The sequence below is a fragment of the Telluria antibiotica genome, from assembly GCF_011682055.1.
GTDB classification, from domain to species: domain Bacteria; phylum Pseudomonadota; class Gammaproteobacteria; order Burkholderiales; family Burkholderiaceae_D; genus Telluria; species Telluria antibiotica.
Map to the genome: position 1 here is coordinate 1 of NZ_JAAQOM010000002.1, position 56,174 is coordinate 56,174.

Below are 56,174 nucleotides of genomic sequence, written 5' to 3' on the forward strand. Positions count from 1 at the left end.
GATGCTTCTGGCGCCGGCTGACGGTGCTGAAGTCGGGAACCTGCCAGTCCAGACCTGCCAATCTGAGCAGGCTTTGCGTCATGCCCATCGCTTGCCGCAGCGGCAGATTGAACAGGCTTTTCATCGTCAGGCAGAACTGAATCGCCGCTTCGCTGTACTTCGGGCTGCGGCCCCGTTTGCCGCTGGCGCCGCCGTGCCAGCACATGTCCTTGTCCAGCCAAACCAGCAGCGAGCCGCGCGCTCTCAACGCTTCGTTGTATTCCTTCCAGTTGGTCGTTCGGTATTTCGGTTTGGCTGGTGCACTCATCCCGTCAGTTTACCCGTGGCCCAGCTTGGCCGCCGCAGGGACGGATTTGTGCAACAAAGCCGCTTGAAAGCCTGATCTACTAAACCCCGCATGTGCCAATCCCTCAGGAACTCCTGGTCTTTTGACAATCGATCCAGTTCTTCTCGGCTGCTTGCCACGACTTCGCAGTAAAGGTCTTCTGGACAGAGACGCCAGTATTGCCCGTGTACGTCTTTCAGAATCAGGTTGCCGAAGTCGTTGTCATCAATAAGCGCGACTGGCTCAAGTCCTATCCATCCACAAGCACTTCGAGCGTCGTCAAGCAACTCCATCGTCGCTCCTTCACGCAAGCATTCATATGGCCGCTTTTGCCGGCGGATTCAACCGTTCGACTCAGGATGCCAGTTTCAACTTGGGGAAGAGTAACTGCCGAAGCACACTTCGATATCGTTACCGCAGTTGAACGCCATATTCGCCTCGAGACAATTCGGCAAGGCGTGCTAGTCCTTGGTCGATTGTCGAGCTCCAATGAACTGGCACGATGACCAGCCGCTCCACATGCAACGATCGTTTGCCTTCCGGCGTCAGGTCGATTTCGATGCGATCACCGATTCGTCTGATGGAAGCCACACCGTGATAGCAGCCAAACGCTTGGTCATCCAGCTCGATGTAGAGACCGTCCAAGCGCAGGCGCCTATCTTGCTCGTCCGTTTGTAACGGGTACTGAAGCATTACGTAGTTCGCTGCCCCGTCCTCACTCGAAGAGAATGCGAAAATCACCGCCGCATGATCCTCTTCAAACGAGGCAGTCTTCGCCAAGAATTCGTCGTTCATCTACCGGGATCTCTGCGTCGTTTCATGAGACCGTCCACTCTTGCCGACAGCGAAGGGCTGGTATGGCTCAGTGTACGAGTTTGTTGCTGACCGGACAAGGTGCGGGGAACAGCTCCTGCTTCTTATGGCAGACTTTATTGGTGTGGCGAACTTCATTAGCGCACCGCGCCTGTCCTCACGAAACAAGGCGCCGGATCAGCACGAGGGCAAGCGGCGACACGGCAATCGCCACCATCACATAGCCCTAACCCGGATGCGCGAGATTGAGCGTCCAGCCCATCATGGGCGTCGCTTTCGGCACGACCAAGCGCGTGTCCCGCTTGCTGGCATACAGGCCCAGCGGCCCGCGCCACGTTTAGTTCGCCGGGTTGCGCCATTCCAGCTCGTTGATGTCGTCCTGCTTCATCCGCTACTCCCACCCTGAGACAAAGGCAAGAATGTGACATTCCGCGTATATGCATATCGGGAATCCTCATGCTCCCTCATCGCATTTCAGAGGCCGATAATGCTCGCATCTTCCCCAGAATAGCCGCATTTCGTCTAGACCAGCAAGCAAGATTGCTTTGTATGCATCCATTTAACAACAGTATAGACAGGTGACGATTGTGAATACCGTTGGGCGCTCGTTACACTGGCCCACGCCTTGCCGGCACCAAATCGGTGCAGCCTGGTTCGCACAACAACAACCATCGACGAGAGATTCAGGATGACTCAACACCGCGCCGTACCCGTCTTCACCCGTACCCTGCTCGCTTCCTCGCTGTTCCTTGCTTTCGCCCCCGCCTGGTCCCAGGACACAACGACCGATCCCGCTTCCGCCGCTCCGACCATCACTGCACCCGCCGCCGCGCCCGCGCAGTCCGACAAGGATGGCGGGATGGCGTCCGTCGTCGTGCTCGGCTCGCGCTCGACCGCGCGCACGGCACTGGATTCGGCAGCGCCCGTCGGCCTGATCGGCGCCAAGGACATGGCAATGGCCGGTCCGGTGGAACTGGGCAAGCTGCTGCAGACGCTCGACCCGTCCTTCAACTTCTCGACGACGTTCATCAGCGACGGCACGGACATCATCCGCCCCGCCACCCTGCGCTCGCTCGGCCCGGACCAACTGCTCGTGCTCGTGAACGGCAAGCGCCGCCACCAGCAGGCGCTCGTCAACGTGCAGCAGACCATCGGCCGCGGCTCGGCCGGCACGGACATCAACGCGATCCCGATGTCGGCGATCCAGCGCATCGAAGTGCTGCGCGATGGCGCGGCCGCGCAATACGGCTCCGACGCGATCGCGGGCGTGATCAACATCGTGCTGAAGACCCAGACCAACGAGACGCAGCTGTCCGGCACCGTCGGCGGTACGACGGAAGGCGGCGGCGAGCTGCGCCAGGGCAGCGTCAACAAGGGCTGGACGATCGGGGACGGCGGCTACATCAACCTGACGGCCGAAGCGCGCTACCGCGGCGAGACGAACCGCGCGGGCGAGGACACGCTGCGCGTGAATCCGCCGCGCGTCACCCAGCGCATCGGCGACAGCCTCGCGAAGGACCAGTATTTCTGGTGGAACTCGGCGATCCCCGTCGCCAGCGACGGCGAAGTCTACGTATTCGGCGGCGTGTCGCACCGCACGGGCGATTCGGCCGGCTTCTTCCGCTCCACCGGCGACGGCCGCAACGTGCCGGCCGTGTACCCGAACGGCTTCCTGCCGAACATCCGCACCACCGTCAAGGATGCGTCGCTGGCCGTCGGCTACCGCCGCGACCTCGCGAACGACTGGAAGGTCGACTTCTCCGTCAACCACGGCCGCAGCGAGCTCGATTTCCACGAGAAGAACACGATCAACGTCAGCTACTGGTACGAGCCGAAGCCGGGCGGCGGCATCTACGCCGAATCGCCCCTGGAAGCCGATACCGGCAAGCTGAAATTCAAGCAGACGACGTTCAACGCGGACCTGCGCGGCCCGATCGACATCGCCGGCAACAAGGTCAACTTCGCCACCGGCTTCGAATGGCGCCGCGACGGCTATGCGATCGACGCGGGCGACCCCGTGTCGTACCAGTACGGCCGCACGAACAACCCGGCCGTCGTGATCACGAACCAGACAGGCGGCGCGGCCGCATCGGGCACGCAAGGTTTCCCCGGCTATACGCCCGGCACGGCCGTCGACGACGCGCGCCACAACATCGCGCTGTACGCCGACGTCGAGCACAACATCACGCCGCAACTGCTGATCGGCGCCGCAGCGCGCTGGGAAAAATACTCGGACTTCGGCAGCACGACGACGGGCAAGCTGTCGCTGCGTTACGACCCGAGCCGCCAGGTGGGCTTCCGCGGCACGTTGTCGACGGGCTTCCGCGCACCGAGCGTGCAGCAGAAGTTCTACAGCTCCGTGTCGACGAACCTGAACGCGGCCGGCGTGCTGACGGAGACCCTGACGGCACGCGAAGGCAGCGCCGTCACGAAGGCATTCGGCATCCCGAACCTGAAGCAGGAAACGTCGAAGAACGCCAGCGTCGGCGTCGTGCTGCGCCCTGCCTCGAACTTCTCGCTGACGGCCGACCTGTGGCGCATCGACATCGACAACCGCATCGTGTTCTCGTCGAACATCGCGCCGGAATCGGGCGCATGCGCGACGGCGGCCGCGTGCCCGATCAAGGCGATCCTCGATCCGCTGAAAGTGGGCCAGGCGCAGTTCTTCACGAACGCGATCGACACGCAGACGAAGGGTCTCGACATCGTCGCCGAGCACACGACGCGCTGGCCGGGTAACACGCTCGTGCTGTCCGGGCAACTCGACTTCAACCGCACGACGGTCTCGGGCCGCCACTCCGATTCGCCCGTGCTGACGGGCGCCCAGCTGTTCGACGATTCGCAGGTCACGCTGATCGAACGCGGCCAGCCGCGCCAGCACCACGTGCTCGCCGCCGACTACACGCACGGCCAGTGGAACGGCAACGTGCGCGCCAACTACTACGGCGCCGTGCAGGGCCAGGGCTTCACCGCCCCGTTCGTCCAGACCTGGGACGCGAAGTGGATCGTGGACGCCACCGCGCGCTACAACTTCAACAAGTCGACCAGCATCACCGTCGGTTCCAACAACATCTTCAACACGTTCCCGACGAAGTGGGACCCGGTCAAGGCCGCGCCGTTCCCGCAGCTGGGCTTCACGTACTGCTGGGAGACCTGCCCGTTCGGCATCAACGGCCGCTCGTGGTATGCCCGCGTGGACGTCGCTCTGTAACGGCGCGTGAGTCAGCCGGTCGCGCGCGCGCGGGACCGGTGCGGGTCAGTACGGCCCGCGGATGAAGTCGCGCACGTGGGCGCGGTAGACGCCGGCCAGCTGCTCGTGCAGCGCGGCCGGCAGCGGCGCGACGTCCGCCGCGCTCACGTTCGCCGTCACCTGATCCGGGCGGCTCGCGCCCGGGATCACGACCGACACCTGCGGGTGGTCGAGGATCCAGCGCAGCGCCATCTGCGCCATCGTCATCCCCGCCGGCGCGAGGCGCGCCACCTGCTCGGCCGCGTCGACGCCGCGCTCCAGCTCCAGTCCCGCAAACGTTTCTCCCACGTTGAACATGGCGCCGTCGCGGTTGAAATGGCGATGGTCGTCGTCGCGGAACGTCGTCGCCCGCGTGATCTTGCCGCCCAGCAGGCCGCTCGCGAGCGGCAGCCGCACGATGATGCCGACCTTCTGATCCGCCGCGCGCGGGAACAATTCCTCGGCCGGCTTCTGGCGGAACACGTTGAAGATCACTTGCAGCGAGGCCAGGCCGTCCTGCTGCAGGCAGATCAAGCCTTCCTCGACGGACTCCACGCTCGCGCCCCAGCGCTTGACGAGGCCTTCCTGCTGCAGCTCGCGCAACCAGTCGAACACGTGGCCCTGGCGCAGCACATCGGTCGGCACGCAATGCAGTTGCGTGAGGTCGAGCGCATCGGCCTGCAGGCGCTCCAGCGAACGCTGCGTCGCTTCGCGCAGCGACGCGCGCGTGTAGCCGTCCGGGTAGATGCCCGCGCGGCCCAGCTTCGTCGCGACGACGACGTCGGCATGCCGGCCACCGGCGAGGAAGCGGCCGATCGAGCGCTCGCTGGCGCCGTCGCCGTACACGTCGGCCGTGTCGATGAAGCGCACGCCCGCGTCGACCGCCGTCTGCAAGGTCTGCTGCGCGACGTCGTCGTTCCAGTCGTTGCCCCAGCCACCGCCCAGCTGCCAGCATCCCAGGCCGATTTCCGGCACGCTCAAGCCGTCCGGGCCCAATTGTCGTCGTTGCATGATCTTCCCTTCGTTTTCGTTGCAATAAAAGCGTTACTGTACCCCGGCCGCGCGATCGCTGCCGGGCCGCTTGCTACAGCGGCGCGGGCGGCGCTGCATCCGCCGGACGCCGCCGCGCCGCCAGGGTGGCGCTCGTCGCCGCGCCGATCGACGACGCGACGATCAGGGCGATCGCGAGCCATTGCGTGACGTCGAGACGTTCGCCCAGCAGCACGAGGCCCATCACGGCGCCGATCGCGGGCTCCGCGCTGAGCAAGGTGCTGAACGTGTTCGCGGGCAGGCGGCGCAGCGCCACCATCTCGAGCGAATACGGGATCGCGCTGGACAGCACGGCGACGGCCACGCCGAACAGCAGGACGGACGGCGCCAGCAGCGCGGCGCCCGCGTTCGCGATGCCGACCGGCGCCGCGATCAGCGCGCCGATCACCGTGCCCCAGCTCGACGCGGCCGGACCGTACGCGGCGCTCGCGCGCTTGCCCGCGAGGATGTACACGGCCCAGCAGGCGCCCGCCACGAGGGCGAACGCGATGCCGCGCCAGTCGACGTCCGCCGCGCCGCCCCGCAGCGGCAGCAGCAGCGCGAGGCCCGCGCATGCGACGCCGATCCACACGAAATCGAGGCGCCGGCGCGACGTCGCCACCGCGACGACGAGCGGCCCCGTGAACTCGACGGCAATGGCGACGCCCAGCGGCACGTAGGCAAGCGCCGTATAAAAGCTGAGGTTCATGGCGCCCAGCGACAGGCCGTACTGCAGCAGCGCGCGTCCATCGCCGCGCAGTCCGGTGCGCCACGGGCGGAACACGACGGCGAGGATCACGGCGGCGAACGTCAGCCGCATCGCGGTGGCACCGGCCGCGCCGACGGCGGGGAACAGGTGCTTGGCGAGCGATGCGCCCGTCGTCAGCGAGACGAGCGACATCAGGAGGGCGGCGTACGGGACATACGCCGACAGGCCGACCGGGCGGGCGCGGGATTGCGTGGAAGAGGACATCGGAGAGCGGCTGCAGGGGCAAACATGCAACGATATCACCAACGGCCCCGGCCTGCCGGCCCGCAGCGGAGTGTGCCGCGAAGCAAGCGGGTGTAACAGCCTGTAAATTCCGATACGCGCGACGCCGGAATCCGTATAGTTGGCAGGTGAGGAGAACCGCCATGAAATCGCTCGCCATTGTCGCTACGCTCGCAGCAGCCCTCAGCGGCTGCGCCACGTATTACCCGGCGCCGGCCAACTACGGCACGCGCGCCTATTTGCAGCCCGATCCGAACGGCTGGCAAGTCGTATCCGTGACCCCGGTCGCGCCAGGCACGAGTGCCGCCGCCCGCGCCTCGGGCGACGCCGGCCGCGTGACCTATTCCCCAGCCCCGACGACGGTCGTGACGCAGCCGGTGTACGTGCCGGCGCCCGCGCCCGTCTACGCGCCGGTCCCCGTATACGCGCCGTATGCGCCCGTGTACGCGCCGTATGCGCCCGTGTATGCCGATCCGTTCTGGTATCCGCCCGTGACCATCGGCCTCGGATTCAGCTGGAACCACTGGAGCGGCGGCCACCGCGGCTGGGGCCACCGGGGCGGCTGGCGCGGCCACCGCTGACGCTGCTTCAGCTTCGTCGACCAGGGCTGCGCTTCGGCGCGGCCTTTTTTTCATCCCTACCCGCTGTCGCTGACGCTTTCCTTACGTATTTGCATGAATGACGCATGTTGCATCGCGTCACATCAATCGTTTGCTGTTGTCTGATTGCCATTCTACAATCGGCCTCGATGGGCCCGGCGCCGGTCTCGGCGACCCAGCGTAAAACGACAACATGATGACTACGGAGACGGCAATGAATTTCAAGGTAAAGGCATTGGTTGCAGGGGTAGTTCTGGGATGGTCGATGTCCGGCATGGCGGCGGAGCCGATCAAGATCGGTGTGTCGGGCCCGTTCACGGGCGGCTCGGCGCCGATGGGCGTGTCGATGCGCGACGGCGTGCGGCTGGCCGTCAATGAAATCAATGCCAAGGGCGGCGTGCTGGGCCGCAAGATCGAACTCGTCGAACGCGACGACGAAGCCAAGAACGAGCGCGGCGTCCAGGTCGCGCAGGAGCTCATCAACAAGGAACACGTCGTCGCCACCGTCGGCTACATCAACACCGGTGTCGCCCTCGCCTCGCAACGCTTCTACCAGCAGGCGAAGATCCCCGTCATGAACAACGTGGCAACGGGTTCCATCGTCACGAAGCAGTTCGCCAACCAGCCGGAGAACTACATCTTCCGCAACTCCGCGAACGACACGATCCAGTCCGCGATGATCGTCGAGGAAGCCATTGGCCGCCGCGGCTTCAAGAAGCCGGCGATTCTCGCCGACTCCACGAACTACGGCCAGCTGGGCCGCGAAGACCTCGAGAAGGTGCTCGACAAGAAGGGCGTGAAACCCGTCGCCGTCGAGAAGTACAACATCGGCGACGTCGACATGACGGCGCAACTGCTGCGCGCCAAGCAGGCCGGCGCCGACGTCGTGCTCACCTACGGCATCGGTCCCGAACTCGCGCAGATCGCCAACGGCATGCAGAAGCTGGGCTGGAAAGTGCCCATCGTCGGCAGCTGGACCTTGGCGATGGCGAACTTCATCGACAACGCGGGCAAGAACGGCGACGGCACGCGCATGCCGCAGACGTTCATCCAGAACCCCGACACGCCGAAGCGCAAAGCGTTCATCGACGCCTACGTGAAGGCGTACAACCCGCCGGGCGGCCGCATGCCGTCTGCCGTGTCGGCCGCGCAGGGTTACGATTCCGTGTACCTGCTGGCCGCCGCCATCCAGCAAGCCGGCAGCACGGAAGGTCCGAAGATCGCCGCCGCGCTGGAGAACCTCAAGGCGCCGGTCGAAGGCGTCGTCGCCACGTACAACAAGCCGTACACGCATACGGACCACGAAGCCATCAACTTCGAGAACACGAAGTTCGGCGAAGTGCGCGACGGCCACGTCGTGCTGGCCAAGTAAGCCGACCGGCCGGCGGCCGGATGCCGCCGGTGTTGTGCAGCATTGCACGAAGCCGCGCGCCTGCCCGGGCGGTGCGCGCGGCCGCCTTGGGGTGACATCATGGAAATCCTCCTGCAGCTCGTCGTGTCCGGCATCGCGCTCGGCATGATCTACGCCGTGATCGCATTCGGCTACCAGCTCACGTTCGCCACGTCCGGCACCCTGAACTTCGGCCAGGGCGAGGCGCTGATGCTGGGCGCGCTCGTCGGGTTGTCGCTCGTCGGCACCATCCACGGCGGCCCTTACCTCGGCTACTGGCTGATGATTCCCGTGGTCGTCGTGTTCGGCGCGCTGCAAGGCATCTTCGTCGAGTGGATTGCCGTGCGGCCCGCGATCCGCATCAAGTCGGAATTCGGGTGGATCATGTCGACGATCGCCCTCGCCATCATCTTCAAGAACGTGGCCGAGAACATCTGGGGCAAGGACGTGCTGCCCTTCCCCTCGCCGCTGTCGTCCGAACCGTTCACCGTCCTGGGCGCGAACGTGCAGCCGATGCAGGTCGCCGTGATCATCGGGGCGCTCGCCATCATGTTCGCCGTCGAGATCTTCAACCGCAAATCGATCTACGGCAAAGCCGTCGTCGCCACGGCGAACGACCGCGACGCGGCGGGCCTCATGGGCATCAATACCGGGATGGTCATCACATTCTCGTACGCGCTGTCGTCCGCGACAGCCGCCTTCGCGGGCGCGTTGATCGCGCCGCTGACGCTCACGAGCGCCACGATGGGCGCGTCGCTGGGCCTGAAGGCGTTCGCCGTCGCCATCATCGGCGGCCTCACGTCGGGCATGGGCGCCATCGTGGGTGGCATCATCCTAGGCATCGCGGAGACGGCGACGGGCTTTTATCTGTCGACCGGCTACAAGGAAGTGCCGGGGCTCGTTCTGCTGCTGCTCGTGCTGGCCGTGAAGCCATCGGGCCTGTTCGGCAAAGCCGCCATCAAGAAGGTGTGACGATGAACAAGCTGACCTGGTCCGGCGCCATCGCCGGGATCGCGCTGCTGGCGGCATTCCCCGTGCTCGTCGCCAACCCGTACTACATCCACCTCGTCGAGACGATCCTGATCTACGCGATCCTGCTGTTCGGCCTCGACATCGTCGTCGGCTACACGGGCCAGGTGTCGCTGGGCCATGCCGGTCTGTTCGGCGTGGGCTCCTACGTGACGGGCGTGCTCGTGATGAAGCTCGGCGCGGCATGGTGGCTCACCTTGCCCGCCAGCGTCGCGGGCGCCGCGCTGTTCGGCGCCATCCTCGCGCTGCCCGCGCTGCGCGTGACGGGCCCTTATCTCGCGATGGTGACGCTGGCCTTCGGCACCATCGTGCAAATCCTGATCAACGAGATGACCTTCCTCACCGAGGGCCCGATGGGCATCATGCTGACGAAGCCCACCGTGGCCGGGCATGAGCTGACGGAAGTCGAGTACTACTACGCCGTCGCCGCGCTGATGGTGGTATCGCTGCTGCTCGTGCACCGCCTGCTGAAATCGCATATCGGGCGTGCGTTCGAGGCGTTGCGCGACAGCCCCATCGCATCGGACTGCATGGGTGTCTCCGTGTACCGCTACAAGGTCTACGCGTTCGTCATCAGCGCCGGCTTCGCGGGCCTGGCAGGCAGCCTGTATGCCTATTCGGAGCAGTACATCTCGCCGAACACGTACAACTTCGAGCTGACGATTTTATTCCTGCTCGCCGTGATCATGGGCGGACGCAAGACGCGCACTGGCGCCCTGCTCGGCGCCGTCATCGTCGTGATGCTGCCGAGCCTCCTGTCCGACATCGACCTGTTCCGACGCATCGCCGTCGGCGCCGCGATCCTCGCCGTGGCCGGTGCAGGCTTGCTGCTCGCGCGCGGGCGCACGACGTTGCGCCGTACGGCCATTCCCGTGCTTGCAACGCTGGCGCTGGCCGCCGTCTCCTACAAGCTGCAAAGCATGGTCGACTGGCGCCTGACGATCTTCGGCCTCATGACACTGTTCGTCGTCTACTACCTGCAGGAAGGCATCGTCGGCTTCCTGCGCGGCCTGCTGGGACGGGGCCGCGTGCACGCGCACGCGGTCGCGGACAGCGGCGCCGACCCGTTCGCGGGCGTCGGCACGCCGAAGGATCCGGGCGGGGAGCTGCTGCGCGTCGAACAGGTGCTGATGCAGTTCGGCGGCCTGAAAGCGCTGAACCAGGTCGACCTGGCCGTGGCACGCGGCACCGTGCACGGCCTGATCGGCCCGAACGGGTCCGGCAAGAGCACGATGATGAACGTCCTCACCGGAATTTACACGCCGACGGCGGGCAGCGTGGTGTTCGCCGGCACCGGCATCACGGGCCGCACGCCGGCCCAGATCGCGCTGGGCGGCATCGCGCGCACGTTCCAGAACGTGCAGCTGTTCGGCGAGATGACGGCGACGGAAAACATCCTCGTCGGCCTGCACCACAGCTTCCGGTCGAACGTGGTCGACGCGGTGCTGCACACGCCGCGCCGCCACCGCGAGGAACTGGCCGCGCGGGCGCGCGCGGGCGCGATCCTGCGCTTCGTGGGCCTGGCCGACCTGGCGGACGAGGAAGCGCGCAACCTCCCGTACGGCAAACAGCGCCTGCTGGAAATCGGCCGCGCGCTGGCGCTCGATCCGCGCCTGTTGCTGCTGGACGAACCGGCGGCGGGCCTCACGGCGCCCGACATCCGCGAGCTGATGGCCATCATCCGCAAGATCCGCGACCACGGCATCACGATCGTCCTCATCGAGCACCACATGGACGTCGTGATGACGATCTCGGATACCGTCACGGTGCTCGACTTCGGCCAGAAGATCGCCGAAGGCACACCGGCGCAGGTGCAGTCCGACCCGCGCGTGATCGAAGCTTACCTGGGCGGCGCCGGCGAGCCCGCCGCCGTCTGAGGAGACCCCATGCTCACGATAGCCAACCTGCACGCGGCCTACGGCAAGGTCGAAGTCCTTCACGGGATTTCGCTGGAAGTCCCGAAGGGCAAGCTCGTCACCCTGATCGGCTCGAACGGCGCGGGCAAGACGACCACGATGCGCGCCATCTCCGGCATGATCAAGCCGCGGGGCGGCACCGTCACGCTCGCGGGCCGCGACATCACGGGCCTCGATTCGCACCGCATCGCGCGCGCCGGCCTCGCCCATTCGCCGGAAGGCCGGCGCGTGTTCGCGACGATGTCCGTCACGGACAACCTGCTGCTGGGCGCCTTTCCCCGTTTCACCCGCGCGCGGCCGAAGGGCGACGTGGCGCACGACCTCGAGCGCGCACTGGAACTGTTCCCCCGGCTGAAGGAACGCCGGCTGCAGCTGGCCGGCACCCTGTCCGGCGGCGAGCAGCAGATGCTGGCGATGGCACGCGCCGTCATGCTCAATCCCGACGTGGTGCTGCTGGACGAGCCGTCGATGGGCTTAGCCCCGATCCTCGTCGACGAGGTCTTCCGCATCATCGCGCGGCTGAAGGCGGAAGGCGTCACGATGCTGCTCGTCGAGCAGTTCGCGCAGGCCGCGCTGAACGTGGCGGACTACGGCTACGTGCTGGAAAACGGCAGCATCGCCGTGCACGGACCGGCCGCGAGCCTCAAGCACGATCCGAAAGTCGTCGCGGCCTACCTGGGCGGCGCCCACTGACGGATCGCGGCCGCGAGCGCGTCGAGGTCTTCGGGCCCGTTGTACAGGTGCGGCGTGACGCGCACGATCTCGAGGTCGCCGAGCCGCCGCGTGACAGTGAAGATTCGGTGCTCGTCCATCAGACGGTGCACGACGTCCGCGGCCGGCATGCCGGCAATGCCGAACGCGCCCAGTCCGCAGTGCTGGCGCGGGGCGCGCGGCGTGTAGACACGGACGCCCGGCACGTCGCGCACCTGGTCCATCCAGCGCCGCGCGAGCCAGCGCAGGCGCGCTTCCTTGGCCTTGCCGCCGATCGCGGCGTGGAACGCGAGCGCATCCTCGATGGCCATGATGGGCGCCGGCGGCACGGTGCCCACCTGCCCCAGCTTGTCGATGTTCGTGCTCGCGAACGACACGTCGCCGTACAGCGGCGCGATGTCGCCGATGCGCTCGCGCGCGATGTACAGCAAACCCGTGCCGAGCGGCGCGCCGACCCATTTGTGCAGGTTGAACGCGGCGAACGGTGCACCCAGCTGCGGCAGGGTGTACTCCAGCTGGGCGAGCGCGTGGGCACCGTCCACGATCGCATCGATGCCGCGTTCGCGCGCCAGCGCGGCCAGCCGCGCGACGGGCATGATGCGGCCCGTGCGGTGCACGACGTGCGTGATCAGCAGCACGCGCGTGCGCGGCGTGATCGCGTCGGCGTACAACGCCACGACGGCGTCGTCGTCTTCCAGGTCGTACGGCACGTCGAGCTCCACCACCTCCAGGCCCTTGCGCGCGGCCGTCATCCGGACGACGTCGTGGCTGACGTCATAGTCGTGCTGCGCCATCAGGATGGCGTCGCCCGCTTCGAACGGATAGCCCTGCAAGAGGACGTTCAACGATTCGACCGCGCTGCGCGTAATCAGCAATTCATCGGGCGCCACGCCCGTGAACCCGGCCAGCAACGCCTTCACGCGCGCGAGCCGCGCGCTCCAGCGCGTGCGCAGGAAGAACGCGTTGTCGCGGTCGACCTCGTCCTGGTAGCGCCGCAGCGCGGCCCGCACGGGGTCGGCCGGCATGCCGAAGTAGCCGTTCTCCAGGTTGATGAACTCGCGCGACGGCGAGTACTGCGCGCGGATGGTGGACCAGTACGACTCGTCGTCGGGAAGGATGTCGGCCAAAACGGGGCTCCTGTCGGGCGTTGTGCAACCGCCATCATAGCCCGCTCCACTCATTGCCGCAGGCGAGCCCCCAATGCCAGCGCCGCCGCGAGATTGCGCGCCGCGCGGCGCAGGTTCTCGTCGGCCGCGCCGAGTGCCTCCGCCACGGAACACGGACGCGCGACGGCCGCGACGACCACCTCGATGCCCTCCGTGTACACGGCGTCGGCGTCGCGCGCGAGACTGCCGCCGATCGCGACGACGGGCTTGCCGTGGCGGCGCGCGACCTTTGCCACGCCCATCGGCGTCTTGCCGTTCACGGTCTGGCCGTCGATGCGGCCTTCGCCCGTCACCACGAGGTCGGCGTCGCGCACCTGGGCATCGAGGCCGACGGCCTCCGTCACGATCTCGATGCCGGGCCGCAGCCGCCCTTGCAAGAACACGACCATCGCCGCCGCGATGCCCCCGCCCGCGCCCGCGCCCGGCAGGTGCGCGACGTCCTGGCCGAGATCGCGCCGGATGACGTCGGCGAAGTGCGCGAGCGCGGCATCCAGCTCTTGCACCATGTCCGGCGTCGCGCCCTTCTGCGGGCCGAACACGGCGGACGCGCCGCGCGGGCCGACGAGAGGATTGTCGACGTCGCAGGCGATGTGGAATTCGGTCTCGCGCACGCGCACGTCGAGCCCCGATGCATCGATGCGGTCCAGGCGCGCCAGTTCCGCGCCGCCGGGGCCGAGATCGCGGCCGTCCGCGTCGAGCAGGCGCACACCCAGCGCCTGCAGCATGCCGGCGCCGCCGTCGTTCGTCGCGCTGCCGCCCACGCCCAGCACGACCCGCCTGGCGCCGGCGTCCAGCGCCGCGCGGATGAGTTCTCCCGTGCCGCGGCTCGTGGCCGTGCGCGGATCGCGCAGGTCGGGCGGCACGCCTTCGAGGCCGCTGGCGGCCGCCATCTCGATCACGGCCACACCGCCCGCGTCGCCGTAGAATGCGTCCACGACCTGGCCCAGCGGCCCCGTCGCGCGTACGTCCACGCGCCGGCCGCCTAGCGCATCGATCATCGCCTGCACCGTGCCTTCCCCGCCGTCGGCCACGGGCACCTTGACGTACGTGGCGTCCGGCCAGACCTCGCGCATGCCGGCCGCGATGGCGTCGGCGACCTGCAGCGCCGTGAGGCTTTCCTTGAACGAATCGGGGGCGATGATGATCTTCATGGGCGGTCCTTGATGTCGATGCCCGCAAGGATATACGACCGCGGACGCACCGGGCAATGTCTTGCTGAAGTGACAAAAGTCGCCGATAATCCGGCCACCCGATCCCAGGAGACCGCCATCCGCTCACCCCTGCTTCGCCTGCGCCTGCGCTGGTATGCCGTCAGCACTGCGCGCCTGCTGCTGCGCCGCTGGCAGGCCGTCACGCTCGCCGCCGGCGTGCTGGCGTCGGCCAACGCGTCCGCATTCGGCAACCTCGACACGCTCGCCCGTCCGCTGCTCACGTTGCTCACGCCCGGCCATGGCGCGCCGTGGCGCATCGGCTACCTGCTTGGCCTGCAGGCGCTGGCGGCCGCATGGGCTGCCATGCAGCGCGACCAGATCGCGGGGGGGCCGTTCATGGCGTTCGCAGCGTCGCTGCCGTTTACACCGCGCGAGCGGCGCCGCGTCGACCTGGCCGTGCTGCTGCTGGCCGACTCGCCGTTGTTGGTGGTTGCGGCCAGCGCGTTCGGACTCGCGGCAGGCCGCGGCGCGCCCGCCGCGCATGCCATGCTGCTGTGCGACGTCGTGCTGCTGGCCCTCGTCACCCAACGGGCCGTGCTGGAACGGCGTTTCGGCGCATGGGCAGGCGTGGCGATGGGCGCGCTGCTGGCCGGCGCCGCGTTCGGCACCGCGCTCGCCCTGGCGGCCAGCGTCGTCGTCGGCACGGCGGCGGCCGGCGCGCTGGTCCTCCCACCACGTCCACGCGCGCAGCGGCGCGCACGATCGCCGCACACGCGCCGCGCACGCCCGCCGGCGCTGGGCGGACGGCATGGCGCGGCGCTGCAGATATCGCTCGCCGTGCTGCTGCGCGAGCGGCGCGGCGACCTGGTCGCCAAGGGCTTGACCGCCGCGGCCATCGTGGCGGCGGCCATCGGCCTCGTGACGTTGTTCGACCACGATGCGCGCAGCTTTCCGACCTTGTTGCTGGCCGAGGCGTGCTGCGCCCTCGCATTCAGCGGCCTGTTTCGCGGGCTCCATCAGGCGCACTGCGGCAGCATGGGCTTTGCGGGTGCGTTACCGGTAGCGAAAAACTGGTGGCGCCCGTTCGACCTCGCGGCCGTGCTCGCGGCGGCCCTGCCGTTCCTCGGCGCGCTGACGGCGTTCGCATGGGCCATCGGCGCCGCGGCGCCCGCGCAAGTGCTCGTCGCGCTGGCCTCGAACGCGGTCCTGCTGTGCGCACTGCGCGCGCCACAATTGATCAGCGAGCGGCACGCCGTCGTCCTCGCCACCGTCGTGGCGGGCTGCTGGACGGCGGCGACCATCGCCTGCCTGCTTTAGGAGACCACCTTGCTGCGCTTCGAAAACGTGTGCAAATCGTATGGATCCCGGACCGTGCTGCACGAACGGACGGGCCGCTTCGCGCCCGGCGCGTATGCGCTGCGCGGGCCGAACGGCATCGGCAAGTCGACCTTGCTGCGGGTGCTGGCCGGCGTCGACGAGGCGGATGGCGGCGACATCGTCATCGACGGGCAGTCGCTGCTCGCGCAGCCCGCCGCCGCGAAGGCGCGGCTCTCGTACGCGCCGGACGAGTGTCCCGTGTACCCGTTCGTGACGGGCCGCGAGCTGCTCGCGTTCGTGGCCTGGGCCAAGCGCTGCGCCGTCCCGGACGACGTCATGGACATCGTCGGGCGCTTCGGCCTTGCGCGCCATCTCGACACGCGCTGCGGCGCCATGTCGCTGGGGACGCAGAAGAAGCTGATGCTGGCGGCGGCCTGGATCGGCGACCCCGCCGTGCTGCTGCTCGACGAACCCTCGAACGGGCTCGATGCGGACGCGCGCGCCGTGCTCGTCGCCCTGCTGGCCGCGCGGCGCGAGACGTCCGTCGTCTTCATGTCCACGCATGACAGGGCGTTCGCGGATGCAGTCGGTGCGGCGGTCGTCGAATTCGAGGCGCTCGCACAGCGGTAGCCGGTCGCTGCTGTCACTTATTGATTTTGAATAACCGGCGGACTGTAACTGTCGGTTTCTTTTACAGGAGCTCGCACCCTCTTCAGTTATTTTTCGCAAGTAACTGATTTGTCAGCATATACCTGGAGTGGCATGCTCTTTGCTCATCGGTACGTCGCGTACCTTCCATGATTCACGGAAGACCCGTAGTACTTGCATAAGTCTTTTCGCAGCCGGCCCCGCCGGCTGTTTTTCTTCAGGCTGTGTTCGCGGTAGTTATGTGAACTGAACCGCGTTGCAGCGGTCATACGCATCGTCGAGTTAACTCATGAGGAGTGACGATGCGCGGCGTGCCGTTCGACGATGTGTTCGCCCAGTTGGCGGAGGTACAGCTTTCCGCCGCCGACCTGGTCCGGCTGCGGGAATGGATCGCGGGCGTCGCGCATCCGGCTGAGTGCATCGCCCTGATCGAGCAGGCCGCGCGAGGGCGGCCGTGTCCGCGCTGCGGTTGTGCCCGCGTCCACCGGTGCGGCCAGGCGAGCGGCCTGCAGCGCTTTCGTTGCCTCGGCTGCGGGCGCAGTTTCAACGCGTTGACGGGTACGCCGCTGGCAAGGTTACGAAAGAAAGAGCATTGGCTGGCGTACCTGCAGTGCGTGCTCGAATCGCGCACCGTGCGCGAGGCGGCGCGCGTCGTCGGCGTCCATCGAACGACCAGCTTTCGCTGGCGCCATCGCTTCGTGCCCGGTGCCATGCGCGATCGGCCATCAATCCTGACTGCCATCGTCGAAGCGGACGAGACGTATCACCTGGAATCGCAGAAGGGTTCGCGCAACATGACCCGCAAGCCGAGGAAGCGCGGCGGCATTGCGACAAAGCGCGGAATCAGCGGTGAACTCGACTGCCTTCTCGTCGCACGCGACCGCACCGGGCAGACCCTTGATTTCCACACTGGTCGCGGCCAGGTGACGGCTGCACAACTGCACGCGTGCCTCAAACCGGTGCTGCCGGCGGACGTCCTTCTGATCAGCGATTCGGCGCTTTCATACCATCACTTTGCGGAGCAAGCCGGCATCATGCACGAGGCAGTGAACACGAAGCCAGGCGGCCGGTCACGCGGCGCAATCCATCTACAAAACGTCAATGCCTGGCACAGCCGCTTCAAGAGCTGGCTGGTGCGGTTCCGCGGTGTCGCGAGCCGCTACTTGATCAATTACTCGGGCTGGCAACGGGTGCTCGATGCGCGACGGCTGACGACGCCTGTGCATCTGCGGTGTGCTGCCGTTCAGCTCGGCTAAACGGCCGCGTCACCGAATTAACGCGAACACAGCCTTTCTTCAGGGGTCGCCAAAAAGGCCATGCGCATCGAGGATCGCATACGTGATCTCGGGATGCCGGTCCAGCACCCTGCGCACGGCGGCCGGCACGGACTGCCGCACCTTCTTGCACAGGCCGGGCCTGTCTTCCAGCACGATCAGGATACCGCGCAACGTGCGCACCTCGTTCGGGCCCGGCACGATCCGCAGTTCGACGCCGAGATTGGCGCGGATGCGGTCCTGCAGGCGCCTGAGTTCGTCGTAGCTGGTGACGGCATCGATGCGCTCGAGCAGGCGCTGCTCCTCCGCGCGCGTGAGGCGCAGCGGACGCAGGTCGGCCTCGGGGTCGGCCAGCAGCACCTCTCGCTCGCAGACGCAGGCGCCAGGGGGACATTCGGTGCGGATGGGTATCGATACTTGCTGCAACATGGGGTCACGCCGTCAACGGATTGCTCGTCCGGGCACCAGTGTATCGCAATGCGCGGCATCGCCGGCGACCGCAGCGAGCACGCCCGCCATCCGCTGCCAGTGCGAACCTTTCCAGAACACGCCGTGGCAGCAATCGCACGTGCTGAATTCGTCGTGCGCCGCAGCCACGCGGGGCGGCAGGCGGTCGATCACGTCGGCCTTCGCCACGGGCCGCAGCGGCGCGTTGCACGAGAGGCACAGCGTGAACGGCCGGACGCGCTCGGCCAGGCCGAAGCGGTCGAACACGTCGCGCAACTGGTCTTCCGCCTTCAGCGCCCGCACATAGCAGCCGTAGTCGATGCCGCGCCGCTTCAGGAGCGCCCGGTCGCGCGTCAGCACGGCGCGTCCATCCTCCAGCGCGATCGCCTCGACGTCGGCGTCGTGCAGCGTGTTGCGGTACACGGTGTCGAAGCCCGCCATGCGCAACAGCCGCGCGAGGCGGCCGAGGTGGGCGTCGGCGACGAAGCGCACGCGCCCGGGCGGCCGCTGGTCGATCCGCGCGACGTCGGCCACGGGCAACCTCGTGAAGCGCGGATAGACGGCCACGCGATCGCCCTCTTCCAGGATGTCGTCCAGTCCCGTGGGCGCGCCGTTCACGAGCACGAGCTCGACCTCCGTATGCGGCACGCCCAGCGCTTCCACCATGTGCTTCGTCGTGGCCGCGCGCGCGCACGGCGTCGTGAACGCGTGCCCCCGCCGCTCGCGTGCGACGAAGTCGTTCAATTCACCGTAGAAGCGGAATGTCGCGCTAACCATGATTCGTCGACGCCACGCAGCACGTCCAGTGCGTTCGGCACCGCGTGGCCCTCGGCCGTGTTATCGAAGATGCACCAGAGGTCCGCATCGGGCCGCGCCAGCGCCGCGATCCGCTGCTCGACGTCGCGCAGGAATTCGGGCGGGTAAGCCGAATAATAGACGCGCGGCGTGCCATGCAGCCGGATGTACGACGCGGCCGTCGTCGGCACGTGCGGTCCGGGCTGGCCGGCCGGCGGATCGGCGATCACGCGCGCGACGCCGTGTTCGCGCAGCAGCGCCGTCGCGGCCTCGCCGAACCACGTCGGATGCCGTCCTTCCAGCGCCAGCATGCAGGAAAACCGTGCGCGCAGCCGCGGCAGGAAGTCCGCGACGACGTCGGACTCGAACACACCGCTGGGCGGCAGCTGGACGAGCACGCACCCCAGCTTCGGTCCCAGTTCCCCGGCCTCGCGCAGGAAGCGGTCGAGCAGGTCGTTGGCATCGCGCAGCCGCGCCTCGTGCGTGATCGCTTTCGGCAGCTTGACGGAAAAGCGGAATGCCGCCGGCACGCTGGCAGCCCAGCGGGCATAGGTCTGGGGCTGGTGCGGCCGGTAGAACGACGAGTTGATCTCGACGGCGGGGAACACGGCCGCATAGCGCTCGAGGTGGCTGCCGTCGGCCGGAAACGCGGCAGCCGCTTCCTTCGGGATGCCCCAGCCGGCACAGCCGATCAACGGCCGCCCGCTCGCAGTGGATTGCAATTCGCTCATCTGAACCCATGTTGGAAGGCATGCGCCCGGCATCCGATTCTATGCTGGAAGGCATGGCGGACGGCGCACGCGCCGCCCCGCCGCTACAATACGCGGTACGCGATACGCACAGGAGAATGAAATGGACGCCTCCCACCTCGGCCATTCAAGCGAAGTGCGCCATAAGAGCGATGGATAGAAGGAAAAATATTTGAGGGGAGCGGAAGGTGGACCCCGCGGGCCAACGGCGTCGGAAGCGCCTAAAGTGAAAGTCTGAAGGCTTTCAAGGCTAACCGGAGGATCCACATCATGAATGCTACTCCCAAATCGGTGGTCGGTGTCGACACGGCCAAGAGCGTGTTCCAGCTGTACACGGTGGATAAGGAAACAGGCGAAGTGATCAACCAGCAAATCAAGCGCGCGCAGTTCTTGCAGTGGTTCGCCAACCGCGCACCTTGCCTGGTCGGCATGGAAGCATGCGGCGGTTCGCAGCACTGGGCGCGCAAGCTGCAGGCGCTGGGGCACGAAGTGAAGCTGATGAGCGGGAAGATGGTCAAGGCTTTCGTTTGCGGAAACAAGAACGACTCGGCCGACGCACGCGCGATCTACATGGCGGCGCAGCAGCTGGAAGTGAAGGCCGTGGCGGTCAAGAGCGAGGGCCAACAGGCCGTGCTGGCGATGCACCGGATCCGCCAACAGTTAGTGAAGGTACGTACGGCGCAAATCAACGAGTTGCGCGGCCTGCTGGGCGAGTACGGCGAAGTATTCGGCACGGGCAGGAAAGCCTTCGACAGCGGCATGAAAGCGGCGCTCGATCGGCTGGCCGAACGGTTGCCGGCGCCGTTGATCGACACACTGCGCGACCAGTGGAACGAATTGGCTCGACTGGATGAGCGCATCGTCCGCATCGAGGCATCACTGCTGGCATGGATGCGGCAAGACCGAGTTGCCAACGCGATCTTCGCGATTCCCGGTGTCGGCCTGCTGACCGCCACGGCTGCGGTGGCCGCCATGGGAGACGCCAAGGCGTTCCGGTCCGGCCGTGAGTTTGCGGCCTGGATCGGGCTCATACCGGGCCAGACCGGCAGTGGAGGCAAAATACGACTGCTGGGCATGAGCAAGCGCGGCGATGTCTATCTGCGCACCTTGTTGATCCATGGTGCCCGAGCGGTGCTTCGGCATGCCAAGGAACCCGGTCCGTGGCTGAAGCAACTGAGCCAGCGACGGCCACCGAACGTGGTGATCGTTGCGCTGGCCAACAAGATGGCGCGCATGATCTGGGCGGTACTTGCCCATGAGCGTGCGTATGACAAGGACCACGTCAGTGTGCGGCCGCACGCGGCGGCAGCGGCGTAAAACCTAATCAACTTACGAAAGGATGGCACGTCACCAGTTGCGTTAGGTATTGATAGCGATGACAGACAGGTCAGACCGGGATCCACTAAACCTGAATGGTACCTGGGGCTTTTAGCCCGCCCGGAGAATGAGGTGTGGGTCAGCGGATTTCATCGGGGCCAGCGGCGCTACCGCATACAAGGCCGGATATAGAACTGCGACTTTCCTCGTCTGAACAAAGCTGAAAAATACCTTGCAAAAGGGAGGCGTCCATATAGGTACCATGGCCGATTCCCTGCACATCGTCTGCCCGCACTGCGACGCCGTCAACCGCGTCGCCGCCGCGCGCCTGCCTGACCAGCCCGTCTGCGGCAAATGCGCGCAAGCCCTGTTCACGGCCCTTCCCACCGACGTGTCGTCCGCCCGGTTCGACAAGCACGTCGCGCGCAACGACATCCCTGTCGTCGTCGACTTCTGGGCCGCGTGGTGCGGTCCCTGCCGCATGATGGCGCCCGCCTACGCCCAGGCCGCCGGCCGCCTCGAGCCGCGCGTCCGGCTGCTGAAGGTCGACACGGAGGCGTCGCAAGACCTCGCCGCGCGCTACGGCATTCGCAGCATCCCGACCATCGCCCTGTTCCACGGGGGCCGAGAGATCGCCCGCCAGGCCGGCGCCATGGACGCGAACCGCCTCGTCGCCTGGGTGCAGCAGGCCACGCGCGACTCCTGACTCCCTCGTACCGCGCGCCGCGCCGAGTGGCCATCGGTGCCGGTTGCCCGCCCGCGCTCCGCCAAGGGCATGCACGGTCGTGCGGTTATTGCCCGATATGTAATTGAACATCAGCAAAAGTGTTGCTTCTAGGATACACTAGCGTCTTTACGCGTGACTTTCGATCACGCTGTTGATCGGATCGTGCCCGGCCGCTCTAGAATTTTCCACACGGAACTATTTTTTGACCGCGCCACTCTCCCGATATCCGCCATGACCTCCAGCCGAATGCTGCAACCGCAGCCCGCTTCGCCGCACTGCCCCGCCCCGGGCGCAATCCGTTCCGCCTTGCGTTCCTTGAGCCTGAACGCAAAGATCTGCCTCACCGCGACCGTGCTCGTGATCTTCAGCCTCGCCGCCACCTCGACCGTCACCGGCATCCGCAGCAGCCGCAGCGCCGAGGAATCGAGCATGCAGCTGGCGCGCACGACCGCCCGCGAGGCCGCCGCCGCGGTCCAGGCGCGCCTCGGCGCGCACCTGACGACCGTGCTGGGCGTCACGCGCGCAATGCGCACGACGCGCGGGGCCGACGCGCCGCTGACCCGCGACCAGGTGAACGAGCTGGTCAAGGCGACGATCCTCGATTCGGAAGACTTGAACGGCTCCACCGTCACGTGGGAACCGAACGCGCTCGACGGCAAGGATGCCGAGTACGCCGGCAAGAAACCGGAATACGACGACACCGGCCGCCCAATGCCCTACTACTCGCGCCAGGCGGGGGGCGGCCTGCACGTGGAACCCATCGTCTTCACGAACAAGCCGCACGGCGACGACTGGTACGACATCCCGAAGACCACGCGCAAGACCTATATGACGGAGCCGCATACGTATCCCATCGACGGCAAGCCGGTGGCGATGACGTCGTTTAACGTCCCGATCATCACGAAGGGCGAAGTGCGCGGCGTCGTCAGCGTGGACTTCGGCCTGGCCCGCCTGGGCGAAATCCTCGCGTCGATGAAGGTCATCGACGGCGGCCATCTGGCGCTCGTCTCGAACGGCGGCCTGTACGCCAGCAATCCCGACCCGGCCCTCACCGGCAAGAAGGCCGACGACATCCCCGCCGCCGGCCTCGAGGCCGTCCGCCAGGGCCAGACCTACGAGTATGTGGACACACACGGCCAGGTCCACCTGCTGCAACCGATCCAGCTGGCGCGCGACATCCCGCCGTGGGCGATCAAGCTCAGCTTCCCGCAACGCGTGGTCACCGCGGCGTCGCGCGACCTGCTCACCTACACGCTCCTCGTATCGGTCCTGTGCGCCGTCGCGGCGGCAGCCGTGCTGGTGGCCGTGCTGAACCGCCTGACCAAGCCCCTGCGCGTGCTCGCCACGGCCATGGCCGGCTTCGCGGGCGGCAACGCCGACCTCAATGCGCGCATGGAAGTCAAAGGCAACGACGAGCTGGCCAAGATCGCCGGCGGCTTCAACGACTTCGTCGCCAAGCTCCAGCACGTGCTGGCGCGCGTGCGCCATAGCTCGGACAGCGTGGCGGTGGCCAGCACCGAGATCAGCCAGGGGAACGCCGACCTGTCGGCCCGCACCGAGCAGCAGGCCGGCGCACTGGAAGAGACGGCCGCGTCGATGGAAGAACTGACGTCGACGGTCCGCCAGAACGCCGACAACGCGCGCCAGGCCAACCAGCTGGCGCAAGGCGCATCGGAGATCGCGGCCCGCGGCAGCGCCGTGGTGGCCCAGGTGGTCGACACGATGGGCTCCATCAAGGAATCGTCGCAGAAGATCGTCGACATCATCGGCGTCATCGACGGCATCGCCTTCCAGACCAATATCCTCGCGCTGAACGCGGCCGTCGAGGCGGCGCGCGCGGGCGAGCAGGGCCGCGGCTTTGCGGTGGTCGCGAGCGAAGTGCGCAACCTCGCGCAGCGCTCGGCATCGGCCGCGAAGGAGATCAAGGGCCTGATCGGCGACTCCGTCGACAAGGTCGGCGCCGGCAGCACCCTCGTCGGCGAGGCCGGACGCACGATGGAAGAGATCCTCGCGAGCGTGCGGCGCGTCACCGACATCGTCGTCGAGATCAGCGCCGCCAGTGCCGAACAAAGCAGCGGCATCGCCCAGGTCAACCAGGCCATCGCGCAGATGGACGGCACGACCCAGCAGAACGCCGCGCTCGTCGAGCAGGCCGCGGCGGCGTCCGAAAGCCTGCACGACCAGGCCGCGCTGCTCGTGTCGCTCGTCGGCGAATTCCATATCGACGCCGAGACCACCCCGGCAGCCCATGGCAATCCCGTTCTTCTCCGCACCACCAGGAAACAAATCAGTGAATAAGCTCAAACACGCCCGCCCCCTCGCCTGCGCCATCGCGGGCGCGTGCCTCGCCTTGTCGACCGGGGGCGCATCCGCGGCAGACGCGGGGCAAGCCGGCGCGGGTGCGCTGAAATTCGACGGCGCCATCCGCATGTGGGTGGAAGCCCTCAGCTGGAACGACCAGCGCAAGGGCACGCTCGAATTCGACACGGCGCGCCTCGGCTTCAAGTACGACGACGGCCGGTTCCTCGCGGCGGGCCGCGAACGGTATTATCACTACACGAGCCGCCAGACCGGTGCCAGCAAAGGCGCCGACATGCTGTTCAACGAATACCTGTGGGCCGGCTATCGCTTCGCCGACAAGGGCGAACTCCACGTCGGCCAGGACCGCATGCCCTTCGGCATCCTGCCCTATGCCTCGAACAACTTCTTCGAATCGATCGCGTGGTACGCCGGCTACGAAGACACGTACGCGATGGGCTTGCACTACCTGCGCAAGATCGGTGACTTGAACATCGACGCCGCCTTCTTCCCGTCGGATGGCCGCCACCTGCTGTCGTGGACCCGCAGCGTCGGCGAACTCGACGGGCTGGATTCCGTCCGCTACAGCAACCACCTGATGAAAAGCTATGGCCGCGAAGAGAAAAATACGTTCGTCGCGCGACTCGCCCACCCGCTGGCGCTCGCCGGCGGCAAGGTGGAAATCGGCGCCTCGGCGCTGGCGGGACGGCTCGCCGCGACGAGCCCCGCGCTGTCCGACGGCAACCGCCGGGCCGGCGCCGTGCACGTCGCAGGCACGTTCGGCAATCTCGGCGTCCAGCTGGAGACGGTCAAGTACGCGAACGACTTCACGGGCAACGGTTCCGTTGCCGGCAGCTGGTACGGCGCGTGCGACAACGACTGCGTGCTGATCGGTGCGTTCGGCTTCACGAACCGTCTCGCGGCGCGCGGCCACATCGACATCGCGAACGTCACGTACAAGATTCCCGGTTCGATCGGGCCGCTCAGCCAGTTCATGGTCTACAACGACTGGAGCCGGATCCGCAAATCGGCGGCGGGCTACGCGGACAGCTACCAGAACGTGACGGGCGTGACGTTCTCGGCGGGCGGCTGGGTCGCCATGATCGACGTCTCGAACGCGACGAACCAGCCCTACCTCTCACCGGGCTTCGGCAACGCGCTGGGCGCGGGCGGAGGTGCCAAATCGTCCGGTCATCGGTTCAATGCTAATATCGGCTATTACTTCTGATCCGAGGCCGTGCCGCGGCCCCCACTTTCCGGAGAAACCATGGCCCAGGAACTCGTCTACGAGCGCGGCATCGAGGATGCGAAGCAATTCGCCCGCGTCCTGTACGTCGCGCACGCACTCACTTTTTTCTTCTCGCTCGGCACGCTGTCGATCCTCGTGCTGATCGTCAACTACATCCGCCGCCCGGACACGGCCGGGACGATGGTGTACACGCACCATACGTGGATGATCCGGTCGTTCTGGTTCTACGTGCTGTGGATGGCCGTCGCGCTGTTTCTCGTGTTTACGTTCATCGGGATACCGCTGGCGTGGCTCGTCGGCGCGGGCGCGTGGGTGTGGATGGCGTACCGCATCATTCGCGGCTTCCTCGACCTGAACAACAATCGTGCGATGCCGGTGTAATCGACGCGCGATGCCTCATCGTAGGGTGGGCACCCCGTGCCCACGCGTAACGCCAACACCACGCAAACGTCCGCGTGGGCTCAGGGAGCCCACCCTACGTCCCCACGCGTTTAACGGAACGACGCCTTACAGCTTCGCGAGCGCCTGCTCGATATCGGCGATGAGATCGTCGACGCCTTCGAGCCCGATGTTGAAGCGCACGAGCGCGCCGGCATCCGTCCAGTTGCGCCGCATGCCCTGCATGCGGTAAGGCACGGCGAGACTGTGCGTCCCGCCCCAGCTGTAGCCGATGCCGAACAACGCCAGCGCATCGACGAAGCGGTCGACCTGCTCGCTCGCATAGCGCGCATCGAACATGACGGAGAACAGCCCGCCCGCACCCGTGAAGTCGCGTTGCCACACGTCGTGGCCGGGGCAGTCCGGGAACGCCGGGTGCAGCACTTTCGCGATTTCCGGACGTCCCTTCAGCCATGCCGCCACTTTGCGCGCGGCCGCATCGTGCGCGTCGAAGCGCAGCTTCATCGTTTCCAGGCCGCGCAGCACGAGGTAGACATCGTCGGCGCCCACGCCCATGCCGAGCCGCATGTGCGATGCGGCGATGCGGTCGTTCAGCGCGCGGTCGCGCGTGATGACGGCGCCCATCAGCACGTCCGATCCGCCCGACTGGTATTTCGTCAGCGCCTGCATGACGACGTCGGCGCCGACGTCGAAGCCGCGCAGCGCGAGGCCCGCGGCCCACGTGTTGTCCAGCGCGACGGGGATGCCACGCGCGTGCGCGGCCGCACAGATCGCGGGCAGGTCCGGCACTTCCATCGACACGGAACCGGGGGCTTCCGTCCAGATCAGCTTCGTGTTCGGCTGGATCAGGTCCGCGATGCGCGCGCCGACGAGCGGGTCGTAGAAGCGCGCCGAGACGCCGAAATCGTTCGCCAGCCAGCGCCCCAGCTCGCGCGTGGGGTTGTAGACATTATCGGGCAGCAGCACGTCGTCGCCCGCCTTCAACAGCGCCAGCAGGATCATCGAGATCGCCGCCAGGCCCGACGGCGCCAGCAGGCAGTACTCGCCGCCTTCGATGGCGGCCAGGCGCGCCTCCAGGGTGAACGTCGTGGGCGTGCCGTGCAGGCCGTACGTATAGGCCGTCTTGTTACGCCAGTCGCCCGCGCGCATGCTGGCCACGTCCTTGAACAGCACCGTCGACGCGTGGTGGATCGCCGTCGGGTACGCGGCGAAGCCCGCGGGAGGCTCGTAGTCGCTGTGCGTCAGCGTCGTCTCGATGGACCTCTTCGTCACGCCACCACCTCCGTTCGCAAGCAGGTCAGGCGACGGTCGCCCACAGGTCGTGCGCGTCCGCCTTCGTCACGACGACGTCGATGAATTCGCCCACGGCCGGCTTGGCCTTGCCCGGCGTCAGGGCGCGCTTGATGTGGACGACGCCGTCGATCTCCGGCGCGTCGGCGGCGGAGCGGCCCACGGCTTCGCGCGGACCCACTTCGTCGACGAGGACGCGGATCGTCTTGCCGACCTTCGCCTGCAGGCGCTTGGCGGAGATCTCTTCCTGCAGCAGCATCACGCGCGCGCGCCGCTCTTCCTTCACTTCGTCCGGAACGGGATTCGCAATCTCGTTCGCCGTCGCACCCTCGACGGGCGAGTACGAGAAACAGCCGAGGCGGTCGATCTGCGCTTCCTTCAGGAAGTCCAGCAGGTATTCGAATTCCGCGTCCGTCTCGCCCGGGAAGCCGGCGATGAACGTGGAGCGGATCGTGAGGTCCGGGTTCATCCTGCGCCACGCCTGGATGCGGTCGAGGTTCTTCTCGCCGCTCGCGGGGCGCTTCATGCGCTTCAGGACGTCCGGGTGCGCGTGCTGCAGCGGGATGTCGAGGTAAGGCAGGACATTCTCCCCCATGAACGGGATCACCTGGTCCACGTGCGGGTACGGGTACACATAGTGCAGGCGCACCCACGCGCCGTACTGCCTGGCCATCTGGCCCAGCGCTTCCGTCAGCTGCGTCATGTGCGTCTTGACGGGACGGCCGTTCCAGAATCCGGTGCGGAACTTGACGTCGACGCCGTACGCGCTCGTGTCCTGCGAGATCACGAGGAGCTCCTTGACGCCGGCCTTGAACAGGTTCTCCGCTTCCTGCAGCACGTCATGGATGGGACGCGACACGAGGTCGCCGCGCATCGACGGGATGATGCAGAAGCTGCAGCGGTGGTTGCAGCCTTCCGAGATCTTGAGGTACGCGTAGTGCTTCGGCGTGAGCTTGACGCCATGGTCCGGCACGAGGTCGATGAACGGGTCGTGCGGCTTCGGCAGGTGCGTGTGCACGGACTCCATCACTTCGGCGACGGCGTGCGGGCCCGTCACGGCCAGCACCTTCGGGTGCACCTTCGTGATGATGTCGCTGCCGCTCGCATCCTTCTTCGCGCCGAGGCAGCCGGTGACGATGACTTTACCGTTCTCGGCCAGCGCCTCGCCGATGGCATCCAGCGATTCCTGCACGGCGGCGTCGATGAAGCCGCACGTGTTGACGATCACGAGGTCGGCGCCGGCATACGACTTGGCCGTTTCATAGCCTTCCGCGCGCAACTGCGTGAGGATCTGTTCGGAGTCGACGAGCGCTTTCGGGCAGCCGAGCGAGACGAAACCGACCTTGGGAGGATTCGCGTTGCCGGCGGCATCGATGGTGGCGGGAAGAGGATTGCGGCGGAGTTCTTGCATTGTCAAAGTGCGGCAAAAATTTTGGGCAATCCGCGATTTTACAGCAAGTGGACGCGAAGAGCACCATGCCGACCGAAATGCGGCAGGCAGGACATGACATGCGCGCAACGCGTCGTGACGACGACCTGGCAATACAAAAAAACGCCACCCGAGGGTGGCGTCGTTGTTTGCGCAAGCCGGACGCGCCGGGACCTTGTCCCGGCACGCCGCCCGCTGCGATTACTTCTTTTCCGGCGGCACGCCGAACGGGAACGCACCGAACATCGCCTTGCTCTGGCTCTGCATCTGCTCCTGCATCTGCAGGAACAGGTTCTTGCTCTGGTCGATGTAATTGTTCATCATGCCCTGCATCATCGGGCCCTGGATGTTCATGAACTGGGTCCACATCTCCGTGCTGAACGGCTTGCCTTCCAGCGCGCCCGCGGCCGAGCCGACGAACTTGTTCTGGATGTCCGTGAACGCTTGCACGTTCTTTTCCAGGTACGAGCCCATCATGCCCTGCATCGCGTGGCCGTAGTAGCGGATGATCTGGGACAGCACACCACTCGAGAACATCGGCACGCCGTGCGCTTCCTCTTCCAGAATGATCTGCAGGAGGATGCTCCGGGTCAGGTCTTCGTTCGTCTTCGCATCCACGACCGTGAACTCGTCGGAATCGAGCACGAGTTGCTTCACGTCGGACAAGGTGATGTAAGAACTGGTCTGGGTGTCGTACAGCCGGCGGTTCGGGTATTTCTTGATCAGGCGTTCAGTGCTTTTTTTAACACTACTCATCTCATTTCCATGTACAGCGCCGTAGCGCATTTATTATGCGGCGACCGCGGGGATCGTCCCGCGGCGTCTCCGATTCCAAGAGGATATCCGCTAAAAATACCACGTTGCGAACGCAGGTGCAGCAATTATTCGCTGAGCAACTGAATGATTTTTTTCACAAGGCTTCGCGTCGCCCTGTTCAATCCGCGCGCGCCTTGACGTAACGTCCCGGCGCGGGCTCGACCGGCGGGAATTGCACACTGCCCGGCTGCGCCGGCGGCGCGACGTCGTCGCCGCCGAATTCGGCCAGGAATGTCGCCCATTCGGGCCACCAGCTGCCCTTCTTCTCGACGGCGCCCGTCATCCACTCGCCCGCCGTCTTCGGACGGGTGCGCCCGCCCTCATTGACCCAGTAGCTGCGCTTGTTCTTCGACGCCGGGTTGATGACGCCCGCGATATGGCCCGACGCCCCCAGCACGAAGCGGTTGTTCTTTGGCTTCTTCGGATTCAGCAGGGTCATCGACGCGAACGCCGCTTCCCACGGGACGATGTGGTCTTCCTTCGAGCCGTACAGGAACGTCGGGCAATCGATGCTGCCCAGGTCGACCTTCACGCCGGCCACCGTCAGCGCACCCGGCACCTTCAGCTTGTCCTCGAGATACGTGTTGCGCAGGTACCAGCAATACATCGGGCCCGGCAGGTTGGTGCTGTCGGCGTTCCAGTAAAGCATGTCGAACGCGGGCGGCGTCTTGCCCTTCAGGTAGTTCTGCTGGACGTAGTTCCACACGAGGTCGTTCGGACGGAGGGCGGAGAACGTGGTCGCCAGGTCGCGTCCCGGCATCAGCCCGCCACGCGCTAGCTGCTGTTCGCGCAGCTTCACCTGCGTCTCGTCGACGAAAACGTCCAGCACGCCGGTATCGGAAAAATCGAGCAACGTCGTGAACAGGCTCAGGCTGGCGGCCGGCTTCTGGCCGCGCCCCGCCAGCACGGCCAGCGCTGTCGCGGCAATCGTGCCGCCCACGCAGAAGCCGAACACGTTCACTTTGTCCATGCCCGTGATCGCGCGCGTGACGTCCAGCGCGCGGATGGCGCCCTGCTCGATATAGTCGTCCCATGTCGTGCCCGCGAGGCCCTGGTCGGGGTTGCGCCACGACACCATGAACACCGTATTGCCCTGCTCCACGAGGTAGCGGACGAGGGAATTCTCCGGCTGCAGGTCGAGGATGTAGTATTTGTTGATGCACGGCGGCACCATCAGCAGCGGCACCTCGTGCACGGTCGGCGTCGTCGGCGTGTACTGGATCAGCTGGAACAACGCGTTCTCGAACACGACCGTGCCCGGCGTGACCCCGACGTTGCGTCCGACCTCGAACGCGGATTCGTCCGATTGCGAGATGCGCCCTTTCTGCAAGTCGGCCAGCATGTTCTGCAAGCCTTTCGTCAGGCTCTCGCCCTTGGTCTCGATGATTTTTTGCTGGGCTTCCGGATTCGTCGCGAGGAAGTTCGCGGGCGACATCGCGTCGACGATCTGCTGCACGGCGAAGCGGATCTTGTGCTTGTCGCGCGCCGGCGCTTCCACGGCGTCGGCCAGCGCCAGCAGGAATTCGGAGTTCAGCAGGTACGAGGCCACGCTGTACGCAGACATTGCATTCGCCGTCCACTCGGGCGCGGCGAAGCGCCGGTCGGTGAACGACGGCAGCTTGCCCGTGACAAAGTCCTGCCACAGCTTCAGCGCCTTTTGCATGTAGTCGTCGCGCAGCGCTTCCAGCTTCGCCTGCGACAGGCCCGCACCGATGTCCCCGAGCATCTTTGCCACCGGCGCGAATGCCGCCGTACCGTCGGTACCGTCGGGGAGTTTCATCCACGACTGCCAGGCGGAAGGGTCATTGAATTGCGCAAACGGCGCCATCCAGGGCGCGGCGAGCATCTGCGGGGTAGCATCAGGCGTATTCATAAGGCGTCCATTGTGTAGAATCGTTTTATCGACAGCAACCGGAGCATCGCATGTGGATCGTGGCCATAGGATGGATGTACGTCGTGACCCTGATGGCGGCGACGGAGCCGACTGTGGTTGGCGGCATTATGACTTTTTTCGGCTACGGCGTGTTGCCATTCTCAATCGTTTTTTACCTTGGGGGATCGCGTCGCCGGCGCACGCGGGAGGCAGAGGCGGCCTTGCGCGCGCCTGACGGGACCGTGATGACGCCGGTGGGCGGCCATGCCCCGGCTGCGGATGGGAGCGCCGCCGCGCATGGTTGCGCCGATGGCGGCGGCAGTTACGGCACGCACTGAGCCGCGCCTATTTCAGCCAGATGAGGCTGGCCTGACGGCCCGTGACGCCGTCGCGGCGGTAGGAATAAAACCAGTCGGCTTCGGTGGCCGTGCAGCGCCCGCCGCCGTGCACGCGCGTGACGCCGTCGCGCGCCAGCATGCGCCGCGCCAACGCATTCATGTCGGCCAGAAACTTGCCCGGCCGGCCCGGGTAAGGCTTGAACGCGTCGGCCGCCTGCCCCGGCAGCGCCGCTTCGAACGCGGCCAATACGTCGCCGCCGACCTCGAAAGCCTGGGGTCCGATCGCGGGCCCGAGCCACGCGGTGATCTCGCCCGCCCCGGCCCCACGCATGGCCGCGACCGCCTGCCCCAGCACACCGGCGGCCAGCCCGCGCCAGCCCGCGTGCGCGGCGCCCGCGACCTTGCCGCCCAAGTCCGCGAACAGCACGGGCAGGCAATCGGCCGTCAGCACGGCGCATACGACACCCGGCACCGTCGCGATGCTCGCGTCGCCGGTGAGCACGGGCCCGCCCGGCTGGACGGCTGCCGCATCGACGACGTCGGCGCCGTGCACTTGTGCGATCCACGCGGGCCGGCCCGGCAGGCGCGCTGCCAGCCGCGCGCGGTTCGCGTGCACGTGCTCCAGATCGTCGCCCGTCTGCAGGCCCAGGTTCAGGCCGCCGCCGCCGCGGTTGTCGCCATATGGGCCCACGCTGACGCCGCCGCGGCGCGTCGTGGCCAGTGCTCCGAACGCGTCAGGCAGATCGGGCCACTGGTCCGGCGCGGCCGGAAGAATCAGGTCGGCATCAGGCAAGGGCCAAGCCATCAATTCGCTTCCGGTTCTTCGATCCCGGCCTGCTCCAGAAGTTCCGCGAAGTCGTCGGCGAGCGGCACGACCCACTCCATGTGCTCGCCCGTGGCCGGATGCGTCAGGCCCAGGCGGCGCGCCTGCAGTGCCTGGCGGTGGAAGAACGACCGCAGGTGCTGCTTGCCGTACACGGTGTCGCCGACGAGGCTGTAGCCCAGCGACTGCATGTGCACGCGGATCTGGTGCGTGCGGCCCGTCTCCAGGCGGCATTGCACGAGGCTGACGGGACGACGGTCCAGCTCCCCCGTCTCCAGCAGCTCGTAATGCGTGATGGCGGGCTTGGCCGACGGGCTGTTCGACACGGCCATCTTGACGCGGTCCTTCGGGTCGCGGCCGATGGCGGTATCGATCGTGCCGTACGGACGCGGCGTGCCCCACACGAGGGCCAGGTATTCGCGTTTCACGGTGCGTGCCTGCAGCTGGCGCACGAGGTCCGTCTGCGCTTCCAGGGTCTTGCCGACGACCATCAGGCCGCTCGTGTCCTTGTCGAGGCGGTGCACGATGCCGGCGCGCGGCACGGACACGAGTTGCGGGCAATGGTGCAGCAAGCCGTTCAGCAACGTGCCGGACCAGTTGCCGGAACCCGGATGCACGACGAGGCCGGCCGGCTTGTTGATGACGATGATGGCGTCGTCTTCATGGACGATGTCCAGTGCGATCGCTTCCGGCGTGTATGCGGTATCCTCCGGCGCGGGCTGCGGCACGACGACGATCGTCTCGTCGCCGTACGCCGTGCTCTTGCCCTTGGCCGGCTTGCCGTCCACCATGACGTGGCCCTCGTCGAACCATTGCTGCAGGCGGCTGCGCGAGAATTGCGGCACCAGGCCCGCCACGACCTTGTCGAGGCGCTGGCCGCAGTGTTCGGGGCCCAGTTCCAGGGTGATCGGCGTGTCGTCCGGGGCACCCGGCGCGGAGCCGAATCCGGCGTCGAGCTCGGCGTCGAGGTCCTCGTCCAGGTCGGGGTCGAAAAGGTTTTCCGCCGAATTCGGCGCAGCAGTTAATATCACGTCAGTCCCATCGGCTATAATCAGCCGTTCGTTGAATCTCGGTAAAACTTTCTTGCAATAGAGCTTATGCAAAAAAAATTGTCTTTGGTGGTTGTGACCAGCGTCCTGCTCAGTTTGTCAGCTTGCGGATTGTTACCGGATAAATCCGACGAAAACAAGAACGTGTCAGCATCGAAATTATACGCTGACGCGCAAGAGGAAATGTCGGGCGGCCACTACGAAGCCGCAATCAAGCTGTTCGAGCGCCTCGAATCCAACTACCCGTTCGGCACCTACGCCGCCCAGGCGCAGATGGAAATCGCGTATGCGCACTATAAGGCGCAGGACCAGGCGGAGGCGCTGGCAGCCGTCGAACGCTTCATCAAGCTGCACCCGAACCATCCGCAGGTCGACTACATGTACTACCTGCGCGGCCTCATCAACTTCAATGACCAGATCGGCTTCCTCAGCTTCATCTACGCCCAGGACCCGACCGAGCGCGACCCGAAGGCGACGCGCGAAGCGTTTGCCGCGTTCAAGGAACTGGTCGACAAGTTCCCGAACAGTAAATACGCACCGGACTCGATCGCTCGCATGAACTACCTGACCAATGCGATGTCGCAGTACGAAGTGCACGTGGCGAACTACTACTACCGCCGCGGCGCCTACCTGGCCGCGCTGAACCGCGCCCAGAGCGCCGTCACGCAATTCAGCCAGGCGCCCGCGCGCGAGGAAGCGCTGTTCATCATGATCCGCTGCTACGACAAGCTGGGCATGTTCGACCTGCGCGACGACACGCAACGCATCTTCACGGCGAACTATCCGGACAGCCGCTTCACGGGCGGCAAGGGCAACGGCGACGCGCCGTGGTGGAAGTTCTGGGCCAAGGCCGGCCCGAAACCGGCGCCGAAAGACGCCGTGCAGTGATCTTCAAACGCCCGCGCTCATGCGGGCGTTTCTTTTTTCCTTGAAGAACGCCCAGACGGCTTCCGCGATTTCGACGTCGCCGTTCTGCCGGCCCGTGAGCCGGTTGATGAAGGACGGATACCGTTTCAGCCGGCTCGGCTCCGCATGGCCGCCACCGTCGATCCGGTACAGTGCCACCTGCATGCCGGCGGGGTCGGCGCCCCAGACGGTATGCGTCACGCGGGTCCTGCACTGCCCGCTGCGGGGCGCGATCGCCGACGTCGCCGGCGCATCGTGCAGCCCGCCGAGGCCGCGCCAGACGGCGACGCTGTCGTCGATGCTCCTTAGACGCCCCATAAGATTGAAAGCATAGCGATACTTGCCGCCGCGGTAAGGCAGCAACGGATCGGCCGTGCCGCCGACGATGAGGGCCGGCAGCGCCGCTTCCGGCGCGCTGCCCGGGCCCGATTCGGGCATCGGCGAGAGGATCGCCGCGAACGCGGCCAGCCGGTGCGGGATCGCGCTCGCGATCCGGTACGCCATCCAGCCGCCGCGCGACACGCCGGCCACATAGACGCGCGCCGGATCGACGCCGTGCTCCGCGATGGCGCGGACGATCAGGTCATCGACGAACGCGACGTCGTCCCGGCCGGCCGCGCGGGCCGACCGCGCGCAGCCGTCGGCCCATCCGCCCTCGCCCGCGTCGGGCGCCACGACGACGAACCGCTCGCGCGCGGCGATTTCCAGCAGCAGCGACAACGGCGACGGCGGGAACGCCCGCCCCATCACCTGCGCCGCCGACGCGCCGCCGCCGTGCAGCACGATGACGAGCGGCGCACCGACGGGCGGCGCGTCGTCGGGGACGGCGATGAGGTAGCGACGCGGGCCTTCCGGACGCGCCAGCGTGCCGGTCACGACGTCCAGCGCACGACCGGGACTATCGCTCGTGCCGAGGAACGTGACCCGCAACAGGCCTTTGAACCTGCGATATGCGCTCATCCCGTTTGCATGGGTACGGAAGCCGTCAGCCTTCGACGCGGCGCCGGAAGACCCACGCCTTGTCCGTCGACACGGCCGCGTCGAACGCATAGCCGTCGACGTCGAAGTCCTTCAAGCGCTCGACGTCGACGATGCCTCGCTCGGCCGCATAGCGCGCCATCATCCCGCGCGCCCGCTTGGCAAAGAACGAGATGATCTTGTACTTGCCGTTCTTCCAGTCCTCGAACACGGGCGTGATCACGGGCACGTCCAGCAGCTTCGGCTTCACGGACTTGAAGTATTCTTCCGACGCGAGGTTCACGAGGACCGGCGCACCCGCGTCCTTCACGTCCGCGTTCAGCGCCGCCGTCACGCGCTCGCCCCAGAACGCATACAAATCCTTGCCGCGCGGGTTCGCGAGGCGCGTGCCCATCTCCAGGCGATACGGGTGCATGCCGTCCAGCGGACGCAGCACGCCATACAGGCCGGACAGGATGCGCACGCGCGCCTGCACATAGGCCAGCGCCCCCGCGTCGAGCGTGCGCGCGGCGAGGCCGGTGTAGACGTCGCCGTCGAACGACATGATGGCCTGGCGCGCCGTCGCATGGTCCGGGTGCCAGTCGGCATAGCGCGTCACGTTCAGCACCGATAATTGATCGGAGATGTCCATCAACGCGCCGATCTCCGTCGGCGACTTGGGTTTCAGCACGCGGATCAATGCGGCGGCCTCATCGATGAAGCGGGGCGTCGTGCGCGCCTGGGTGGTGGGCGGTGAATCGAGGTCGAGGGACTTGGCGGGCGAAAGAACGATCAGCATTAGTTATGGAAACACGTACAACGGGTAAAATTGCTGACATGATACCTGCTTCAACGAAACCCATCGTCATCGACACCAACGTCTGCCTCGACCTGTTCGTTTTCCGCGACCCGCGCTGGGCGCCGCTGCTCGCCGCGCTGGAAGCCGGCACGGTGCGCGCCGTGACCCGCGCCGACTGCCGCGACGAATACCGGATCGTCCTCCACTATTCGCACCTGCCGCTCGACGACGCGACGCGCCCGCAGGCGGCGGCCGCGTTCGACGCGCTGATCGAAGTCGTGGCGCCGACGTCGCGTGCCGTGCGCCTGCCCGTCTGCACGGACCGCGACGACCAGAAATTCCTCGAGATCGCGCGCGATGCCGACGCGGCCGTCCTCGTCACGAAGGACAAGGCCTTGCTGAAGCTGGCGCGCCGCGCCGCGCGCGAGAACCTGTTCCGCATCATGACGCCCGACGCCTGGGTCAAGACCGAGGCCCCGGCCACGGTAGAATGACCCGATCACTTTTCACACCGTCCGCACCATGACCACACCCGTCCTGCAATCGCGCCTGCCGGCCGTCGGCACCACCGTGTTCACCCTGATGTCGGCCCTCGCGACCGAGTCCGGCGCCGTCAACCTGGGCCAGGGCTTCCCCGATTTCGCTTGCGACCCACGCCTGCTGGACGCCGTCGATGCCGCGATGCGCGCCGGCCACAACCAGTACGCGCCGATGACGGGCCTCGCACCGCTGCGCGAGGCCATCGCCGCCAAGGCCGCCGCGCTGTACGGCCACGCCTACGACGCGAACTCGGAGATCACCGTGACGGCCGGCGCCACGCAGGGGATCATCACGGCGATCCTGTGCGCCGTGCATCCGGGCGACGACGTGATCGTCATCGAACCCTGCTACGACAGCTACCAGCCGGCGATCGTGCTGGCCGGCGGCGTGCCCGTGCCCGTCGCCATGCGGGTGGACGCAGCAGGCTACAGCGTGCCGTGGGACGCCGTCGCGCGGGCCGTCACGCCGAACACGCGGATGATCGTCGTGAACACGCCGCACAACCCGACGGGGACCATCCTGCGCCAGGCCGACCTCGACGCGCTGGCCGACATCGTCGCCGGGACGGACATCCTGATCCTGTCGGACGAAGTCTACGAACACATGGTGTACGACGGCCAGCCGCATGCGTCCGTGAGCCGGCATCCCGTGCTGGCGGAGCGCGCGTTCGTCGTGTCGAGTTTCGGCAAGACGTATCACGTGACGGGATGGAAGGTCGGCTATGTCGCGGCACCCGCTTCATTGATGGCGGAATTCCGCAAGGTCCACCAGTACAACGTGTTCAGTGTGAACACGCCGATGCAGGCTGGCCTGGCCGACTTCATGCGCGACCCGGCGCCGTGGCGCGACCTCCCGGCGTTCTACCAGCGCAAGCGCGACCTGTTCCGCGCCGGGCTGGCCGGCACGCGCTTCACCCTGCTGCCGGCGGATGGCACGTATTTCCAGTGCGTGCGCTACGACGGGATCTCGGACCTGTCCGAGTCGGAGTTCGCGCAGTGGCTGACGCGCGAGGTGAAGGTGGCGGCGATTCCCGTGTCGGCGTTCTACAGCCGGCCGACGGAGTCCGGGATCGTGCGCTTCTGCTTTGCGAAGAAGGACGAGACGTTGGCGCTCGCGTTGGAGCGTCTCGCCAAGGTGTGAGGTCTCGGGCCGGCGCGGGCGTTCGCGGCGTATCCGCGTTGCGCGTGGGCACGGGGTGCCCACCCTACGGCTGTGCCACCATGGCGCATCATGCCGCGACTGTAGGGTGGGCTCCCCGAGCCCGCGCGGACGTGCGCGTCATGTGTCCCGCGCCCGCGGGCCTCGAACGTGTCAGTGCGACAGCTGCTGAATGCGTCGCTCGACGAAGCCCTGCAATTCCTGCGTCAGCCCGCCGCTCGCACGCGCCCGCTGGAACGCGTCGAGCGCCTCGCCATTGCGTTTCTCGGCCTGCAGCGAGATACCGAGCCCCATCCACCACACACCGTTCGACGGCGCGGCGCGCACGGCCAGCTGGTACTGCTCGGCCGCTTCGCGGTGGCGCTGCTGGCGTGCCAGCGCGGCGGCCAGGAAGGCATGGTAGTCGGGATCGTTGCCGGCGTACGGCAAGGTGCGCGTCAAGGTGTCGATGCCGTTGCCGCCCCGTTCGATCTGCAGGCGCGCGAGCAGCTTCGCCATCGCGGGCTGACGCGGATCGAGCGTCAGGCCCAGCTGCAGCTGGCGCATCGCCTCGTCCGGGCGGTTCGCCTCGATCAGCAGGCCGACGAGCGTCTGGCGTGCCGCCTCGTGCGCGGGATCGTACTTCAATGTCTGCTCGAGCGACGCGACGGTGTCGAGCGTGCGTCCTTCCTGCAGGCTCGCGAGCGCGCGCCGGTATTCGCCTTCCGCGCGTTGCTTGGCCGTCTCCTGCCGGCCCTCGGTGCCGTGCCTCGCCTTGGTGCCCTCTTCATGCGCAGCCGCGCGCGCGGCGGCCAGCATGGCGGCCGACGTCGTCTTCGCGGACTTCCCGCGCGCCGCCAGCGCCTGCGCCATCGCGCGGCGTGCCTCGCGCGCCTGCTCGCTGTCCGGCTCCATCGGCAGGACGTCCTGCGCGCGCACGACGGTCACCTTCTCCGCCTTCGCGTGCTTGCGCGCGGCCGCTTCCTCTTCCTTGCCCTCGCGCGCGAGGCGTTTGCGCTCGGCACGGCGTTCGGCCCGGCTCATGTGTCTTGCGGGAGAGGCATCCGCATCGGCCGCGGCGACAGGCGCCGCCTCGACCGGCGCGGCCACGGTGGCCGCAGGTGCGACGACCGGCGCGGGTGCGGGCGCACTCGCCGCCGCCGGCACGCTCGCCGCTTGCACGGGGCCCGTCACGGATCGGGGCACATTGACGACGACGGGCGCCGCCTTCCGGGCCGCCGCCACGGCAAGCGGCGCCGGCTTCGCACTGCCGTGCAGCTGATTCCAGCCCAGCCAGCCCAGCGCCAGCGCAGCCACGGCGCCGCCGACGGCGAGCGCGATGACCTTCCCCTGCGGCCGCGCCGGTGCACGCTCGACGGGTTTCACCTGGCCCGGCAGCGCGCCATCCTTCGGCGTGCCGCGCGCGTCCAGGTCCTGCAGCATCTTGTTAATCAGGCTCATTCGCGGTCCCCGTCAATGGCTCAACGTCCACGCCGCACCGGCTGCCGCGGCCACGAGGCCGGCCGACAACGCAGCCCAGGGCCACACGCGGCGCCGGCTCGTCGCGAGCGTGTCGCGCGCGGCCGCGCTCACGTGCGCGCGCGCGACCTGCTGGCGTCCCTGCCCGTAGCTCAGCATCATGCTCTTGTGCGCGAGGATGTTGACCAGGCGGGGCACGCCGCCGCTGGCCGAATACAGCCGCGCCACGGCGCCGTGCGAAAACAGGCGCGCGCCGTCATACCCCGCCACGCGCAAGCGATGCGCAACGTAGTAATCGAGGTCGTCGCGCGACAGGGGTCCCAGGTGGTAGTGGAAGGTGATGCGCTGCGCCAGCTGGCGGATCGATTGCAGTTCCAGCTTGCGGTTCAGTTCCGGCTGGCCGAACAGCACGATCTGCAGGAGCTTGCTCTTTTCCGTCTCCAGGTTCGTCAACAGGCGCAGCGCTTCCAGCGTCTCGACGGGCATCGCCTGCGCCTCGTCGAGGCACAGCAGCACGCGCTTGTCGTCACCCGCCAGTTGCAGCAGCCGGTGCGTGATGGCCTTCAGCACCTGGTGCTGGTCGGCGTCCTTGTCGTACGCGACTTCCAGCTCGTCCGCGAGCGCGAGCATCAGCGTGCGCGGCTCCAGGTACGGGTTCGGGACGTAGGCGGTGACGAATTCCGGGCCCAAGGTCGCCATGAACTTGCGGCACAACAGCGTCTTGCCCGTGCCGACTTCGCCCGTGATCTTGATGAAGCCTTCGCCCGTGCGCGCCGCGACCAGCAGCGTGTTCAAGGCTTCCTGCGAATGCGGGCTGCCGAAGAAGAAGCTGGTGTCGGGCGTGATCCCGAACGGCAGCTCGCGCAGGCCGAAGTGCGCCGTGTACATTTAGCGGTTCCCCCGGGTGCGCGGGTCGAGCTGGTCCATGCGGCGGTTCGTGTCGAGCAGGTCGTCGTTCCAGTTGTTGACGCCTTCCACGATGGTCGGCTTGATCAGCACGACGAGTTCGCGCTTCTGGTTCACGCGCTTCTTCGCGCCGAACAACGTCGACAGCACGGGCACGCTGCCGGTGCCCGGCAGCTGCGAATCGTCGGCCGTCGACGATTGCCGCATCAAGCCGCCGATGGCGACGACCTGGCCATCCTGGCCGCGCACGATGCTGTCCAGTTCCGACGTCGCGGACGCCGCGAGCGGCAGGCTCAGGCTGCCCGCGCTGCCGAGGTTGACGGACTTGTTGATCGTCGAGACCTGGCTCACGGACGGGTGCACGTGCAGCAGGATGTTGCCCTTCTCGTCGATCTGCGGCGTGACGTCGAGGACGACGCCGGAGAAGAACGGCTGCAAGGTCACGCTCGGCGACACGGTATTGCCCGTCGTCGTGGAATTCGTCGTCGTCTGCACACCGGTGACGAAGAATTCGTCCGTGCCGATCTTCAGCACGGCCTTCTGGTTGTTGACGGCGGCCACGCGGGGGCTCGACAGCACGTGCACGGTGCCCTGCGTCTCGAGGAACGAGATCAGCGCGGCGAAGTTCGCCGTCTGCACGGCGAGGCCGAACATCGAGCCGGCCGTCGCCGCCGCGTTCGACAGCGAGAACCCGCTGCTGGCCGAAAGACCCGTGCTCGGGTCCGAGATCGTGCCCGGCTGGCCGCCGCCGAACGGCAGCGGCGTCAGTGTGGCGCCCGGGCTCACGATGCCGGTCGACACGCGGTTGTCATGGCCGCTCCTGATCGATGCGAACGACGCCCAGTTGACGCCACTCTGGTAGCTGTCGTTCAGCTCCACTTCGAGGATCTTCGCCTCCAGGATCACCTGGCGGTCGACGGCGAGCTGCGTGGCCTTCAGGTAGGCGTCCACGTTGCGCAGCTCGTCGGGCATCGCGCGGATCACGAGCACGCCCGACTGCGGGCTGACGACGACGCTGCGGCCGCCCTCCTTCGAGCCCACGATCGCCTCGATTGCGAGTTTCAGGTCGCCCCAGAAATCGTTCGCGGACTGCGTGGACACGTCCGTGCTGTCGCCTTGCCCGCCGCCCTGGCCGTTCGGGTTGTTGCCGTTGTTGTTCTGGTTGTTCTGGTTGTTCTGGTTGCCGAACGGGTTCTGCCCGCCCTGGTTATTGTTGTTCTGGTTGTTGCCGTTGTTGCCCACGGCGTTCGACACGGACGTCGACGTCACGCGCGTCATCGACATGCCTGCGCGCTTGCCGACCAGGTAGTTCACGTGGAACATCTTGGTCTGCATGGTCAGGGGCTTGATGGAGATCCGCTTGCCGTCGATCTTGTAGTCGTAGCCGTACATCTCGCGCACGGCGTCCAGCGTCTCCTGCAAGGTGACGTCCTTCAGGTTCGCCGTGATGGTGCCCGCGACGTCCGGATGCACGAGGATGTTGTAGCGAGTGCCCGCGACGATCGAGCGGAAGAACTGCTGCGCCGGCACGTTGTTGAAGGAGACGTTGAACCGTTCTTCCAGCGCGGGCCGCGCCTTCGGCAGTTGCGTGGCCAGCGCGGCGGCCGGCGGCAGCAGCGCGTCGGCGACGGCCGCGTCGACGGCGGGCGCCGCCGCGGGACGCTTGGCCGCGCCGCTCGCCAGTTCGCCCTTGATCTTGTCGTAGGTCGTCGTGCTCGGCGTCGTCAGGCAGCCGGCCAGCGCCAGCATGGCAGCGATGGTCGCCACCGCCCGCATCGGGATACGCTTGTCGTTCATCCTCATCCTTTGTCAGCGCCGCGCGGTACGGCCGCCAAGGACGCCGTCGGCGTCCGCGTACAGGCGCAGCACCTGGCGCTCGGTGCCGCGCACCAGTTCGACCTCGTTCTCGCCGATGCGCGCGACTTTCGCGCCGTGGAAGCGCTCGCCCAGGCGCACGGTCTCGCCGTCGATGACGGCCACGTGGCGCCCGCCGGCCTCGCGCGCGATCAGGATCGACTGCAGCTGCGGCCCGGCGCTCGCGGCGATGGGGCCTGCCGCCACGGGCGCCGCTGCCGCGGGCGGCTTCGTCGGATCCTGCAGGCCCTGCGCGCCGGCGGCGCCGCACAGCAGGAAGGCAAACAACGCGGCGCCGACGGCGCGGCGGGTGGTCGTCGTGATCACAGCTTCATCCATTTCGGGTCCAGGCTCAGGGTGTACAGGGTCAAGGTGAGGCGCACGTTCGGGTAGTCTTCCGCATCCAGCTGCGCCTTGCCCCAGAACAGCTGGGTAGGCAGCGTTTCCAGCGCATGCATGTAGTCGACCATGTCAAGGTAGCTGCCGCGCAGGGTCAGCTCGACGCCGTGGCGGTACAGCAGATCCGGCGCTTTCACGACGAGCGGCGGCGTCGCGGCCGCCGGTGCGGGCGTCGCCGGTGCGGTCGCGGGTGTCGCCGGTGCGCCGGCATCCGTCAGCGTCGTCGCGGGCAGCGTCTTCAGCGAGACGAGTTTCAAACGGCCGTTCGCGCGCAGGATCGTTTCCAGCAGCGGCGCGATACGGTCGGCCGGCACGAGCCCTTTCTGCATCGTGCGCAATTCCTCGCTCGTGCGCGCGGTCTCGGCGCGCAGCTCACCCAGGCGCTTGCGCAGCGCGTCGTTCGGATCGTTGGCATAGGCGCGGGCCTTGGCCGCGATGTCGGCCTCGATGCCGTCGAGCGTGACCACCTGCTGCTGCAGGGTCGAGCGCAGCGCCGCCTCCTTGCGCGCCAACGGGCCGAACACGACGGCGCCCGCGAGGTACACGAGCACGACGACGACTGCGCCGAAGGCCATGAAGCGTTCGCGCGGCTGCAGCGCTTCCACGCGCGCCACGAACCGGAGCCATTGCCGCTTCATTGCTGGCCTCCCGCGCCCGGCGCGGCCGCCGCCGCGGCGGCCGACTGCAGGCTGAATTCGACGTACGGCGCGGGCGCGTCCGCGTCCTTGCCGTCGGCGCCGCGCACCTTGACGGCGGCGGCCTGGCCGATCTGCATGCTGCCGACGGGCTTGCCCTGCAGGATGCGTTCATTGCGCAGGCGCGCGAGATAGCCCGGCACGAGCGCGGCGTCGAGCGCGCGGCCGCGCACGCCGATGTCCATGCCGGCGCCGGTGATGGAGACGCCCGTCAGCCACAGGCCGTCGACGCCCTGGCGCGCCAGCGCACGGAAGTATTCGGCATAGCCCTGCGTGTTACCGAGGTCACCGCGCTGGATCACGTCGGCCACGCGGCGCAGTGCGTCGCGCTCGCTCTGCGCTTCGGCCAGCTCCGCTTCCAGGCGGGCGTCCTTCGTGCGCGGCGCGAATTCGGCGGTCGCGACTTCCAGCCGTTTTTGTGCCTTCTGCACGCTCGCTTCGCCCTGCGCGACTTCCGTCTCGAGGCGCGCGACGCGCACCTTGGCGAACACGCCGGCCACGGCGATACCCACGACGAGCACGCCGAGCACGCAAGCCATGCCCCTGACCGTGAAGAGCTTCTTCTGCGGCTGGAACTGCGGGTTGAACAGGTTGATCTGCTGGCTCATGCCGCGCCCTCCTCCATGCGCAGCGCCGCGCCGATCGGCACGAAGAAGCGCTGCTGGCGTGCCGGGTCCGCGAGGTCGGGTACGCGTTCGAGGTCGAACAACGCGGCCAGGTCGAGCGTCTCGACGCGCGTGTACAGGTTGCTCGACAAGTATTCTTCCAGGCCCGTCGCGCCGGTCGGCGCCAGCACGAGCTTGGCGACGCTGATGAACGAGAACTGGCGCTCGAAGTTGTCGAGGGAGCGCTGCAGTTCCAGCGTGATCTTGTCGAAGCTCTGGTGCTTGCGGTCGTGGTCCGCGTCGAGGATCTGCGCCAGGGTGACGTCGATGCGGCGCGACAGGTACAGCTCGCCGCGCCACGACACCGTCAACAGGCCGCCGTCCTCGCCGAACGCCAGCACGGCGACGCCGCGGCCATCCTGCTCCAGCAGTGCCGACACGTTACGCTGGGCCATCTCGGGGATGTCGATCACGCGCAGCTTGACCTTCGCGTCGTTGAACAGCTTCTGGCGCGCCGCCACGACGGCGTTGCGCGCGGCGATCGCGAACACGCTCTGCTGCGGACGCGCGACGGCGTTCGGGTCGAGGGGGATGTCGAGGACGTCGAAGGTGGCCTCGTCGATCGGGAAGTCGAGGACGTCCTTCAGGCGCCAGCGCATGGCGGCCTTGAGCTCGTCGCGCGGCACGTTCGGCGCTTCGACGGACATGAATTGGTAGTCGCCGCCAGCCAGCACCGTCGTGCAGCGGTAGTTCGCGCTGTGCAGTTCCTTGCCGGCCTTCTCGACAACGTCGGCGGACGCGGTGCCGGGAAAGAAGACGGCGTGCGTCACGGCCGGCTTGGCGCCCGCGTCGGCGCCACGGCGCACGCTGGCCGCAGCGATCCCGTCGCGCTGCGGCACCAGGGCCAGCCAGGCTGCGTTGTTCTGTGCTTTACTGAAAAAACCCATGCGTGGCGGTGGCGATCCGTGACGGTGTCGAGATAAGTGAGCTAGAGGCTTGATTATATTCAAGTGCTCGGAAAATCCGATACCAAAATTTTACTTGGAGAGAATATTTCCGGTTTTCCGTGCGGCACTACTAAGGGGGTGTGGTCAATACGCCGCATTTACCAAATCTTGCGGCGTAAACGACAATCGGGACCGCTCGCGGTCCCGATCGAACAACGTCTACGACGAAATCAGTTGCACTTGGTCGCGTTGCCGTTTGCCGTCACCGTCGGCGGCGACGTGGACGCGTCGTAGCTCACATAGCAGGTCGTTGCGGTGGCCGTACCGTCGATGCTGATCGGGACCAGCGAGATCGCGTTCGTGCCGACCGGCGGATCGTTGGGATTAACGTGCTTCGTGTAGACCTTGTAGTCGACCCCATCCGTCAGACCGGCAGCGGCCGCGACGTAGCCATCGGCAGCCGGATAGCCGTTCGTCAAGGTCATCGTGACGTTCTCGACGGTGAGCTTGCCGGCGCTGGCGACGGCCGGGTCCACTAAGAACTTCGCGTGGGCCATCGCGGCCGTCGAGCTCAACGCGCCGCGGGCCGCATTCACGCTGGCCCAGCGGGCGTCACCGGCCATGCTGGCAAACTTCGGCAATGCCGTCGCCGCCAGGATGCCCAGGATCACGATCACGACGATCAATTCGATCAAGGTGAAGCCGCCTTGCGCATTGTTCTTGATGCTCACTTTCATGCTCTCTCCGAGTAAGGTGCGGCGTCCCTGCCGCGTGGGTTATGTTATTTACGACCGCCTTGTGCACCGACTTCGTTCAAGGCAAGGCTCATCAGGTGTTTCCCTGCGTCAGCAGGATTTCGAGTCAATTCTACCTTGAACCTGGGCAATTCCGATTTACCTGAAGCAAATCTTTCTCGTTCTGAGGTGAGATAGACAAGGGTTTTGTCGCGTGGGTCAAACACCCAGCCGTTTTGTGCCACGCGCCGCGCCTCGGACAGTGCGAATTCGCCAAGATAATCGGCCGGCGGCCGGGCCAGCAGGTGCATCGGATTCTGCTGCGCGAGCGTGGCCAGCGTGTCGGGATGGCGCTGCGCCTCGACCTGCAACGCCACGCGCAGCGCGGCCACGGTCTGCCGCGCCGCCACCTCTTCGGCCGCGCGGCGGTAGCCGTCCAGGCGGTGCAGCAGTACGGTGGACAGGACCGCCGTGATGATGACGACGATCGCGAACTCGTACAGCGTGAAGCCGCGCGCGCGACCGGTTCCGAAGCGTGCCATGGTCGTCTCCATCAGTGGTGCAGGGCCGCCTTGCCCAGGTCCCAGATCGGCAGGAAGATGCCCAGCGCCAGCACGAGCACCATCGCACCCAGGAAGGTGATGAGGATCGGTTCGATCTGGCTGGAGAGCGTCTTGAGTTCGTAGTCGACTTCGCGCTCGTACATCTGCGCGATCTCGTCCATCAGGTCGTCGAGCGAGCCCGATTCCTCGCCCACCGCGATCATCTGCAGCACGATGGGCGTGAACACGTCGGCGTTCGTCGCCGTGCGCAGGATGCTTTCGCCGCGCTCGACACCGTCGCGCATCTGCTCGAGGCGCGTGGTCAGGTAGGCATTGTCCGCCGTCTGCGCGACGACCGTCAGCGCTTGCACGATCGGCACGCCGCTGCGGATCGACAGCGCAAAGCTGCGCGCGAAGCGGGCCATCGTGGCCTTGTGGATGATCTTGCCGGCGATGGGAAAGCGCAGCTTCCAGCGGTCCCACGTCAGGCGCCCCGCGTCCGTGCGCGCCCACGCGCGCACGCCGAAGAACGCGGCCCCGGCGACGCCGGCCATCAGCGGCCAGTAGTCGACCGTGAAGCGCGACGTCGCGATCAGGATGCGCGTCATCAGCGGCAGCTCGGCGTGGAAGCTCTTGAAAACCTTCTCGAACTGCGGGATCACGAACATGTTCACGACGACCATCGCCGCCACCATCGCGATGATCACGAACGTCGGGTAGCGCATCGCGGTCTTCACGCGCTCGCGCATGTCGCGGTCGAATTCGAGGTGGTCGAACAGGCGCAGGAACACGTCTTCCAGGCGGCCCGTCATTTCGCCCACGCGCACCATCGACAGGTAGAACGGCGTGAAGCATTCCGTGTGGCGGCGCATCGCCGTGGACAGTTCGCGGCCCGAGTCCAGCGATTCGCGCAAGTCCTGGATCACGAGCGCGAAGCTCTTGTTCGTCGCGGACTCCTGCAGCCCGGCCAGGCCGCGCATGATGGGCACGCCGGATTTCAGCAAGGTGTGGATCTGGCGGCTGAACAGTTGCACGTCGATCGACGTGACCTTCTTGCGCGTGATGCGCTCCCACAGGCTGTCGCCGGCGCCCGCGGCGCTGCCGCCCGTCGTCGCCTTGCGCGTCGTCGGCGTGATGTCGAGCGGCGTGACGCCCGTGCCGAACAACTGGTCGGCGCACGCGCCGCTGTCGGCGGCTTCGAGCACGCCTTGCATCAATTCGCCGCGCGCGTTGCGGCCTTTGTAAGCAAAGAACGGCATGGCGGCTTATCAGTCTTCCATCTGGTTACTGATGCGCATGGCTTCCGACACCGTCGTGCGGCCCTGGATCGCGAGGCGCACGCCGCCGCGGCGCAGCGTCTCGCCGCGCATCTCGGCATGCGCCACTTTCAGGAAGTGCGAAGGGTCCGGGTGGTTCACCGCCTCGTGGACGGCACGCGTCATCTCCAGCAGTTCGTACACGCCGGTACGGCCGCGATAGCCGGTGCCGTTGCAGTGCGAGCAGCCGCGCCCGTGGAAGAACGGCACCGTCTCGGCGCGGTCGCCCAGTTCCGCGCGCAGCCAGGCACGTTCCGGCGCCGGGAGCGGGTACGGTTCCGAGCAGCTTTCGCAGATCATGCGCACGAGACGCTGCGCCAGCACGGCCTGCAGCGAACCGCTCACCATGTAGCGCGGCACGCCCATGTCCATCAGGCGCAGCGGGGTCGATGCCGCGTCGTTCGTGTGCAAGGTCGACAACACCAAGTGACCCGTCATGGCGGCGCGCAGGCCGATCTGCGCCGTCTCCTGGTCGCGCATCTCGCCGACGAGCACGATGTCCGGGTCCTGGCGCAGCGCCGAGCGCAGCACGCGCGCGAAATTCAGCTCGATCTTGTCGTTGACCTGCACCTGGTTGATGCCGGGAAGGCGGTATTCGATCGGGTCCTCGACCGTGATGAGCTTCTTCTCGACGGAGTTCAGCTCCGCGAGCGCGCTGTACAACGTCGTCGTCTTGCCGGAACCCGTGGGGCCCGTCACGAGCACCAGGCCGTTCGGGCGCTGGACGATCGCGCGGAAGCGTTCCACCAGCGCGGCCGGCATGCCGATCGCGTCGAGCCGCAGCGTCGTGCCGACCTGGCTCAGCAGACGCATGACGACTGACTCGCCATACTGCGTGGGCATCGTCGAGATACGGACGTCGATGCGCTGGTTGCGCACCTTGACGGCGAAGCGGCCGTCCTGCGGCAGGCGCTTTTCCGAGATGTCGAGGTCCGCCATCAGCTTCAGGCGCAGCGCCAGCGGCGTGGCGATCTTGATGTCGGCTTCCGTCTGCAGGTGCAGCACGCCGTCGATGCGGAAGCGGATCTGCAGGCGGCCGTCCTGCGGTTCGATGTGGATGTCGGACGCGCGCACTTGCGCCGCGTCGTCGAACACCGATTGCAAGAGCTTCACGACCGGCGCTTCTTCGAGGCCGGAATTCGCGGACAGCGCGTTGAAGTCGACCGACGTCGTGTCGCCCAGGTCCTGTTCGAGCTCGCGCGCGAGGCCCGTGATCTCGCCCGTGCGGCGGTAGATGCGGTCGATGGCCTGCAGCACTTCCGTCTCGTTGACGACCGCGAGTTCGATGCTCTTCTTCAGCAGGCGCGCGATCTCGTCGTAGGCAAACAGGTCGGTCGGGTCGGACACGCCGACGAGCACCGTCTCGCCGCGGTCTTCCAGCACGAGCGCGCGGAAACGGCGGGCCTGCGTTTCCGGCAGCAGGCGCACGACGTCCTGGTTGATGTTGTAGAACTTGAGGTTGAGGTACGGGATGCCGAGCTGGCGCGCGAGCGCGCCGGAGATCTGCTCCTCGGTGACGAAACCGCTTTCGACGAACACGCGGCCCAGCTTGCGGCCGGTGCGTTTCTGGTCGGCCAGTGCCTGGTTCAGCTGGTCCTCGGACAGCAGCTTCTGTTGCACCAGGATTTCGCCAAGTCGGACTTTTTCGGGCCGCGCCATACCACCTCTTCGATCAACGTAGGACTAGTCCTGCATTGTATGCCAGTGGAACGAAAAATTAACCTAGAGAATGACTTTACGTATGGAAAAACGTGTCCGCGGCGCGACTGCACGACGATTCGGCATGGCTAAACCATAAGCAATGTTGCCAATTCGGGGTCAGAGCACGCGTTTTGGTCGACGGCCGCGTTAAATCTTCAATAAAACAGAGACTTATGAATGTCGAAGCAGCAATACTGTGCTCTGACCCCGAATGGTGGTGCTTTGCCGTGCGCGGTTGCTGGGCTACCATGTTTCCTGGCGCCGCTTGGGCTGCGCACCGATCGCGGAGCTTGCAGTGCAGTTGTTACAACGTCGTTCGCTACCTTCCATACGGGCCAAGCTCGTGACGCTCGTGCTGGCGTGCGCGCTGCCGATCCTCATCGGCTACCTCGTCTTCGCGACCGACGCTGACAAGCGCGAGCGCGCCCACATCGCCGAGGATGCCGAGATGATCGCGCGCGCGCTCGCCGCCGCCGTCGACCGCGACCTCGCGAATGGCGAAACGGCCGCGCGCACGATGGCGAACCAGGCGAATCTCGTGCACGGCGACCTGGCATCGTTCCACGCGGCCGCGCGCAGGCTGCTGCGCCCGGAGTTCCCCGCCTACGCCGTCGCCGTCAGCGGGGCCGACGGCGCCACGCTGCTCGATACGCGCCACGCGTTCGGCAGCGAACTCCCCGCGCACGGCAACGAGGCCGACGTGCGCACCGTGTTCGCGACGGGCGACGCCGTCACGTCGGGCCTGCACCGCGGCGATGGCACGCAACCGTGGGTGATCTCGATCTCCGTCCCGGTCTGGCGGGAGGGGAAGGTGGCGTATGCGCTGACCGTCGAATTGCGGCCGCGCCGCCTGACGGACCTCCTGGCCGACCAGAACCTGCCGCCGCACTGGAACGCCCTCGTCTACGACAACCACCGGCGCCTGGTCGCCTACCGCGGCCGCACGCACCACGGCATCGGCGACCCGATGCGACCGGAACTGGCGCAGGCGCTGGCCCGTACACCCGTCGGCATCGTCGAACTGGCTGCGCACGGCCCCGAGGCGATGTACGCCGCCTACGCGCGCATGCAAGGGCACGACTGGGCCGTCACGATCGGCTTCCCGCGCCACGCGGCGCGCGAGATCCTCGGCCCCGATCCCGCCACGACACTCGCATGGATCGCCCTCATGCTGGCCATCAGCCTGGGCCTCGCGTGGCGTATCGGCGACGCGATCGCGCGTTCGGTCCGCGCGCTGACCGAGCCTGCGGCCGCCCTCGGACGCGGCGAGGCGCTCGTCATCCCGCCGCTGGAAATCCGCGAGGCGGCGACCGTCGCGCGCGCGCTCGGCAAGGTCGAGGGCGAGCTGCAGCAGTATCGCGCCGGCCTCGAGTCGCTCGTTGCGGAACGCACCAACGAGCTGCAGCGCTCCTCCGCGATGCTGGCCACCGTGTACGCGACGGCCCCCGTCGGCCTCGCGTTCCTCGACCGCAGCCTCAGGATCGTGATGATCAACGACTACCTCGCGGCCGTGAATGCCCTGCCGGCCAGCGCGCACATCGGCCACACGTTGCCCGAACTGCTGGGCGACCTGGGCACCCGCATCGAGAGGCCGTACCGCCAGGTGCTGGTGACGGGGCGGCCGCTGATCGACGTGGAGGACAGCGGCGACATCCCGGCCGCGCCGGGCGTGATGCGCCACTGGATATGCAGCTACTACCCCGTGTACGGGCCGGACCGGGAACTCGTCGGCATCAACGCCGTCATCCTCGACATCACGGAGCGCAAGCGCCAGGAACAGCGCAACCGCGACAACGAGGAGCTGTTCCGCACCTTGTTCGAAGGATCGGGCGACGCCCACGTGCTGATCGCTTATGGCGCGGGCTTCCTCAGCGCCAACCAGGCCGCCGTCGACCTGTTCGGCTGCGCCAGCGTCGAGGACTTTCTCACGATGGCGCCCGCAAGCAGCTCGCCCGAATTCCAGCCGAACGGACGCCGTTCCGACGAACTGTGGATTGAAGCGATGCGGCGGGCGCTGGACACGGGCGGTTGCCGCTTCGAGTGGATCTACCGCCGCCGCGACGGCAGCGAGTTTCACGCCGACGTGCTGCTCAACAGCGTCGACATCGGCGGACGCGGTATCGTGCAGGGCACCATCCGCGACATCACGGCGCGCGAGGAAACGGCCGCCGCCCTGCGCGCCGCCAGCCGCCGGCTGGAAGAAAGCGAACGCATGATCCGCACGGTGACCGACCACCTGCCCGCGCTCGTCGGCTACTGGGACGCAGACCTGCACTGCCGCTTCGCCAACAAGCCCTATCTCGACTGGCTCGGACGCGATGCCGCCGACGTGATCGGCCACCCGATGGAGGAAATCGTGGACGAGGAGCAGATCGACGAGGTCCGTCCGCACCTCGACGCCGTGCTGCGCGGCGAGCGCCAGTTCTTCGAGCGGCGCCTGTACCGCAAGCGGTCCGGCAAGCTGATCCAGGCGTGGGGCAGCTACATCCCCGACGTCGATGCCGAAGGCCGCGTGCAGGGCTTCTACATGCTGCACGCCGACATCACGGAACTCAAGCGCACGCAGTCGCGCCTGGAGGATGCGCTGCGCGCGGCGGAAGCGGCCAGCAGCGCGAAGGGCGAATTCCTCGCCAATATGAGCCACGAAATCCGCACGCCGATGAACGCGATCATCGGCCTTGCCCGCCTGCTCGAGGAGGCCGACCTGGGGCGGCGCGAGCGGGGCTACGTGTCGCGCATGCAGATGGCCGCGCGCTCGCTGCTGTCGATGCTGAACGACCTGCTCGATTATTCGAAGGTCGAGGCCGGGCAGCTCGTGCTCGAGCAGACGCCGTTCGCGCTGGACGACGTCCTGGCCAGCATCGCCGCGATGTCGGCCACGAGCGCCTGGAACAAGGGCATCGAGCCCGTGTTCGCCGTGCACCCGGACGTGCCGGCGCGCCTCGTCGGCGATCCGATGCGCCTCGGCCAGGTGCTGCTGAACCTCGTCAGCAATGCGATCAAGTTCACGGAGCGGGGCGAGGTCGTGCTGGCGATCGACGTGGCGGAGCGCGGCGGCGACAGCGTCTCGCTTGCCTTCACCGTGCGCGATACCGGCATCGGCATCCCGCCGGAACAGCAACAGCGCATGTTCGAGGCGTTCTCGCAGGCCGACAGTTCGACGAGCCGCAAGTACGGCGGCACGGGGCTGGGTCTCGCGATCAGCCGGCGCCTCGCCCGGCTGATGGGCGGCGACCTGTGCGTCGACAGCGTGCCGGACCGCGGCGCCACGTTCCGCTTCGCTGCGCCGTTCGGCATCGCGCCGGGTGCCGCGCCCGCGCCGGCCGCGGAGTCGCTGCCGCAGCACGTCCCGCTGCGCATCCTCGTTGCCGACGACAACGCGAGCAGCCGCGCAGCCCTCGCGCAGGCGCTGCGCGGGCGCGGCTGGCACGTCGAGACTGCCGCAAGCGGGGCCGACACGCTCGCGCTGCTGCGCGACGCCGGGCCGTTCGACCTCGCCTTCATCGACAGCGTCCTCGGGGATCTCGACGGCGCGTCCGTGATCGCGCTGGCCGGGGCCGACCACGCGATCGCCCTGCCCCGCTTGGCCTTGCTCGCGGCCGACCCGGAACGCGAACGCCTCGACGCCCTCGCGACGGACCTGCGCATCGACGCCGTCCTCGCGAAGCCGTTCACACCGGGCGCACTGGCCGACGCACTGGCCGAATTGCAGAGCGGCGCGCCGGCCCCGGCGCCGGCGCGGCCGGCCCCGCTGAGCGGGCGCCTCGCGGGCATGCGCGTGCTCGTCGTCGAGGACAATCTTCTCAACCAGGAAGTGGCGAACTACGTGCTCGTGCACGCGGGCGCCAGCGTGGACTTCGCCGCGAACGGCCGTATCGCCGTCAGCATGCTGGCCGAAGGCGCCGCCCAGTACGACGCCGTGCTGATGGACTTGCAGATGCCCGTGATGGACGGCTTCGAGGCGACGCGCGCCATCCGCGCGCTGGGCCAGGACCGGCTGCCCGTCATCGCGATGACGGCCAACGCACTCGACGAGGACCGCCGCCGCGCGCTGGCCGCCGGCATGAACGACTACCTGGCGAAACCGATCGACGTGGACGAACTGGTGGACATGCTGCGCCGCGTGACGGGCCGCGCGGCCTCGACGCCGGGCGAAGCGGAGCACCCTCGACCCACCGCAGCCGTCGCCATCCCCGCGCGCATCCCGGGGATCGACCTGAAGACGACGCTGCCCCGCTTCGGCGGCAATTTCGCCAGCTTTGCCGCCCTGTTCAAACGGTTCGAACAGTCGCAGGGCGGCGCCGTGGCCGAGATCCGGGGCCTGCTCGACGCGGGCGACCGCACCGGCGCCGGCCAGGCCGTGCACCGCCTGCGCGGCGTCGCGGCCAACCTGGGGGCGACGGACGTTGCCGGCCAGGCGCTGGAACTGGAACAGGCGCTGCGCAGCGAGGACGCGGCCGCGCTCGCGCTGCGCCTCGCGCGCCTGGAGGCCGCGCTGGCCGTCGTGCTGGACGCCGCGCGCGACCTCCCCGCCCCGGACGCCGCGGCGGCAACGCCGGGCCCGGACACGGCCCCGCCCGCCGTCCCGGCGGAAGATAGCGCAACCTTCCGGCGCGAGTTGGCACAGCTGCTCGATTTGCTCCACAATAACAACATGAAAGCCATGGCCCAGTTCGAGACGCTGCGCGCCGCCCTCGGCAACCGCGCACCCGCCCAGGCGGCGGCGCTCGCCGAGGCGGTGGCGACCCTGCGCTTCGAGCAGGCGGCGCACCTCGTGCGCGCGCTGCTGGGCACGAAGGAGGATGCATGAGCTTGACCGACATGGCCGTGAACGGCCGCATCCTGGTGGTCGACGATGCGATGGAAAACATCCAGATCCTGCACGGCGCCCTGCAGGACGAGCACGAGGTGCTGTTCGCGATGGACGGCCCGCGCGCGCTCGAGATCGCCCGCACGCAGCGGCCCGACCTGATCCTGCTGGATGCCGTCATGCCTGGCATGGACGGTTACGCCGTCTGCAAGGAATTGCTCGCCGCGCCGGAAACGAGCGACATCCCGGTGATCTTCGTGACGGCGCTGAAATCGCCCGAGGACGAGACGCGCGCGCTGGGCGCGGGTGCCGCCGACTTCATCAGCAAGCCCGTGAACGCGGCCGTCGTGCGTGCGCGCGTGCGTACCCAGCTCACCGTCAAGCGCCAGCGCGACGCGCTGCGCGCCCTGATCCTGACGGACGCGCTGACGGGCGTCGCGAACCGCCGCGCGTTCGACGAACGCGTCGACGCGGAATGGCGCCGCTGCGGCCGCGCCGGCCTGCCCGTGGCACTGATCCTCGTCGACATCGACCATTTCAAGCTGTACAACGACCACTACGGCCACCAGGCCGGCGACGCGACGCTCGTTCAATTCGCGGCGGCGATGCGCCGGGCCGCCGCGCGCACGCAAGACCTCGTGGCCCGCTACGGCGGCGAGGAGTTCGCGATCCTGCTGCCGCAGCTGGACGGCCGCGGGGCGACCGGTGTGGCGAACCGCCTCATGGCCGAGCTCGAACACATGGCCATTCCGCACGCCGCGTCGCCGACGTCGCCGCGCCTGACGGCCAGCATGGGCATCGCCTGCATGGTGCCGGGCGAGCACAGCATGCCGGCCGACCTGATCCAGGTGGCCGACGCCCTGCTGTACCAGGCCAAGGCCGGGGGCCGCGATCGCTTCCGCTTGGGCGGCATGGACTGCGTCGCCTGACGGCACACCCGTCAGTTACGCCATTCACGCATAGCGGCGCACGAGGAATTCGGCCACGCACACAGGTTTCGAGCCGCCTTCCCGTTCCACCGTCACTTCGAGCGTGAGCTGGCTCGCATCGCCTTCCTGTTCCAGCGCCACCAGCACGATGCCCGCGCGCACGCGGCTGCCCGCCGGCACCGGCGCGGGAAAGCGCACCTTGTTCAAGCCATAGTTCACGACGAGCTTCGCGTCGACCATGACGAGCACGTCGGCCAGCATCGACGGCAGCAGCGACAGCGTGAGGAAGCCGTGCGCCACCGTTGTGCCGAACGGCGATTCGCGCGCAGCACGTTCGGGGTCGACGTGGATCCACTGGTGGTCGTCGGTGGCGTCGGCAAACGTGGCGATACGGTCCTGGCCGACCTCGAACCAGCGCGAGTGACCGAGCTGCGTGCCGACGAGGGCTTGCAGCGCCGCCACCCCGCACACTTCGTGCAATGCGTCAGACATCGCGTCCCTCCGGACCGGGCCGGCGCCCGAACATGCCCATGCCGTCGACCGTGCACACCGTCGCGCCATGCTGGTTGATGGCGACCCACTGCGACCATACGACGCCTCGGTCCGGCTTCGACGCGGACGCCTTCACCTGCACCGTCCGGTAGTGCACGTTCAACGTGTCGCCCGCGCGCACGGGCGCGAGCCAGCGGACGCCGTCCAGGCCGGGCGAACCCATGCTCGACGACTTGCCCAGCAGCCCGTCGACGACGAGGCGCATCATCATGGCGCACGTATGCCAGCCGCTGGCGATGACGGTGCCGAAGATCGAGTCGGCGGCCGCGTCCGGGTCGACGTGGAACGGCTGGGGGTCGTACCGGCGCGCGAACGCGAGGATCTCGTCTTCCGTGACGGTGCACGTGCCCAGGTCGATGTCCTGGCCGGGCTCGAAGTCCTCGAAATACCAGTATTCCTTCATGCCGCCTCCTCGGTCGCGAAGCCCGGCTGCGCGATGAAGCGGGCCAGGTGGTGGTCGCAATCGCCCAGCGTGAGCTCGATCGTCGACAGCCGCTTGAAGTAATGCGATGCCGGCAACTCGTCCGTCACGCCCATGCCGCCGTGCAGCTGGATCGCCTGCTGCCCGACGAAGCGCGCGGCCTGCCCCACGCGGTACTTCGCCGCCGCGACGGCGCGGCGCCGCTCGGCCGCGCTGCCGCCGCGCGCATCGTCCGCGAGGCGCACGGCGGCCAGCAGCGCCATCGAACGCGCCTGCTCCAGGTGCACATACATGTCGGCCATGCGGTGCTGCAGCGCCTGGAATTTGCCGATCGGGACACCGAACTGCTGGCGCGTCTTCAAATACTCGAGCGTGGCGCCGAACAGCGCATCCATCGCGCCCACCGCCTCCGCGCACAGCAGCCCGGCGCCGTAGTCGGCCGCCGCCTCCAGGATGGTCCAGCCCTGCCCCTCCGTACCGATCACGTCGTCCGCACGTACTCGCACGTCGCGCAGCAGCACGTCGGCGGCGCGTTGGCCGTCGAGCATGCGCACGTCGCGCATCGTGACACCCGGCGCATCGGCCGGGACGGCGAACAGCGAGATACCGTCGTCGTCGCGCTGGGCGCCGGCCGTCCTGGCCGAAACGATCAGCACGCCTGCCTGCGCGCCGTGCAGCACGACCTTCTTTTCGCCCTCCAGGCGCCACCCGTCGCCGTCGCGCACGGCACGCGTGGCGACGTCGCGCAAGTCGTAGCG

53 protein-coding genes (1 of these 53 running past the window's edge) are annotated in these 56,174 nt (G+C 67.3%); 20 read left to right on the forward strand and 33 right to left on the reverse strand.

Features of this window, described 5'->3' with window-relative positions:
* From HAV22_RS02975 to HAV22_RS31760, 4 genes are all read right to left on the reverse strand, one after another.
* On the reverse strand, positions 1–307 hold a 307-nt coding region (locus HAV22_RS02975), incomplete at its 3' end, for a transposase (RefSeq protein WP_208296038.1).
* A complete protein-coding gene (locus tag HAV22_RS02980; RefSeq protein WP_166856404.1) occupies positions 304–618 on the reverse strand; it encodes a DUF1851 domain-containing protein in 315 nt (104 codons plus the stop codon). The genes HAV22_RS02980 and HAV22_RS02975, both read right to left, overlap by 4 nt.
* Before the next feature lie 118 nt (positions 619–736).
* Positions 737–1,120 (reverse strand): Imm10 family immunity protein, encoded by a 384-nt coding sequence (locus HAV22_RS02985; protein ID WP_166856406.1) that lies wholly within the window; start codon positions 1,118–1,120, stop codon positions 737–739.
* A gap of 244 nt (positions 1,121–1,364) precedes the next feature.
* Positions 1,365–1,460, reverse strand: coding sequence for a DUF5808 domain-containing protein (locus HAV22_RS31760; protein WP_371869546.1), 96 nt, complete (start codon positions 1,458–1,460; stop codon positions 1,365–1,367).
* 366 nt (positions 1,461–1,826) lie between these two features.
* On the opposite strand from HAV22_RS31760, the gene HAV22_RS02990 reads away from it, so the two are divergent.
* The gene (locus HAV22_RS02990) at positions 1,827–4,349 is read left to right on the forward strand and encodes a TonB-dependent receptor plug domain-containing protein (RefSeq protein ID WP_166856408.1); all 2,523 of its coding nucleotides are present in this window, start codon (positions 1,827–1,829) and stop codon (positions 4,347–4,349) included.
* A gap of 45 nt (positions 4,350–4,394) precedes the next feature.
* On the opposite strand, the gene HAV22_RS02995 is transcribed toward HAV22_RS02990, so the two are convergent.
* Together HAV22_RS02995 and HAV22_RS03000 are read right to left on the reverse strand one after the other, a co-directional pair.
* Positions 4,395–5,378, reverse strand: a complete 984-nt coding sequence (locus HAV22_RS02995) for an aldo/keto reductase (protein WP_166856409.1) — start codon at positions 5,376–5,378, stop codon at positions 4,395–4,397.
* A 73-nt stretch (positions 5,379–5,451) separates the two neighbouring features.
* Positions 5,452–6,369 (reverse strand): EamA family transporter, encoded by a 918-nt coding sequence (locus HAV22_RS03000; protein ID WP_166856411.1) that lies wholly within the window; start codon positions 6,367–6,369, stop codon positions 5,452–5,454.
* Between the two features lie 161 nt (positions 6,370–6,530).
* Here HAV22_RS03000 and HAV22_RS03005 point away from each other — a divergent pair, with 161 nt between their 5' ends.
* From HAV22_RS03005 to HAV22_RS03025, 5 genes are all read left to right on the forward strand, one after another.
* Entirely contained in the window at positions 6,531–6,968 is a 438-nt protein-coding gene (locus HAV22_RS03005) for a DUF3300 domain-containing protein (protein ID WP_166856413.1), read from the forward strand.
* A gap of 232 nt (positions 6,969–7,200) precedes the next feature.
* Positions 7,201–8,358, forward strand: a complete 1,158-nt coding sequence (locus HAV22_RS03010) for an ABC transporter substrate-binding protein (RefSeq protein ID WP_166856415.1) — start codon at positions 7,201–7,203, stop codon at positions 8,356–8,358.
* Positions 8,359–8,457: 99 nt separating this feature from the next.
* Positions 8,458–9,348, forward strand: coding sequence for a branched-chain amino acid ABC transporter permease (locus HAV22_RS03015; protein ID WP_166856417.1), 891 nt, complete (start codon positions 8,458–8,460; stop codon positions 9,346–9,348).
* A 2-nt stretch (positions 9,349–9,350) separates the two neighbouring features.
* Positions 9,351–11,282, forward strand: a complete 1,932-nt coding sequence (locus HAV22_RS03020) for a branched-chain amino acid ABC transporter ATP-binding protein/permease (RefSeq protein WP_166856419.1) — start codon at positions 9,351–9,353, stop codon at positions 11,280–11,282.
* 9 nt (positions 11,283–11,291) lie between these two features.
* Positions 11,292–12,014: an ABC transporter ATP-binding protein gene (locus HAV22_RS03025; RefSeq protein ID WP_166856421.1), complete on the forward strand. Its 723-nt coding sequence runs from the start codon at positions 11,292–11,294 to the stop codon at positions 12,012–12,014.
* Here the strand turns inward: HAV22_RS03025 and HAV22_RS03030 are convergent.
* Positions 11,993–13,159: an aminotransferase class V-fold PLP-dependent enzyme gene (locus HAV22_RS03030; RefSeq protein ID WP_166856423.1), complete on the reverse strand. Its 1,167-nt coding sequence runs from the start codon at positions 13,157–13,159 to the stop codon at positions 11,993–11,995. The genes HAV22_RS03025 and HAV22_RS03030 overlap by 22 nt on opposite strands.
* 50 nt (positions 13,160–13,209) lie before the next feature.
* The gene (locus HAV22_RS03035) at positions 13,210–14,349 is read right to left on the reverse strand and encodes a glycerate kinase (protein WP_166856425.1); all 1,140 of its coding nucleotides are present in this window, start codon (positions 14,347–14,349) and stop codon (positions 13,210–13,212) included.
* A 69-nt stretch (positions 14,350–14,418) separates the two neighbouring features.
* On the opposite strand from HAV22_RS03035, the gene HAV22_RS03040 reads away from it, so the two are divergent.
* The 3 genes from HAV22_RS03040 to HAV22_RS03050 all read left to right on the forward strand — a co-directional run bounded on the left by HAV22_RS03040 (position 14,419) and on the right by HAV22_RS03050 (position 17,570).
* Positions 14,419–15,666 (forward strand): hypothetical protein, encoded by a 1,248-nt coding sequence (locus tag HAV22_RS03040; RefSeq protein ID WP_166856427.1) that lies wholly within the window; start codon positions 14,419–14,421, stop codon positions 15,664–15,666.
* A gap of 9 nt (positions 15,667–15,675) precedes the next feature.
* Entirely contained in the window at positions 15,676–16,296 is a 621-nt protein-coding gene (locus tag HAV22_RS03045; RefSeq protein ID WP_166856429.1) for an ABC transporter ATP-binding protein, read from the forward strand.
* A gap of 320 nt (positions 16,297–16,616) precedes the next feature.
* Positions 16,617–17,570 (forward strand): IS1595 family transposase, encoded by a 954-nt coding sequence (locus HAV22_RS03050; RefSeq protein WP_166856431.1) that lies wholly within the window; start codon positions 16,617–16,619, stop codon positions 17,568–17,570.
* A 39-nt stretch (positions 17,571–17,609) separates the two neighbouring features.
* On the opposite strand, the gene HAV22_RS03055 is transcribed toward HAV22_RS03050, so the two are convergent.
* Genes HAV22_RS03055 through HAV22_RS03065 form a run of 3 tightly spaced genes read right to left on the reverse strand, consistent with a single transcriptional unit; the run spans position 17,610 to position 19,561 of the window.
* Positions 17,610–18,017 (reverse strand): hypothetical protein, encoded by a 408-nt coding sequence (locus tag HAV22_RS03055; RefSeq protein ID WP_208296039.1) that lies wholly within the window; start codon positions 18,015–18,017, stop codon positions 17,610–17,612.
* Between the two features lie 12 nt (positions 18,018–18,029).
* Complete coding sequence (locus HAV22_RS03060) at positions 18,030–18,812, reverse strand: Mut7-C RNAse domain-containing protein (RefSeq protein WP_166856433.1); 783 nt, start codon at positions 18,810–18,812, stop codon at positions 18,030–18,032.
* A complete protein-coding gene (locus HAV22_RS03065) occupies positions 18,776–19,561 on the reverse strand; it encodes a DUF72 domain-containing protein (RefSeq protein WP_166856435.1) in 786 nt (261 codons plus the stop codon). Before HAV22_RS03065 ends, HAV22_RS03060 begins: the two co-directional genes overlap by 37 nt.
* A gap of 288 nt (positions 19,562–19,849) precedes the next feature.
* On the opposite strand from HAV22_RS03065, the gene HAV22_RS03070 reads away from it, so the two are divergent.
* The 5 genes from HAV22_RS03070 to HAV22_RS03090 all read left to right on the forward strand — a co-directional run bounded on the left by HAV22_RS03070 (position 19,850) and on the right by HAV22_RS03090 (position 25,551).
* A complete protein-coding gene (locus tag HAV22_RS03070) occupies positions 19,850–20,896 on the forward strand; it encodes an IS110 family RNA-guided transposase (protein WP_166856438.1) in 1,047 nt (348 codons plus the stop codon).
* A 262-nt stretch (positions 20,897–21,158) separates the two neighbouring features.
* On the forward strand, positions 21,159–21,602 hold the full coding sequence (gene trxC, locus HAV22_RS03075) for a thioredoxin TrxC (protein ID WP_166856441.1): 444 nt from the start codon (positions 21,159–21,161) through the stop codon (positions 21,600–21,602).
* A 252-nt stretch (positions 21,603–21,854) separates the two neighbouring features.
* Positions 21,855–23,921 carry a methyl-accepting chemotaxis protein gene (locus HAV22_RS03080; protein WP_308789190.1) on the forward strand — a complete coding sequence of 689 codons (2,067 nt, stop codon included), beginning with the start codon at positions 21,855–21,857 and terminating at the stop codon, positions 23,919–23,921.
* Entirely contained in the window at positions 23,914–25,149 is a 1,236-nt protein-coding gene (locus HAV22_RS03085; protein ID WP_166856443.1) for a hypothetical protein, read from the forward strand. The genes HAV22_RS03080 and HAV22_RS03085 overlap by 8 nt, the downstream gene beginning before the upstream one ends.
* Before the next feature lie 39 nt (positions 25,150–25,188).
* A complete protein-coding gene (locus HAV22_RS03090) occupies positions 25,189–25,551 on the forward strand; it encodes a DUF4870 family protein (protein ID WP_166856445.1) in 363 nt (120 codons plus the stop codon).
* A 126-nt stretch (positions 25,552–25,677) separates the two neighbouring features.
* On the opposite strand, the gene HAV22_RS03095 is transcribed toward HAV22_RS03090, so the two are convergent.
* The 4 genes from HAV22_RS03095 to phaC all read right to left on the reverse strand — a co-directional run bounded on the left by HAV22_RS03095 (position 25,678) and on the right by phaC (position 30,977).
* Positions 25,678–26,841, reverse strand: coding sequence for a cystathionine beta-lyase (locus tag HAV22_RS03095; RefSeq protein ID WP_166856447.1), 1,164 nt, complete (start codon positions 26,839–26,841; stop codon positions 25,678–25,680).
* A 25-nt stretch (positions 26,842–26,866) separates the two neighbouring features.
* Positions 26,867–28,270: a 30S ribosomal protein S12 methylthiotransferase RimO gene (rimO, locus tag HAV22_RS03100; protein WP_166856449.1), complete on the reverse strand. Its 1,404-nt coding sequence runs from the start codon at positions 28,268–28,270 to the stop codon at positions 26,867–26,869.
* A 219-nt stretch (positions 28,271–28,489) separates the two neighbouring features.
* Complete coding sequence (gene phaR / locus HAV22_RS03105; RefSeq protein ID WP_075796072.1) at positions 28,490–29,044, reverse strand: polyhydroxyalkanoate synthesis repressor PhaR; 555 nt, start codon at positions 29,042–29,044, stop codon at positions 28,490–28,492.
* 178 nt (positions 29,045–29,222) lie between these two features.
* Positions 29,223–30,977, reverse strand: a complete 1,755-nt coding sequence (gene phaC, locus HAV22_RS03110) for a class I poly(R)-hydroxyalkanoic acid synthase (RefSeq protein WP_166856451.1) — start codon at positions 30,975–30,977, stop codon at positions 29,223–29,225.
* Between the two features lie 50 nt (positions 30,978–31,027).
* On the opposite strand from phaC, the gene HAV22_RS03115 reads away from it, so the two are divergent.
* A complete protein-coding gene (locus HAV22_RS03115) occupies positions 31,028–31,315 on the forward strand; it encodes a hypothetical protein (protein WP_166856399.1) in 288 nt (95 codons plus the stop codon).
* Positions 31,316–31,322: 7 nt separating this feature from the next.
* Here the strand turns inward: HAV22_RS03115 and pgeF are convergent, their stop codons facing one another.
* Positions 31,323–32,120 (reverse strand): peptidoglycan editing factor PgeF, encoded by a 798-nt coding sequence (gene pgeF / locus HAV22_RS03120; RefSeq protein ID WP_166856453.1) that lies wholly within the window; start codon positions 32,118–32,120, stop codon positions 31,323–31,325.
* A complete protein-coding gene (locus HAV22_RS03125) occupies positions 32,120–33,169 on the reverse strand; it encodes an RluA family pseudouridine synthase (RefSeq protein ID WP_166856455.1) in 1,050 nt (349 codons plus the stop codon). The genes pgeF and HAV22_RS03125 overlap by 1 nt, the downstream gene beginning before the upstream one ends.
* Positions 33,170–33,235: 66 nt before the next feature.
* On the opposite strand from HAV22_RS03125, the gene HAV22_RS03130 reads away from it, so the two are divergent.
* Complete coding sequence (locus tag HAV22_RS03130) at positions 33,236–34,075, forward strand: outer membrane protein assembly factor BamD (protein WP_166856457.1); 840 nt, start codon at positions 33,236–33,238, stop codon at positions 34,073–34,075.
* A 3-nt stretch (positions 34,076–34,078) separates the two neighbouring features.
* Here HAV22_RS03130 and HAV22_RS03135 read toward each other — a convergent pair whose 3' ends face one another.
* Both HAV22_RS03135 and yaaA read right to left on the reverse strand, forming a co-directional pair.
* Positions 34,079–35,053, reverse strand: a complete 975-nt coding sequence (locus tag HAV22_RS03135) for a CE1 family esterase (protein WP_166856459.1) — start codon at positions 35,051–35,053, stop codon at positions 34,079–34,081.
* Between the two features lie 25 nt (positions 35,054–35,078).
* Positions 35,079–35,849: a peroxide stress protein YaaA gene (yaaA, locus tag HAV22_RS03140; protein ID WP_166856461.1), complete on the reverse strand. Its 771-nt coding sequence runs from the start codon at positions 35,847–35,849 to the stop codon at positions 35,079–35,081.
* A gap of 38 nt (positions 35,850–35,887) precedes the next feature.
* On the opposite strand from yaaA, the gene HAV22_RS03145 reads away from it, so the two are divergent.
* Together HAV22_RS03145 and HAV22_RS03150 are read left to right on the forward strand one after the other, a co-directional pair.
* Positions 35,888–36,343, forward strand: a complete 456-nt coding sequence (locus HAV22_RS03145) for a putative toxin-antitoxin system toxin component, PIN family (protein WP_166856463.1) — start codon at positions 35,888–35,890, stop codon at positions 36,341–36,343.
* Between the two features lie 28 nt (positions 36,344–36,371).
* On the forward strand, positions 36,372–37,529 hold the full coding sequence (locus tag HAV22_RS03150; RefSeq protein ID WP_166856465.1) for a pyridoxal phosphate-dependent aminotransferase: 1,158 nt from the start codon (positions 36,372–36,374) through the stop codon (positions 37,527–37,529).
* 171 nt (positions 37,530–37,700) lie between these two features.
* Here HAV22_RS03150 and HAV22_RS03155 read toward each other — a convergent pair whose 3' ends face one another.
* The 11 genes from HAV22_RS03155 to HAV22_RS03205 all read right to left on the reverse strand — a co-directional run bounded on the left by HAV22_RS03155 (position 37,701) and on the right by HAV22_RS03205 (position 48,662).
* Positions 37,701–38,987, reverse strand: a complete 1,287-nt coding sequence (locus tag HAV22_RS03155; protein ID WP_166856467.1) for a tetratricopeptide repeat protein — start codon at positions 38,985–38,987, stop codon at positions 37,701–37,703.
* Positions 38,988–38,999: 12 nt separating this feature from the next.
* Positions 39,000–39,893 carry an ExeA family protein gene (locus HAV22_RS03160; protein WP_166856469.1) on the reverse strand — a complete coding sequence of 298 codons (894 nt, stop codon included), beginning with the start codon at positions 39,891–39,893 and terminating at the stop codon, positions 39,000–39,002.
* Positions 39,894–41,708, reverse strand: a complete 1,815-nt coding sequence (gene mshL, locus HAV22_RS03165) for a pilus (MSHA type) biogenesis protein MshL (protein WP_229421047.1) — start codon at positions 41,706–41,708, stop codon at positions 39,894–39,896.
* 12 nt (positions 41,709–41,720) lie between these two features.
* Positions 41,721–42,104 (reverse strand): hypothetical protein, encoded by a 384-nt coding sequence (locus tag HAV22_RS03170; RefSeq protein ID WP_166856471.1) that lies wholly within the window; start codon positions 42,102–42,104, stop codon positions 41,721–41,723.
* Positions 42,089–42,802 carry a hypothetical protein gene (locus tag HAV22_RS03175; RefSeq protein ID WP_166856473.1) on the reverse strand — a complete coding sequence of 238 codons (714 nt, stop codon included), beginning with the start codon at positions 42,800–42,802 and terminating at the stop codon, positions 42,089–42,091. Before HAV22_RS03175 ends, HAV22_RS03170 begins: the two co-directional genes overlap by 16 nt.
* Complete coding sequence (locus HAV22_RS03180; protein ID WP_166856475.1) at positions 42,799–43,467, reverse strand: PilN family protein; 669 nt, start codon at positions 43,465–43,467, stop codon at positions 42,799–42,801. Before HAV22_RS03180 ends, HAV22_RS03175 begins: the two co-directional genes overlap by 4 nt.
* Positions 43,464–44,411 (reverse strand): type IV pilus biogenesis protein PilM, encoded by a 948-nt coding sequence (pilM, locus tag HAV22_RS03185; protein ID WP_166856477.1) that lies wholly within the window; start codon positions 44,409–44,411, stop codon positions 43,464–43,466. The genes HAV22_RS03180 and pilM overlap by 4 nt, the downstream gene beginning before the upstream one ends.
* Before the next feature lie 230 nt (positions 44,412–44,641).
* On the reverse strand, positions 44,642–45,148 hold the full coding sequence (locus HAV22_RS31455; RefSeq protein ID WP_166856478.1) for a prepilin-type N-terminal cleavage/methylation domain-containing protein: 507 nt from the start codon (positions 45,146–45,148) through the stop codon (positions 44,642–44,644).
* A 44-nt stretch (positions 45,149–45,192) separates the two neighbouring features.
* Complete coding sequence (locus HAV22_RS03195; RefSeq protein WP_166856480.1) at positions 45,193–45,687, reverse strand: type IV pilin protein; 495 nt, start codon at positions 45,685–45,687, stop codon at positions 45,193–45,195.
* A gap of 11 nt (positions 45,688–45,698) precedes the next feature.
* Entirely contained in the window at positions 45,699–46,946 is a 1,248-nt protein-coding gene (locus HAV22_RS03200) for a type II secretion system F family protein (RefSeq protein ID WP_166856482.1), read from the reverse strand.
* 9 nt (positions 46,947–46,955) lie between these two features.
* On the reverse strand, positions 46,956–48,662 hold the full coding sequence (locus HAV22_RS03205) for a GspE/PulE family protein (RefSeq protein ID WP_166856484.1): 1,707 nt from the start codon (positions 48,660–48,662) through the stop codon (positions 46,956–46,958).
* 337 nt (positions 48,663–48,999) lie between these two features.
* Between HAV22_RS03205 and HAV22_RS03210 the strand changes: the two genes are divergently transcribed.
* Positions 49,000–53,514, forward strand: a complete 4,515-nt coding sequence (locus tag HAV22_RS03210) for a PAS domain-containing protein (protein ID WP_371869518.1) — start codon at positions 49,000–49,002, stop codon at positions 53,512–53,514.
* Positions 53,511–54,443 carry a diguanylate cyclase domain-containing protein gene (locus HAV22_RS03215; RefSeq protein ID WP_166856488.1) on the forward strand — a complete coding sequence of 311 codons (933 nt, stop codon included), beginning with the start codon at positions 53,511–53,513 and terminating at the stop codon, positions 54,441–54,443. Before HAV22_RS03210 ends, HAV22_RS03215 begins: the two co-directional genes overlap by 4 nt.
* Positions 54,444–54,467: 24 nt before the next feature.
* On the opposite strand, the gene HAV22_RS03220 is transcribed toward HAV22_RS03215, so the two are convergent.
* The 3 genes in view from HAV22_RS03220 to HAV22_RS03230 are tightly spaced (each overlapping or abutting the next) and all read right to left on the reverse strand, a layout consistent with a single transcriptional unit that may run on beyond the window.
* Positions 54,468–54,935 carry a MaoC family dehydratase gene (locus HAV22_RS03220; RefSeq protein WP_166856490.1) on the reverse strand — a complete coding sequence of 156 codons (468 nt, stop codon included), beginning with the start codon at positions 54,933–54,935 and terminating at the stop codon, positions 54,468–54,470.
* Complete coding sequence (locus HAV22_RS03225; protein WP_166856492.1) at positions 54,928–55,398, reverse strand: MaoC family dehydratase; 471 nt, start codon at positions 55,396–55,398, stop codon at positions 54,928–54,930. Before HAV22_RS03225 ends, HAV22_RS03220 begins: the two co-directional genes overlap by 8 nt.
* A protein-coding gene (locus HAV22_RS03230) for an acyl-CoA dehydrogenase family protein (RefSeq protein ID WP_166856494.1) crosses the window boundary here: on the reverse strand, positions 55,395–56,174 show its 3' portion. 378 nt of this gene lie beyond the right edge of the window; only the last 780 of its 1,158 coding nucleotides appear in the window; the start codon falls outside the window, past its right edge; the stop codon is at positions 55,395–55,397. The genes HAV22_RS03225 and HAV22_RS03230 overlap by 4 nt, the downstream gene beginning before the upstream one ends.

What these genes read in the sequence shown, in the direction of transcription:
- HAV22_RS02980 (WP_166856404.1), bottom strand. Translation starts at nt 618, where the DNA reads ATGGAGTTGCTTGACGACGCTCGAAGTGCTTGTGGATGGATAGGACTT.
- HAV22_RS02985 (WP_166856406.1), bottom strand. Translation starts at nt 1,120, where the DNA reads ATGAACGACGAATTCTTGGCGAAGACTGCCTCGTTTGAAGAGGATCAT.
- HAV22_RS02990 (WP_166856408.1), top strand. Translation starts at nt 1,827, where the DNA reads ATGACTCAACACCGCGCCGTACCCGTCTTCACCCGTACCCTGCTCGCT.
- HAV22_RS02995 (WP_166856409.1), bottom strand. Translation starts at nt 5,378, where the DNA reads ATGCAACGACGACAATTGGGCCCGGACGGCTTGAGCGTGCCGGAAATC.
- HAV22_RS03000 (WP_166856411.1), bottom strand. Translation starts at nt 6,369, where the DNA reads ATGTCCTCTTCCACGCAATCCCGCGCCCGCCCGGTCGGCCTGTCGGCG.
- HAV22_RS03005 (WP_166856413.1), top strand. Translation starts at nt 6,531, where the DNA reads ATGAAATCGCTCGCCATTGTCGCTACGCTCGCAGCAGCCCTCAGCGGC.
- HAV22_RS03010 (WP_166856415.1), top strand. Translation starts at nt 7,201, where the DNA reads ATGAATTTCAAGGTAAAGGCATTGGTTGCAGGGGTAGTTCTGGGATGG.
- HAV22_RS03015 (WP_166856417.1), top strand. Translation starts at nt 8,458, where the DNA reads ATGGAAATCCTCCTGCAGCTCGTCGTGTCCGGCATCGCGCTCGGCATG.
- HAV22_RS03020 (WP_166856419.1), top strand. Translation starts at nt 9,351, where the DNA reads ATGAACAAGCTGACCTGGTCCGGCGCCATCGCCGGGATCGCGCTGCTG.
- HAV22_RS03025 (WP_166856421.1), top strand. Translation starts at nt 11,292, where the DNA reads ATGCTCACGATAGCCAACCTGCACGCGGCCTACGGCAAGGTCGAAGTC.
- HAV22_RS03035 (WP_166856425.1), bottom strand. Translation starts at nt 14,349, where the DNA reads ATGAAGATCATCATCGCCCCCGATTCGTTCAAGGAAAGCCTCACGGCG.
- HAV22_RS03050 (WP_166856431.1), top strand. Translation starts at nt 16,617, where the DNA reads ATGCGCGGCGTGCCGTTCGACGATGTGTTCGCCCAGTTGGCGGAGGTA.
- HAV22_RS03055 (WP_208296039.1), bottom strand. Translation starts at nt 18,017, where the DNA reads ATGTTGCAGCAAGTATCGATACCCATCCGCACCGAATGTCCCCCTGGC.
- HAV22_RS03060 (WP_166856433.1), bottom strand. Translation starts at nt 18,812, where the DNA reads ATGGTTAGCGCGACATTCCGCTTCTACGGTGAATTGAACGACTTCGTC.
- HAV22_RS03065 (WP_166856435.1), bottom strand. Translation starts at nt 19,561, where the DNA reads ATGAGCGAATTGCAATCCACTGCGAGCGGGCGGCCGTTGATCGGCTGT.
- HAV22_RS03070 (WP_166856438.1), top strand. Translation starts at nt 19,850, where the DNA reads ATGAATGCTACTCCCAAATCGGTGGTCGGTGTCGACACGGCCAAGAGC.
- trxC (WP_166856441.1), top strand. Translation starts at nt 21,159, where the DNA reads ATGGCCGATTCCCTGCACATCGTCTGCCCGCACTGCGACGCCGTCAAC.
- HAV22_RS03080 (WP_308789190.1), top strand. Translation starts at nt 21,855, where the DNA reads ATGACCTCCAGCCGAATGCTGCAACCGCAGCCCGCTTCGCCGCACTGC.
- HAV22_RS03090 (WP_166856445.1), top strand. Translation starts at nt 25,189, where the DNA reads ATGGCCCAGGAACTCGTCTACGAGCGCGGCATCGAGGATGCGAAGCAA.
- rimO (WP_166856449.1), bottom strand. Translation starts at nt 28,270, where the DNA reads ATGCAAGAACTCCGCCGCAATCCTCTTCCCGCCACCATCGATGCCGCC.
- phaR (WP_075796072.1), bottom strand. Translation starts at nt 29,044, where the DNA reads ATGAGTAGTGTTAAAAAAAGCACTGAACGCCTGATCAAGAAATACCCG.
- phaC (WP_166856451.1), bottom strand. Translation starts at nt 30,977, where the DNA reads ATGAATACGCCTGATGCTACCCCGCAGATGCTCGCCGCGCCCTGGATG.
- HAV22_RS03115 (WP_166856399.1), top strand. Translation starts at nt 31,028, where the DNA reads ATGTGGATCGTGGCCATAGGATGGATGTACGTCGTGACCCTGATGGCG.
- pgeF (WP_166856453.1), bottom strand. Translation starts at nt 32,120, where the DNA reads ATGGCTTGGCCCTTGCCTGATGCCGACCTGATTCTTCCGGCCGCGCCG.
- HAV22_RS03130 (WP_166856457.1), top strand. Translation starts at nt 33,236, where the DNA reads ATGCAAAAAAAATTGTCTTTGGTGGTTGTGACCAGCGTCCTGCTCAGT.
- HAV22_RS03135 (WP_166856459.1), bottom strand. Translation starts at nt 35,053, where the DNA reads ATGAGCGCATATCGCAGGTTCAAAGGCCTGTTGCGGGTCACGTTCCTC.
- yaaA (WP_166856461.1), bottom strand. Translation starts at nt 35,849, where the DNA reads ATGCTGATCGTTCTTTCGCCCGCCAAGTCCCTCGACCTCGATTCACCG.
- HAV22_RS03145 (WP_166856463.1), top strand. Translation starts at nt 35,888, where the DNA reads ATGATACCTGCTTCAACGAAACCCATCGTCATCGACACCAACGTCTGC.
- HAV22_RS03150 (WP_166856465.1), top strand. Translation starts at nt 36,372, where the DNA reads ATGACCACACCCGTCCTGCAATCGCGCCTGCCGGCCGTCGGCACCACC.
- HAV22_RS03155 (WP_166856467.1), bottom strand. Translation starts at nt 38,987, where the DNA reads ATGAGCCTGATTAACAAGATGCTGCAGGACCTGGACGCGCGCGGCACG.
- HAV22_RS03160 (WP_166856469.1), bottom strand. Translation starts at nt 39,893, where the DNA reads ATGTACACGGCGCACTTCGGCCTGCGCGAGCTGCCGTTCGGGATCACG.
- mshL (WP_229421047.1), bottom strand. Translation starts at nt 41,708, where the DNA reads ATGAACGACAAGCGTATCCCGATGCGGGCGGTGGCGACCATCGCTGCC.
- HAV22_RS03170 (WP_166856471.1), bottom strand. Translation starts at nt 42,104, where the DNA reads ATGGATGAAGCTGTGATCACGACGACCACCCGCCGCGCCGTCGGCGCC.
- HAV22_RS03175 (WP_166856473.1), bottom strand. Translation starts at nt 42,802, where the DNA reads ATGAAGCGGCAATGGCTCCGGTTCGTGGCGCGCGTGGAAGCGCTGCAG.
- HAV22_RS03180 (WP_166856475.1), bottom strand. Translation starts at nt 43,467, where the DNA reads ATGAGCCAGCAGATCAACCTGTTCAACCCGCAGTTCCAGCCGCAGAAG.
- pilM (WP_166856477.1), bottom strand. Translation starts at nt 44,411, where the DNA reads ATGGGTTTTTTCAGTAAAGCACAGAACAACGCAGCCTGGCTGGCCCTG.
- HAV22_RS31455 (WP_166856478.1), bottom strand. Translation starts at nt 45,148, where the DNA reads ATGAAAGTGAGCATCAAGAACAATGCGCAAGGCGGCTTCACCTTGATC.
- HAV22_RS03195 (WP_166856480.1), bottom strand. Translation starts at nt 45,687, where the DNA reads ATGGCACGCTTCGGAACCGGTCGCGCGCGCGGCTTCACGCTGTACGAG.
- HAV22_RS03200 (WP_166856482.1), bottom strand. Translation starts at nt 46,946, where the DNA reads ATGCCGTTCTTTGCTTACAAAGGCCGCAACGCGCGCGGCGAATTGATG.
- HAV22_RS03205 (WP_166856484.1), bottom strand. Translation starts at nt 48,662, where the DNA reads ATGGCGCGGCCCGAAAAAGTCCGACTTGGCGAAATCCTGGTGCAACAG.
- HAV22_RS03215 (WP_166856488.1), top strand. Translation starts at nt 53,511, where the DNA reads ATGAGCTTGACCGACATGGCCGTGAACGGCCGCATCCTGGTGGTCGAC.
- HAV22_RS03220 (WP_166856490.1), bottom strand. Translation starts at nt 54,935, where the DNA reads ATGTCTGACGCATTGCACGAAGTGTGCGGGGTGGCGGCGCTGCAAGCC.
- HAV22_RS03225 (WP_166856492.1), bottom strand. Translation starts at nt 55,398, where the DNA reads ATGAAGGAATACTGGTATTTCGAGGACTTCGAGCCCGGCCAGGACATC.